50 protein-coding genes (1 of these 50 only partly in view) are annotated in these 57,355 nt (G+C 60.7%); 30 read left to right on the top strand and 20 right to left on the bottom strand.

Going from position 1 to position 57,355, the window contains the following annotated elements; genetic code table 11:
• Positions 1-82: 82 nt before the first annotated feature.
• Complete coding sequence (locus ATK23_RS07150) at positions 83-553, bottom strand: hypothetical protein (RefSeq protein WP_066144346.1); 471 nt, start codon at positions 551-553, stop codon at positions 83-85.
• A gap of 353 nt (positions 554-906) precedes the next feature.
• Complete coding sequence (locus ATK23_RS07140; RefSeq protein WP_066144352.1) at positions 907-1,098, bottom strand: helix-turn-helix domain-containing protein; 192 nt, start codon at positions 1,096-1,098, stop codon at positions 907-909.
• A gap of 117 nt (positions 1,099-1,215) precedes the next feature.
• Between ATK23_RS07140 and ATK23_RS07135 the strand changes: the two genes are divergently transcribed.
• Both ATK23_RS07135 and ATK23_RS07130 read left to right on the top strand, forming a co-directional pair.
• Positions 1,216-1,761, top strand: coding sequence for a helix-turn-helix domain-containing protein (locus ATK23_RS07135; protein WP_066144355.1), 546 nt, complete (start codon positions 1,216-1,218; stop codon positions 1,759-1,761).
• Entirely contained in the window at positions 1,761-2,876 is a 1,116-nt protein-coding gene (locus tag ATK23_RS07130) for a site-specific integrase (RefSeq protein WP_066144356.1), read from the top strand. Before ATK23_RS07135 ends, ATK23_RS07130 begins: the two co-directional genes overlap by 1 nt.
• 14 nt (positions 2,877-2,890) lie before the next feature.
• Here the strand turns inward: ATK23_RS07130 and glnA are convergent, their stop codons facing one another.
• Positions 2,891-4,315 (bottom strand): type I glutamate--ammonia ligase, encoded by a 1,425-nt coding sequence (gene glnA / locus ATK23_RS07125; RefSeq protein WP_066144359.1) that lies wholly within the window; start codon positions 4,313-4,315, stop codon positions 2,891-2,893.
• Positions 4,316-4,664: 349 nt separating this feature from the next.
• On the opposite strand from glnA, the gene ATK23_RS07120 reads away from it, so the two are divergent.
• Positions 4,665-5,027 (top strand): RDD family protein, encoded by a 363-nt coding sequence (locus ATK23_RS07120; protein ID WP_245858323.1) that lies wholly within the window; start codon positions 4,665-4,667, stop codon positions 5,025-5,027.
• A gap of 71 nt (positions 5,028-5,098) precedes the next feature.
• On the opposite strand, the gene ATK23_RS07115 is transcribed toward ATK23_RS07120, so the two are convergent.
• The 3 genes from ATK23_RS07115 to lipB form a co-directional block, all read right to left on the bottom strand.
• Entirely contained in the window at positions 5,099-5,848 is a 750-nt protein-coding gene (locus ATK23_RS07115; RefSeq protein WP_066144365.1) for a DUF4191 domain-containing protein, read from the bottom strand.
• A 168-nt stretch (positions 5,849-6,016) separates the two neighbouring features.
• Positions 6,017-7,015, bottom strand: coding sequence for a lipoyl synthase (gene lipA / locus ATK23_RS07110; protein ID WP_066144368.1), 999 nt, complete (start codon positions 7,013-7,015; stop codon positions 6,017-6,019).
• A 33-nt stretch (positions 7,016-7,048) separates the two neighbouring features.
• Positions 7,049-7,723: a lipoyl(octanoyl) transferase LipB gene (lipB, locus tag ATK23_RS07105; RefSeq protein WP_255209585.1), complete on the bottom strand. Its 675-nt coding sequence runs from the start codon at positions 7,721-7,723 to the stop codon at positions 7,049-7,051.
• A gap of 78 nt (positions 7,724-7,801) precedes the next feature.
• On the opposite strand from lipB, the gene ATK23_RS07100 reads away from it, so the two are divergent.
• Entirely contained in the window at positions 7,802-9,313 is a 1,512-nt protein-coding gene (locus ATK23_RS07100; RefSeq protein WP_083515719.1) for a serine/threonine-protein kinase, read from the top strand.
• Between the two features lie 78 nt (positions 9,314-9,391).
• Here the strand turns inward: ATK23_RS07100 and ATK23_RS07095 are convergent, their stop codons facing one another.
• From ATK23_RS07095 to ATK23_RS07080, 4 genes are all read right to left on the bottom strand, one after another.
• Complete coding sequence (locus ATK23_RS07095) at positions 9,392-9,742, bottom strand: hypothetical protein (protein ID WP_066144375.1); 351 nt, start codon at positions 9,740-9,742, stop codon at positions 9,392-9,394.
• A 111-nt stretch (positions 9,743-9,853) separates the two neighbouring features.
• Entirely contained in the window at positions 9,854-11,587 is a 1,734-nt protein-coding gene (gene sucB, locus ATK23_RS07090; protein ID WP_066144379.1) for a 2-oxoglutarate dehydrogenase, E2 component, dihydrolipoamide succinyltransferase, read from the bottom strand.
• A gap of 117 nt (positions 11,588-11,704) precedes the next feature.
• Entirely contained in the window at positions 11,705-13,084 is a 1,380-nt protein-coding gene (gene lpdA, locus ATK23_RS07085; protein WP_066144382.1) for a dihydrolipoyl dehydrogenase, read from the bottom strand.
• Positions 13,085-13,364: 280 nt separating this feature from the next.
• Positions 13,365-14,879 (bottom strand): leucyl aminopeptidase, encoded by a 1,515-nt coding sequence (locus tag ATK23_RS07080; protein WP_038991884.1) that lies wholly within the window; start codon positions 14,877-14,879, stop codon positions 13,365-13,367.
• Positions 14,880-15,132: 253 nt separating this feature from the next.
• On the opposite strand from ATK23_RS07080, the gene ATK23_RS07075 reads away from it, so the two are divergent.
• The 4 genes from ATK23_RS07075 (at position 15,133) to ATK23_RS07060 (ending at position 20,013) form a co-directional block, all read left to right on the top strand.
• Positions 15,133-16,095: a proteasome assembly chaperone family protein gene (locus tag ATK23_RS07075; RefSeq protein ID WP_066144514.1), complete on the top strand. Its 963-nt coding sequence runs from the start codon at positions 15,133-15,135 to the stop codon at positions 16,093-16,095.
• Positions 16,092-17,354 (top strand): MFS transporter, encoded by a 1,263-nt coding sequence (locus ATK23_RS07070; protein WP_066144385.1) that lies wholly within the window; start codon positions 16,092-16,094, stop codon positions 17,352-17,354. The genes ATK23_RS07075 and ATK23_RS07070 overlap by 4 nt, the downstream gene beginning before the upstream one ends.
• 89 nt (positions 17,355-17,443) lie before the next feature.
• Positions 17,444-18,547: a DUF4192 family protein gene (locus ATK23_RS07065; protein ID WP_066144388.1), complete on the top strand. Its 1,104-nt coding sequence runs from the start codon at positions 17,444-17,446 to the stop codon at positions 18,545-18,547.
• A 254-nt stretch (positions 18,548-18,801) separates the two neighbouring features.
• Positions 18,802-20,013: an RNA polymerase sigma factor gene (locus tag ATK23_RS07060; RefSeq protein ID WP_100339252.1), complete on the top strand. Its 1,212-nt coding sequence runs from the start codon at positions 18,802-18,804 to the stop codon at positions 20,011-20,013.
• A 124-nt stretch (positions 20,014-20,137) separates the two neighbouring features.
• On the opposite strand, the gene ATK23_RS07055 is transcribed toward ATK23_RS07060, so the two are convergent.
• Positions 20,138-20,362, bottom strand: a complete 225-nt coding sequence (locus ATK23_RS07055; protein ID WP_038991880.1) for a DUF7455 domain-containing protein — start codon at positions 20,360-20,362, stop codon at positions 20,138-20,140.
• Between the two features lie 221 nt (positions 20,363-20,583).
• Between ATK23_RS07055 and ATK23_RS07050 the strand changes: the two genes are divergently transcribed.
• Entirely contained in the window at positions 20,584-22,692 is a 2,109-nt protein-coding gene (locus tag ATK23_RS07050) for a DNA gyrase/topoisomerase IV subunit B (protein ID WP_066144392.1), read from the top strand.
• 72 nt (positions 22,693-22,764) lie between these two features.
• Here ATK23_RS07050 and ATK23_RS07045 read toward each other — a convergent pair whose 3' ends face one another.
• Positions 22,765-23,727, bottom strand: coding sequence for a M56 family metallopeptidase (locus ATK23_RS07045; RefSeq protein WP_066144395.1), 963 nt, complete (start codon positions 23,725-23,727; stop codon positions 22,765-22,767).
• 23 nt (positions 23,728-23,750) lie between these two features.
• Entirely contained in the window at positions 23,751-24,122 is a 372-nt protein-coding gene (locus ATK23_RS07040) for a BlaI/MecI/CopY family transcriptional regulator (protein ID WP_066144398.1), read from the bottom strand.
• Between the two features lie 399 nt (positions 24,123-24,521).
• Here ATK23_RS07040 and ATK23_RS07035 point away from each other — a divergent pair, with 399 nt between their 5' ends.
• From ATK23_RS07035 to cydC, 3 genes are read left to right on the top strand one after another with little or no spacing between them, the layout of a single operon-like run.
• Entirely contained in the window at positions 24,522-26,120 is a 1,599-nt protein-coding gene (locus ATK23_RS07035; protein ID WP_066144401.1) for a cytochrome ubiquinol oxidase subunit I, read from the top strand.
• Between the two features lie 24 nt (positions 26,121-26,144).
• Entirely contained in the window at positions 26,145-27,170 is a 1,026-nt protein-coding gene (gene cydB, locus ATK23_RS07030) for a cytochrome d ubiquinol oxidase subunit II (RefSeq protein WP_038991874.1), read from the top strand.
• A gap of 26 nt (positions 27,171-27,196) precedes the next feature.
• A complete protein-coding gene (gene cydC, locus ATK23_RS07025; RefSeq protein WP_066144404.1) occupies positions 27,197-30,526 on the top strand; it encodes a thiol reductant ABC exporter subunit CydC in 3,330 nt (1,109 codons plus the stop codon).
• 86 nt (positions 30,527-30,612) lie between these two features.
• On the opposite strand, the gene ATK23_RS07020 is transcribed toward cydC, so the two are convergent.
• Positions 30,613-33,246, bottom strand: a complete 2,634-nt coding sequence (locus ATK23_RS07020) for a DNA gyrase/topoisomerase IV subunit A (RefSeq protein ID WP_066144408.1) — start codon at positions 33,244-33,246, stop codon at positions 30,613-30,615.
• Between the two features lie 98 nt (positions 33,247-33,344).
• On the opposite strand from ATK23_RS07020, the gene ATK23_RS07015 reads away from it, so the two are divergent.
• From ATK23_RS07015 to ATK23_RS07005, 3 genes are read left to right on the top strand one after another with little or no spacing between them, the layout of a single operon-like run.
• Positions 33,345-36,005 carry a bifunctional acetate--CoA ligase family protein/GNAT family N-acetyltransferase gene (locus tag ATK23_RS07015; RefSeq protein ID WP_066144410.1) on the top strand — a complete coding sequence of 887 codons (2,661 nt, stop codon included), beginning with the start codon at positions 33,345-33,347 and terminating at the stop codon, positions 36,003-36,005.
• A gap of 51 nt (positions 36,006-36,056) precedes the next feature.
• Positions 36,057-36,644 (top strand): DUF5998 family protein, encoded by a 588-nt coding sequence (locus tag ATK23_RS07010; protein ID WP_066144414.1) that lies wholly within the window; start codon positions 36,057-36,059, stop codon positions 36,642-36,644.
• A gap of 2 nt (positions 36,645-36,646) precedes the next feature.
• Positions 36,647-37,831 (top strand): alkaline phosphatase family protein, encoded by a 1,185-nt coding sequence (locus ATK23_RS07005; protein WP_066144416.1) that lies wholly within the window; start codon positions 36,647-36,649, stop codon positions 37,829-37,831.
• 80 nt (positions 37,832-37,911) lie between these two features.
• On the opposite strand, the gene sepH is transcribed toward ATK23_RS07005, so the two are convergent.
• Entirely contained in the window at positions 37,912-38,976 is a 1,065-nt protein-coding gene (gene sepH, locus ATK23_RS07000; protein ID WP_066144419.1) for a septation protein SepH, read from the bottom strand.
• A gap of 259 nt (positions 38,977-39,235) precedes the next feature.
• On the opposite strand from sepH, the gene ATK23_RS06995 reads away from it, so the two are divergent.
• Entirely contained in the window at positions 39,236-39,535 is a 300-nt protein-coding gene (locus ATK23_RS06995) for a DUF4193 family protein (RefSeq protein WP_038991867.1), read from the top strand.
• An 87-nt stretch (positions 39,536-39,622) separates the two neighbouring features.
• Here the strand turns inward: ATK23_RS06995 and ATK23_RS06990 are convergent, their stop codons facing one another.
• The gene (locus tag ATK23_RS06990; RefSeq protein ID WP_038991865.1) at positions 39,623-40,156 is read right to left on the bottom strand and encodes a DUF3093 domain-containing protein; all 534 of its coding nucleotides are present in this window, start codon (positions 40,154-40,156) and stop codon (positions 39,623-39,625) included.
• 141 nt (positions 40,157-40,297) lie between these two features.
• On the opposite strand from ATK23_RS06990, the gene dut reads away from it, so the two are divergent.
• From dut to ATK23_RS06970, 4 genes are all read left to right on the top strand, one after another.
• The gene (dut, locus tag ATK23_RS06985; RefSeq protein WP_066144421.1) at positions 40,298-40,756 is read left to right on the top strand and encodes a dUTP diphosphatase; all 459 of its coding nucleotides are present in this window, start codon (positions 40,298-40,300) and stop codon (positions 40,754-40,756) included.
• A gap of 38 nt (positions 40,757-40,794) precedes the next feature.
• Positions 40,795-41,484, top strand: coding sequence for a DUF3710 domain-containing protein (locus ATK23_RS06980; RefSeq protein ID WP_066144424.1), 690 nt, complete (start codon positions 40,795-40,797; stop codon positions 41,482-41,484).
• Between the two features lie 3 nt (positions 41,485-41,487).
• Positions 41,488-41,862 carry a hypothetical protein gene (locus ATK23_RS06975; protein WP_066144427.1) on the top strand — a complete coding sequence of 125 codons (375 nt, stop codon included), beginning with the start codon at positions 41,488-41,490 and terminating at the stop codon, positions 41,860-41,862.
• A 62-nt stretch (positions 41,863-41,924) separates the two neighbouring features.
• Entirely contained in the window at positions 41,925-42,656 is a 732-nt protein-coding gene (locus tag ATK23_RS06970; RefSeq protein ID WP_066144430.1) for a DUF3159 domain-containing protein, read from the top strand.
• Here ATK23_RS06970 and ATK23_RS06965 read toward each other — a convergent pair.
• Positions 42,653-43,318 carry a potassium channel family protein gene (locus ATK23_RS06965; protein ID WP_066144433.1) on the bottom strand — a complete coding sequence of 222 codons (666 nt, stop codon included), beginning with the start codon at positions 43,316-43,318 and terminating at the stop codon, positions 42,653-42,655. The genes ATK23_RS06970 and ATK23_RS06965 overlap by 4 nt on opposite strands.
• Before the next feature lie 15 nt (positions 43,319-43,333).
• Positions 43,334-44,011 (bottom strand): potassium channel family protein, encoded by a 678-nt coding sequence (locus tag ATK23_RS06960; RefSeq protein ID WP_038991859.1) that lies wholly within the window; start codon positions 44,009-44,011, stop codon positions 43,334-43,336.
• Positions 44,012-44,156: 145 nt separating this feature from the next.
• Here ATK23_RS06960 and ATK23_RS06955 point away from each other — a divergent pair, with 145 nt between their 5' ends.
• From ATK23_RS06955 to acnA, 3 genes are all read left to right on the top strand, one after another.
• Positions 44,157-46,151 (top strand): APC family permease, encoded by a 1,995-nt coding sequence (locus ATK23_RS06955; protein WP_083515721.1) that lies wholly within the window; start codon positions 44,157-44,159, stop codon positions 46,149-46,151.
• 30 nt (positions 46,152-46,181) lie between these two features.
• Positions 46,182-47,504 carry a class I SAM-dependent RNA methyltransferase gene (locus ATK23_RS06950; protein WP_066144435.1) on the top strand — a complete coding sequence of 441 codons (1,323 nt, stop codon included), beginning with the start codon at positions 46,182-46,184 and terminating at the stop codon, positions 47,502-47,504.
• A gap of 191 nt (positions 47,505-47,695) precedes the next feature.
• On the top strand, positions 47,696-50,404 hold the full coding sequence (gene acnA / locus ATK23_RS06945) for an aconitate hydratase AcnA (RefSeq protein ID WP_066144437.1): 2,709 nt from the start codon (positions 47,696-47,698) through the stop codon (positions 50,402-50,404).
• 97 nt (positions 50,405-50,501) lie between these two features.
• On the opposite strand, the gene ATK23_RS06940 is transcribed toward acnA, so the two are convergent.
• Positions 50,502-51,116 (bottom strand): class I SAM-dependent methyltransferase, encoded by a 615-nt coding sequence (locus tag ATK23_RS06940; protein WP_066144439.1) that lies wholly within the window; start codon positions 51,114-51,116, stop codon positions 50,502-50,504.
• 154 nt (positions 51,117-51,270) lie between these two features.
• Here ATK23_RS06940 and ATK23_RS06935 point away from each other — a divergent pair, with 154 nt between their 5' ends.
• From ATK23_RS06935 to ATK23_RS06905, 7 genes are all read left to right on the top strand, one after another.
• On the top strand, positions 51,271-52,125 hold the full coding sequence (locus ATK23_RS06935) for a phosphotransferase (RefSeq protein ID WP_066144442.1): 855 nt from the start codon (positions 51,271-51,273) through the stop codon (positions 52,123-52,125).
• Positions 52,126-52,294: 169 nt separating this feature from the next.
• Positions 52,295-54,262, top strand: a complete 1,968-nt coding sequence (gene dxs / locus ATK23_RS06930) for a 1-deoxy-D-xylulose-5-phosphate synthase (RefSeq protein WP_066144520.1) — start codon at positions 52,295-52,297, stop codon at positions 54,260-54,262.
• Entirely contained in the window at positions 54,259-54,849 is a 591-nt protein-coding gene (locus ATK23_RS06925; RefSeq protein WP_066144445.1) for a DUF402 domain-containing protein, read from the top strand. Before dxs ends, ATK23_RS06925 begins: the two co-directional genes overlap by 4 nt.
• A gap of 55 nt (positions 54,850-54,904) precedes the next feature.
• Complete coding sequence (locus ATK23_RS06920; RefSeq protein WP_066144447.1) at positions 54,905-55,474, top strand: hypothetical protein; 570 nt, start codon at positions 54,905-54,907, stop codon at positions 55,472-55,474.
• A gap of 6 nt (positions 55,475-55,480) precedes the next feature.
• Complete coding sequence (locus ATK23_RS06915; RefSeq protein WP_066144449.1) at positions 55,481-55,972, top strand: GNAT family N-acetyltransferase; 492 nt, start codon at positions 55,481-55,483, stop codon at positions 55,970-55,972.
• A 21-nt stretch (positions 55,973-55,993) separates the two neighbouring features.
• Positions 55,994-56,329: a hypothetical protein gene (locus ATK23_RS06910; protein ID WP_157066441.1), complete on the top strand. Its 336-nt coding sequence runs from the start codon at positions 55,994-55,996 to the stop codon at positions 56,327-56,329.
• Positions 56,330-56,331: 2 nt separating this feature from the next.
• Positions 56,332-56,637: a hypothetical protein gene (locus tag ATK23_RS06905; protein ID WP_066144454.1), complete on the top strand. Its 306-nt coding sequence runs from the start codon at positions 56,332-56,334 to the stop codon at positions 56,635-56,637.
• Between the two features lie 129 nt (positions 56,638-56,766).
• On the opposite strand, the gene argG is transcribed toward ATK23_RS06905, so the two are convergent.
• Positions 56,767-57,355: the final stretch of an argininosuccinate synthase gene (argG, locus tag ATK23_RS06900; RefSeq protein ID WP_038991851.1), read on the bottom strand. Its footprint extends 839 nt past the window's final position; only the last 589 of its 1,428 coding nucleotides appear in the window; the start codon falls outside the window, past its right edge — the gene reads right to left on this strand; the stop codon is at positions 56,767-56,769.

Below are 57,355 nucleotides of genomic sequence, written 5' to 3'. Positions count from 1 at the left end.
TTGTGCGATGGCTTGGGGAACGGTAACCATGATGATGAAGACTGTGCTGTAGAAGACGCTGCGCACGATGCCCTGGGTGGCCTTATGCATGGTGACCGCCCTTGGTGAGTTCCTGGTAGGCGGCGAACGCTGCGCTAGCGGTGACGCCGTTGTCTACAGCAAAGTTGCAGAGCTTGTTTACGGTGGTGGTTGCGAGAAGCATCTCTGGCCGGCTCTTCATGAGATCTACTGCTATCTCTTGGTCAATCTTCTGTTCGATGCTGTCGATGAGTGCCGGCAGTTCTGCCAGCTGCTCACGGGTCCATAGTTCACCGTCAGTCTTTTGCAGGATGAAGAAGATGCCCTTTTCTGGTGTCCACTGCGAGGTGACGCCGCCGAAAGTTTCTCCCGAGACGTTTGGGCCGTGGTAGTTGATCTCGCGGTCGCAAGCGCATGAGCCGTAGGGCTGGCATTCTGCGGGGATTTCGCCGTATTCGTCGGCGCAATCGAGGTAGACAGCTTTGAGGAATCCTGCTGGTGGAGTTGCTGGGGTGATGCGGGTAGTCTTGTTCATGAGGATCAATCCCTTTCTGTGGGTTGGTTAGGCGGCTTCGGTGCGAGTCTCTTGGCGGGGATGCACCGGGGCCGTATTCTTTTTCGCTTCACGATTTTTCTCGCGTTCAGCCTCTTCCAGATTCCATACAGCTTCACGCGCTGTTGGATCCGAAGTGAGTCCGCGTATCCGAAGATTCTCGAACCCGACGTTCTTTTCGAGGTAAATCATTTTCTTGGCTACTGCCTTCGCTTGCCCTGCTGAGTAGTGAGGGTTCTTGGCTAGTAGCTCTCGTTGTAGTTCCCGTTGTGTGGGCATAACGAAGTTGGTCCTGTCTACGTCTCCGGTATAGAGAGCGGTTGTCTTGCGTGGCGTTACTTGGCTTCTTCGAACTGTTCGTTGAGCCAAGCGACGACATCCTGTTCTCGGTACATCACCCGACCGCCTAGCAGCGCCGAGCGGGGCCCCTTGTTGCCCAAATGCCGGTAGTACCGAAGTGTTGCTATTGGGATGCGGGTCATTTCCGATACCTCGGCCATTGTCTTGAGAACGGCGATTGCTTCCATCGCGATCCCCTTTCGTAGTGTGTTTGCCCTTACGTGATGTAACTGTAGGCGATCAAAATATGTAATGTCAACACAGTGCGTGTTGAGGTCTTACGAAACGTGTGGAAGTATAGAAGAATGCAGATTCCAACAGCAGCCCATATCGGCGCTTCGGTTCGCGAATATCGTGAGCTACGAAATTGGTCGATGACTGAGTTTTCCGCAAAATTGCGAGAAGCCGGCCTAACGAATTTCCACCCAACGACCGTAAGCCGCGTCGAACGCGGAGAACGTGCGCTTAAGATTGATGAGATTTATGTCGTAGCACAGGTGCTCAACGCTAACTTGGATGACTTAATCGTGATCCCCTACGAAGAATGGGAATATGCCAAGGGCGAAGTTGAAAGCAATCTGAGGCTAGTTACCAATTTTGCCCAACTGATCGCCTACTGGCGTTGGCGATTCGAAGACCTTGTAGAAGGGGAATATCCGGTGCAGCTAAAGAAGCTTGAAAAGTTCATCGCCGATGGACTGGTTCCTGAAGACCGAAGAGATGAAATGCACAATCTTCTTGAAGCTGCTCGCGTAGCAGCAGATATGAATCGTGTCGATTTCTGGTCAGAGCACTTAAAGAACCTTGAAAGTGACGAGGAACGTATCAAATTTGGCAGAGGCCTAGACTAATGACCAAACTTAGGCGCACTCCAGGCACGACTAACACGCGCCGTCGTAAGCCGTCTGCGCGGTTTCCTAAGGGTGGCTGGCTTGGCACTTACGTTGATCCTGAGGGCAAGGAGAAGGGTAAGACGTTCGCCCGTAAGATTGATGCGCAGAACTGGGCTGAGGGTGAAGCGGTCAAGATCCGTAGCGGCGCTTATATCAGCCCTACGGATGCGGCGACGACCATGCGCGTTTGGTCTGAGCACTGGCTGAAGGGATATGAGGTCAATCGTCCTGGTTCGGTGAAGCAGGCCAAGACGCATGTGAAGCGGATCAATGCTGTCTTTGGTGATGTTCCGCTAAAGGACATTCGCCCGACTGCGATCAAGAATTGGTTGGCTGCGCTCAAGAAAGAGGGCCTGGCTGATTCCACGATTCATGCCCTGTATCGCCGGTTGGCTCATTTGCTGTCAGACGCGGTAGAAGACGGCCTACTGCTGCGCACGCCCATAAGCCGTAAGATCGCGCCGCCTACGGGCAAACAACGCCCTTATGTGGCTACAGAGGAGCAGGTCTGGGCGCTCTATGACGCGATGCCTGAGGAGATGAAGAACGTCATCCTGCTGGGTGCCTTTGCTGGTCTACGCGTTGCAGAAATTTCCGCGTTGCGAGTGCAGGATGTGGATTCGCTGCGGGGATTCATCACGCCGGCTATCCAGTATCCAGGCGTTCCACTGAAAACTGAAGAGTCGAAGAATCCAATCCCGATCCCGCGTGATCTGGCTTTCGAGCTGAACAAGAATCCTGCGCGGTGGGGGAGTGAAACTTTCGTGACCCTGGAGAACGGCAGACCTGCTGCGCCGTACACGATTGAAGCCAGATTCAGGACTGCGCGTGCCACAGTAGAGGGCCTGCCTGAGAATTTCCGCATTCACGATCTGCGGCATTTCTTCGCGTCGTTCCTGATTGCATCTGGTGAGGATATCAAGAAGGTTCAATCCGCTATGCGTCACGCCAGTGCGAAGACGACCCTCGATGTTTACGGTCACCTTATGGAAGACGCAAAAGAGTCCACACGTTCCGCCGTAGCTGGTGCTTTGGCGAATCGTGCGGACTCTCTGCGGACTAAACGGGCTTGATCCCCGTCATCTAGCTAGCAGCCGTAGTAGAGCTCGAATTCGTATGGGTTCGGGCGCAGGCTCAGTGGCTTGATTTCGTTTTCACGCTTGTACTCGATCCAAGTCTGGATCAGGTCCTCGGTGAAGACGCCGCCTTCGAGCAGGAACTCGTGGTCGGCTTCCAGAGCCTTCAGCGCCTCTTCGAGGCTTTCAGGTGCGCGCTGGATTTCCTTGGCCTCTTCGGCAGGAAGCTCGTAGAGATCCTTGTCGATTGGCTCTGCTGGTTCGATGCGGTTCTTGATGCCGTCCAGGCCAGCCATCAGCTGCGCTGCGAAGGCCAGGTACGGGTTCGAGGAAGCATCCGGGGCGCGGAACTCGATGCGCTTGGCCTTCGGGTTCGAACCGGTGATCGGGATGCGGATGCCGGCGGAGCGGTTGCCCTGCGAGTACACCATGTTCACCGGAGCTTCGTAGCCCTTGACCAGACGACGGTAGGAGTTCACGGTTGGGTTGGTGAACGCGAGCACGGCGTCTGCGTGCTTCAGCAGGCCGCCGATGTACCAGCGAGCGGTATCCGACAGGCCGGCGTAGCCCTTCTCGTCGTAGAACAGCGGATCGCCGTTGGACCACAGCGACTGGTGCACGTGCATGCCCGAGCCGTTGTCGCCGAAGACAGGCTTCGGCATGAAGGTCGCGGACTTGCCCCAGGCATCGGCCACGTTCTTCACGATGTACTTGAAGAGCATCAGCTCATCGGCGGCGTGCACCATGGTGTTGAACTTGTAGTTGATCTCGGCCTGGCCAGCTGCGCCAACTTCGTGGTGGCTGCGCTCGACCTCGAGGCCTGCCTTGTCCAGCTCGACGCAGATGGCATCGCGCAGGTCGGCCTGCTTGTCGGTTGGCGCGACAGGGAAGTAGCCGCCCTTGAACGGGGTCTTGTAGCCCTGGTTGCCGCCTTCTTCCTTGCGGCCGCTGTTCCACGGTGCTTCGTCGGAATCGATCGAGTAGAACGCGCCCTGAGGCTTGGATTCGTAGCGCACGTCTTCGAAGATGAAGAATTCTGCTTCGGGGGCGAAGAATGCGGTGTCGGCGATGCCGGTGGATTCCAGGTATGCTTCAGCACGCTCGGCAACGCCACGTGGGTCGCGGTGGTAAGGCTCACCGGTGCGTGGGTTGATGATCGAGAAGTTGAAAGCCAGGGTCTTTTCCAGGCGGAACGGATCGATGAAACCGGTGGTGACATCTGGGATCAGCTGCATGTCGGAATCAGAGATGCCGGCGAAGCCGCGGATGGAAGAACCATCAAAGAGCTGGCCGTTGACGAAGAAGTCGGCATCCACGGACTTGGCTGGCACGTTGAAGTGCTGCTGTACACCTGGTAGGTCGGTGAAACGGATATCGACGAACTTGATGTCCTCTTCGGCAATATATGCCAAGACTTCTTCTGGACTGGTAAACATGTGCAGGTGACTCCCTGGTGAGATATGAGGTTTGGTAAACGGAACCCGTAGTCAGAATTATCTGCCTGGTCCTCTTGCTTACGTATCAAGCTTACCTATAATCCATTTCTGAATGGTGTCTCTATTGTTTCCAACCTGTTACAAGCGGAGAATCCGGGCGTGTCGTATCGATCTGATCTGCGCAGATTGCCAGCTGTAACAATCTGACTTGGATACTTGCTACCTCGTTATGGGGTTCTATCTGGCGCACAGAATCGCTGGATAGACTGTATAAGTGGAAAGAAAAGACTTCAGCTCGTGGCTTGAAGGGCCGCCGCAACACAATACGCAAGAATGGCCCGGACAGGATATGGGACGCCCAGACAAGGGTCCTGGCTCCATTGCCAGGTTCCCGCGAAGGGTCGGCGCCCTGCTCCTGGACTGGGGACTGTCCATGCTGCTCAGCTGGTGGTTGTTCAATAGCAATGACCTGGCAACGCTGGGCCTGTTTTGTGCCGGGCAAATTATCGGTGTCGGGTTCACGGGGCACACGATCGGGCATCGCACCTTTGGCATGCAGGTGCAGTCGCTGGATGGCACCGCGATCAAGCCATTGCAAGGCTTGATTCGTTCGCTGCTGCTTTGCTTGGCCATTCCGGCCTTCATCACCGACAAGGACCAGCGTGGCCTTCATGATCGGTTGCCGAAAACCATCTTGGTGAATATCTCCTAGCAACTAGCTCCGGACAGCACTAAAGAAGCCGCAACAGGAAAATCCTGTTGCGGCTTCTTTAGTGCTTGTCTTTAGCGTCCACGCATAGCGCGGCGGTTCGGACGTACGCGGTTTGGATCTACGCCCTTGGGGATGGGCAGACGGTTCGCAGTCAAGGTGCTCAGACGCTTGTCGATTGCGCTGACTTCCAGTTTCGTAATCGACTTCGGAAGCTTCTTCATTGACTTGCCAACTTCAGCCAACGGAGTCTGGCCTTCTTCGGAACCAGCGTTGATGATGTGCACAGGCACGTTCGGCAGAACGCGGGCAATGCGCTTGCGCTCGGATGAGGCAAGTTCGCGAACGCGGTTCTTCGGGCCCTCGGTGACCAGGACGATGCCTGGACGGCCGATGCCGAGGAACACCAGATCCTGATGGCGGTTGTAGGCCACCGGTTCCTGCTTCAGGATCCAGCCGCGACGCAGCACGCTCATGGCAGCACCAGCGGCACCTGGACGGCCCTCAAGCTGCGAGAACGCAGCCTTCTCGGCACGGCGCGACATGATGAACATTGCAGCAAGAAGCGCCAACGGGATTGCGATGATCAACATCGTGATCCAGTTATTGATCAAGAAGCCGATGATCAAGCAGACAGCAATGACGGCCAAGGCGGCCAATGCCATCCACCACACGACCATAGGGTCATTGCGGCGAGTCATCTGGAAGACCTGGCCAATTTGCTTCAGGCGGCCTGGTTCTTTGTTCTTCTTCTCAGCTTTTGGTTTACGCGAAAACAAGCCACGCTTAGGCGCGGCTGCGTCGTTGTCGGAGTTTTTGGCCATAGTGCCTTAATTCTACGCGATGAAGTTGATAGTTCTAAGCCGTGCTGGATCGAACATGGCATTTTCAGCTGAATTGTCCATCAACGGGCAATGGAATGGCCCCGAAACCCGCAATGGTTTCCATCTGCAGGTTCGGGGCCATGGTCCGAGCTGGTTCTCAACAACCAGCTACTTGATCAGGGAAGCAGCTTCCTGGCGGGTGTTGCCCGAGGACTCGATATGCGACAGGGCCTCAGGGATTTCCCTTCCCTTCTTGCGCATGGCACCAGCCCAGAGGCGGCCAGCGCGGTAGGACGAGCGAACAAGTGGTCCGGCCATGACACCCGAGAATCCGAGTTCTTCGGCTTCCTGCTGAAGTTCAAGGAACTCCTGCGGAGTGACCCAGCGGTCAACTGGCAAATGCAGGTCAGTGGGGCGCAGGTACTGGGTCAAGGTGAGCAGATCGCAGCCGGCCTCGTAGAGATCGCGCATGGCCTCTGAAATTTCTTCACGAGTTTCGCCCATACCCAGGATCAGGTTGGACTTGGTGATCAATCCACGCTTGTGGCCGTGGGTGATCACATCCATGGAGCGTTCGTAGCGGAATGCTGGGCGAATGCGCTTGAACAGGCGGGGCACGGTCTCGACGTTGTGGGCGTAGACCTCCGGCTCCGAATCGCAGATGGCATCCAGGTTCTCGGGCTTGCCGCTGAAGTCGGGAATCAGCAGCTCGACGCCGGTGTTCGGATTCATCTTGTGGATCTGCCGCACCGTCTCCGCGTACAGCCAGGTGCCCTCGTCTTCGAGGTCATCGCGGGCAACACCGGTGACGGTGGCGTAGCGCAAATCCATCTTCTTCACGCTCATGGCCACCTTGAATGGTTCCGAGCGGTCGATTGCCACCGGCTTGCCGGTGGCGATCTGGCAGAAGTCGCAACGGCGGGTGCACTCGGAACCGCCGATGAGGAACGAGGCCTCGCGGTCTTCCCAGCACTCGAAGATATTCGGGCAGCCTGCTTCTTCGCAGACGGTATGCAGTCCTTCGGACTGCACCAGGTTCTTCAGCCCTACATATTCGGGGCCGATGTTGAGTTTCGCCTTGATCCACTCGGGCTTGCGCTCCACGGGAACGGCGGCGTTGCGCTTTTCGACGCGCAGTAGTCGACGGCCTTCTGGCTCGATGCTCATTTACTGCTCTTTCTGAAGGAAGTGAGTGGTTGTCTAGACGACTTGAGGGGTAAGCAGACGCTCTATTTCCGCTTGAACTCGGTCAACGACGTCTTCGGGGGTGACGGTACGGCCCAGTTCTTCGGATATCGTGGTGACACCTGCATCAGAGATGCCGCAGGGGATGATCTGGTCGTAGGCGGAAAGCGCGTTCGAGCAGTTCAAGGCGAATCCGTGCATGGTGACTCCGTGGTTGATACGGATGCCGATGGCGGCAATCTTGCGGTCCTGGGCGCCGTCTTTGCCTGGGACCCAAACTCCGGAACGGCCCTTGATCTGGGTTGTTGGAATGCCGAGTTCGCTCACGACATTAATCAGGGCTTCTTCCAGAGTCTCCACGTAAAGACGGATTGCGCTGATTTTGCGGAGCTTGACGATGGGGTAGCCAATGAGCTGTCCCGGGCCATGCCAGGTCAATTTTCCACCGCGGTCGACATCCACGACGGGGGTGCCGTCCAGCGGGAGGTCTTCGGGTTCAGTTCGCTTGCCTGCGGTATAAACCGCTTCGTGCTCCAGGAACAGGACTCTAGGGGTTTGCGTGTCCGCGGCTACCGCATCATGCAGTTGGATCTGGTAATCCCAAGCTTCCATGTAGGGCACAAATTTTGAGCCTAGTCCGACTCGTTCGAATTCGATCGCCATGACGGCTAGCCTACGCTCTTGAACGATCGGTCGCTAATTCAGTGCCGTTGAGCTCGCCTGTGGATATCCAGCTTGCATTTTCTGTTTGTGGGATACAACGGAAACATGGATGAATCAACGAATGTTCTAGCGTGGCCGACGAGCCCGGGGCATGTGACCGTCAAGCCGCTAAGTGCCAAGTCACCATGTAAAGTTTGGCTGATCCGGAGGGAAAGCGACCAGATGTATCTGACGCTTAAACTTAGCCTGACTATGGAAAACATCACTTCTCTGCGCCAGGAAGAGGTGAGGCAGTCACGGAAATATGTCGTTGATTTTTACGGAACCCTGCCGACACAATTCGGCGAGGGGCTGATCATGGAATATTGTCCCGGCGGGAGTTTGGCGGATCTTGTTGCGAGCCGCAGCGCCTTTGCGCTGGGTGAATGCGTGACCGCGTTGGCTCCCATTGCGCAAACGCTATCGGTCATGCATTCGCAGGGCCAGCGCCATGGGGACTTGTCGCCAGCCAACATCCTGCTGACCGCCAAGGGCATGCCGAAGATCATCGACTTCCAGGAAACTGCTTCGTCAAGCCAAGCACTCACTGGTTCCGGCACGCCCGGATTCATTGCCCCTGAAATGCAGGCCGGGTTGTTGGAAGGCCAAACCGGAGAGCAGGACGTGTACTCGCTGGGCGCCTGCTTGTGGTTTCTCCTGTCGGGACGGGTTCCCGAAGATGAACTGATGCGTCCACCAGCTAGCGTGATGTTCCCCGGCGTCCCCTCGATCATTCATGAGCTCTTGATCGATTCCATGAATCCGGTGCCGCAAGCGAGGCCAACCGCCGACCAGTTCGCTCGAACCCTGTTCGCGAGTTGTCCAGCTGAGCCCATCCATTGGGAAGGCCATGTAGCTCCTGAAGCTACGCATCTGATGGAAACCATCCATCCAACCCAGGAATCGGGTGCTGCGCACAGGCGCTCAAAGCGTGCACGGGATGCCGCAGGAAGGCAGCGGAATAGCGGGAATGATGAATCCTGGCACAGCCATCGGTTGCGCAGAACACCCGGGGCCGTGAAGCTGGTGGGTGCTGCCGTCTTGGGCATCATGGTCGTGCTCGGGAGCATGGTGGGCGTCAATCATTTCCGGGCTGCTGTGGCGAACGAAACGACTGCGCCTGCCACGGCGCCACCAGCAGGACAAGACTGCCGAATCAAGGATGCTGCACAAGTGCCCGCCTGTGCGTTGAATCGAGAAACGGTGGTCTCGGCATTCCTGGCACTTTCAGGAGAACGAGACGAGGCGATGGGGCAGCTGGCGGGGGAGAGGCTCAAGGAGCTCTACACTCCTGGTGCAGAGCAATTGGAGCGCGACCTGGAAACGATCGATCAGCTACGGGACATGGGTTTGGGACTTGAAGGTCTGCGCACAAGACTGAAGGACGTGACGGTATCCGCCCGTGGACAGGGTGACACTGTCATTCTTGCCGCGACTTCGACCCAAGAGGAATACCGTTACGTGGATGCTGAAGGGGCCACGATGCACACCGTCCAGGCTGCCGAGCCGCAACGTATTGAAGTTGAAATGGTGCTGGATGAAAGCGGCTGGAAGATCGGCAAGGTATTACGACGTTAAATGCATAATGGCGGGAGACGAAACCAGGGCTTGCTCAAAGCTGCTGGTTTCATCTCCCGCCATATAGGCTGCAGCGGATTAGCTCCAGAGAACCGCAATCGCGATGTTGATGAAGGCCGTGCCACCCACTGCATGGGCGATACCGGTAGAAACTTCCTCGCCGTTCTTCATCTTCTTGCGGCCAATGAAAGCTGCGACCAGGATGATGATTGCAATCAGCGTCTTGATACCAATCTTCATGTGGTTTGGCGAACCGTCGCCGGCCTCGAGAATGCCGACCATGGCCAGACCCGTGACCAGCTGCACGATGGCGCCGTACCACTGCCAGACAGAGACCGTAGGGGTCTTGAAATTGGCCAGCCAGCCACCAAAGATGGCTGCTGCGCCCAAGATATGCACGAAAATCAGGAGAGAAAGAAGAATAGTCATGACACTAGCCTAATCTATTTTCGACTGATCGTAGAAAACGCAGAATCGCCCCTGCCGAATCAACGACAGGGGCGATAATCTACCTAGGCGACGAGGGCCGCAACTGGATCTTTACAGTCCCAGTTCGCCTTCGAAGGCGCCACCTTCAAGGCGAGCCTTGACGGTCTGCAGGAAGCGGCCTGCATCGGCGCCGTCAACCAGACGGTGATCGTAGGTCAAGCACAGGTACATCATGTGGCGGATGGCAATCGAATCGTTGCCCTCTGCATCGGTGACGACCATTGGACGCTTCACGATCGCGCCGGTGCCCAAGATGGCTACCTGTGGCTGGTTGATGATCGGAGTGTCGAACAGTGCGCCAACCGAACCGATGTTGGTGATCGAGAAGGTGCCACCGGACAGCTCGTCTGGACCGATCTTGTTGCTGCGGGTACGTGCAGCAACATCAGCGATACGCGAAGCCATGCCGGCGAGGTTCAGATCGCCAGCGTTCGACACGACGGGAACCAGCAGGCCCTTGTCGGTGTCGACTGCGAATGCCAAGTGCTCGGCATTGTGGTAAGTGATCTTCTGGGTCTCTTCGTTGTACTCGGCGTTCAGCTTAGGATGTGCCTTCAAGCCTTCGGCAACAGCCTTGGCGATGAATGGCAGGTAAGTGAGGTTCACGCCGTTAGTGGCCTTGAAATTGGCCTTGGCCGCAGCACGCAGCTTCACGATGCGGGTCATATCGATTTCGTGGACCTGGGTCAGCTGAGTCGATACGTCCAGGGACTCGCGCATGCGTCGAGCGATGACCTGGCGGATTCGTGGAGCCTTTTCCTCGGTGCCGCGCAGTGAGGAAACCTCCACTGCAGGGGCAGCCGGCTTTGCGGCGGCAGGAGCAGCGGCAGCAGCGGCAGTTGGAGCAGCAGCTTCCTGGGCGGCAACAGCGTCCAGCACATCCTGCTTGCGGATGCGGCCTCCAACACCGGTGCCCTTCACTGAAGCGATGTCGATGTTGTGCTGGTTAGCCAGGCGGCGTACCAGCGGGGTGACGTAGCCGGACTCGTTGTTTGCCTCGGCTGCTGGTGCAGCTGGAGCGGCAGGGGCAGCAGGTGCTTCTTCCTTAGCTGGAGCTGGGGCTGCCGGAGCGGCCGGAGCCTCTTCCTTGGCCGGTGCTGGGGCAGCTGGGGCCTCTTCCTTTGCAGGAGCAGCAGCTGGAGCCTCTTCCTTGGCTGGAGCAGCTGCTGGAGCGGAGCCAGCGGCACCGATTACGGCCAGAACAGCGCCAACTTCAGCGGTCTCATCTTCTGGAACGCGAATTTCCAGCAGGGTGCCAGCAACTGGGGACGGAACTTCGGTGTCTACCTTATCGGTGGAAACCTCAAGCAGCGGCTCGTCGACGGATACCTCATCGCCAACTTCCTTCAGCCAGCGGGTAACGGTACCTTCGGTCACCGACTCGCCCAGGGCTGGAAGGGTAACTTCGGTGCCTGAGGCAGCGCCACCGGCAGGTGCGGCTGCAGGAGCTTCTTCGGCTGCCGGTTCAGCTGGTGCTTCCTCTGCGGCTGGTGCGGCAGGTGCTTCTTCAGCGGCTGGTGCTGCCGGTGCAGCGTCGCCGGAGCCGGAGCCATCGCCGATGCGAACCAGTGGGGCGCCAACTTCGGCGTCCTCGTCCTCGGCCACAAAGATTTCCTCGATGACGCCAGCTACCGGCGAAGGAACTTCAGTGTCAACCTTGTCAGTGGAAACTTCCACCAACGGCTCGTCTACCTCTACGCGGTCGCCGACCTGCTTCAGCCAGCGGGTTACCGTACCTTCGGTAACGCTTTCACCCAGTGCGGGTAGGTTTACGGTTTCAGACATCGTCCCGTATCTCCTTGTTTTATAAAGCTTGACATGTGGTGGGAGGCGTTGCCTCCGAGCCTAGTGCATTCAGGCAGCGCGTTACATCAACGCGCTGCCTGAATGACCAAAACGTGATTAACCGTGCAGCGGTGCGCCGGCCAAAGCCATTGCGGCTTCGCCCAGGGACTCGTTCTGGGTTGGGTGAGCGTGGATCAGCTGCGATACGTCCTCTGGGTATGCTTCCCAGTTCACGATCAGCTGCGCTTCACCGATCTGCTCGCCAATGCGTCCGCCGATGCCGTGAACGCCAACGATTGGGCCGTTCTTGACGCGAACCATCTTGATGATGCCGCTGGTGCCCAAGATCGAGGACTTGCCGTTGCCAGCCAAGTTGTACTCGGTGGTTTCGATCTGGTCAGCGCCGAACTTCTCCTTGGCCTTCGGCTCGGAGTAGCCCACCGATGCGATCTCTGGCTCGCAGAAGGTCACCTTCGGGATGTTGATGTCCTCAACGATGGTTGGCTTCAGGCCGTGGATTTCCTCGGCGACGAAGCGGCCATGCTGGTAGCCGCGGTGTGCGAGCTGGACGCCTGGAACGATGTCGCCGATGGCGTAGATATTGCCAACGCCGGTGTGCAGGCGCTCGTCGGTGATTACGAAACCGCGATCAATGGTGATGCCCTGCTCTTCGAAGCCAAGGCCCTCGGTGACTGGACCGCGGCCCACAGCAACCAGGACGATCTCAGCTTCCAGAACCTTGCCGTCAGCCAGCGAGACCTTGGCGCCGTTGGCATCCTGCTCGACCTTCTCGAAGAAAACGCCGGTGTTGAACTTGATGCCGCGCTTCTTGAAAGCACGCTCCAGGTTCTTGATGATGGCTGGATCCTCGTTTGGAACCAGCGATGGCAGGCCCTCGACGATGGTGACGTCGACGCCGAAGGACTTCCAGACCGAGGCGAATTCGACACCGATGACGCCGCCGCCCAGAACGATGGCGCTCTTCGGCAGGTCTTCCATGTTCAGTGCTTCGGTGCTGGTCAGCACGCGGCCGCCGATTTCCAGGCCCATGGTCTTGGAAGTGGATCCGGTGGCCAGGATGATGTACTTGCCCTTGTAGACGGTGCCATCGACATCGATGGAATCCTGGGCAACCAGTCGGCCGTTACCGGTGATGACGTTGACCTTCTTCATCTTCAGCAAGCCCTGCAGGCCCTTGTGCTTGCCAGCGACAATGCCTTCCTTGTACTTGCGAACGCCGGCCAGATCGATCGACTCCAGCGAGGAGTTGATGCCGTACTTGGCACCCTCGCGAGCGTTCTCTGCCAGCTCTGCTGCATGCAGGTAAGCCTTGGTTGGGATGCAGCCGGTGTGCAGGCAGGTGCCGCCCAGCTTTTCCTTCTCGATCAATCCAACGGTGTAGCCCAGCTGGATGGCGCGCAATGCTGCCGAGTATCCAGCGGATCCGCCGCCGAGGATGAGGACATCAAATTCTTGCGTTGCTGCCGAATCGGCCACGTGAACGCTCCCTCGTATTCGCTTAGTGAGGCCGGCTTTGGCCGACCAGGGGATCGGGTGTGGACTTTCTGGAGCGTGACACATGCGGGCGCGCACCTTTGATCCACGGTGATGTTTCAAAACTTACCTTAGTACCGCCGAATGGCTAGAGTCACCTTCGGGGCACTAAAAGTCAGGTATGTCTCTAATTTTGAGCTCATCCCGGCATCGGCCAATTGTTTCTGGCGATACCGGGATGAGTTTCATGGCACTGCAGCTGCTTTGCCGCTGCGTTTAACGGCTAGTTCGCCGCGGCAACCTGTTCTGCGTATGCAACCAGCGTGCGTACCTGCGAGCCGGTGCCGTTCTTCGGGGTGTAGCCCCAGGCGCTTCCTTCGTTGAAGGCCGGACCAGCAAAGTCGATGTGGGCCCAAGGAATCTTCTTGCCGTCGACTTCGCCGACGAACTCTTCGAGGAAGACGGCAGCGGTCATCATTCCGCCCATGCGCTCACCGATGTTCGCCAGATCGGCGACCTGCGACTCGATGGATGGTCGCAGCTCTTCCGGCAGCGGCATGGCCCAAGCCAATTCGCCCACCTTGTCCGAGACGGCAACCAGGTCGCTGGTGACCTGCTTGTCGCCCATGACGCCTGCAGTACGCAGGCCCAGAGCCAGCATCTGCGCGCCGGTCAGCGTAGCGATGTCGATCATGACATCCGGCTTTTCCAGGCTGGCTGCGGCCAAGCCGTCAGCCATGACCAGGCGGCCTTCGGCGTCAGTGTTCAGCACCTCAACGGTCTTGCCGCCGAACATCGTCAGTACATCGCCCGGACGGGTCGAGGCGCCGCCTGGCATGTTCTCTGCCAGGCAGAGCCATGCGGTGACCTTCACGTTCAGCCCAAGTTCGGCGACGGCGGCGACGGTCTGGAAGACTGCGGCGGCACCGGACATGTCCGACTTCATGGCGTGCATGCCTGCAGCAGGCTTCAGCGAGGTGCCACCGGTATCGAAGGTGATGCCCTTGCCGATCAAAGCGATGTGCTTGGCTGCCTTCGACGGCGCGTACTCGACCTTGACCATGCGCGGCTGGCGAGCCGAGCCGCCGCCGACGCCGATCAGGCCGCCAAAGCCGTCCTTGGCCAGTCGCTTCTCATCGAAGATGGTGACCTTCAACGGCAGCGACTTGGAGTAGTCCTTGACCGCCGCGGCGAAAGACTCCGGGTACAGCACGTTGGCTGGGGCATTTATCAGGTCGCGGGTGCCGCGGACCGCGCGGCCCAGGATTGCCGCGCGCTTGAGCACGGCCGGAAGATCCTTGGAAGTGGCAACCGAGGTGACGATCTGGGCTTCGGCCAGTACTGGCTTCTCGCTCTTCTTCGACCGGTGGTTCTCGTAGCGGTAGCTGCCCAAGGCGATGCCTTCAGCCACGGCGGCAACGCGCTCAACGCTGTCGGCAGGCAAAGCGAAAATGGCGCTCTTGGCGTTGCTCAACTGGCGGGCAGCCGAGCCGGCGGCACGGCGCAGCTTCTCTTCGGTCAGATCGGCCAGCTCGTCAACGCCAAGGCCGATGAACTGCAGGACCTTGGCCTTCGTGCCGTCCACGCCAGGCAGCGCGGTGATTTCGTCGGCCTTCCCGGCAACGCCCAAAGCCGAGAGCGACTGCTCCAGCGAGGTAGTGGTGTCGGCGGCGAAGGGGGATGCCGCGATGGACACCTTGTCGCCGTTCTTGAGTACGCCCAGGATGAGGGCGTCAGCGCTCTTGCGCTTGATGTCAGTGCCAATGGCGCTCAGAGTGAGATCACTGGAGTTGATCACAAAATCATTCCTTCTATGCCTTTGTAGGGTCTAAGGTCGCGACAGCCCAAGTGGTATTCCGGAGCAAATCCTGCCGGTGGGCTGTGCGTCTCCTGCATCTAGGTTATCCGAGGTTCCGCGTCTTCGTGCGTTACTTCACAGCGAGCGAAAGCCAAGTAGCGATAGGATGGAGCATTGATCTGTTGCAGAAGTTCAGTCCTAGCCGATGGTTGCCGCTCTGCTGTGCCGGATGCCGACCCTGAATGAGGAGAAAATGTCCAAAGATTCGTTGATGACGCTGGTCGCAGACGATTTGGATGACTCGCGCCTTCAAGGTCTTGGGATGTTCATCTCGCTGAAGAGCCTCAGTGACGCCGGGCATAATCACGCGCAGGTCTCCAACGAGCTTTTCGGCCGTCTGGAATCCGAACTCTTCGCCACTTTCGATGCCGACGAGCTGATCGCCTACACCTCCCAGCGCCCGCGCGTCTCTTTCCTTGGCGACCACTTCGCCGGATACCAGGCCCCGCGCCTCGAGATCTACCTGATGACTGATGAGATGGACCGCAAGTTCTGGTTCCTCAACGGAGTTGAACCGGATCTGAAGTGGGAACGCGTGATCGCGGAACTGCAGTCATTCATCGAGGCCTTCAACGTATCGCTGGTTGTTGGGACCGCATCATTGCCGATGCCGGTGCCGCATACCCGGCCGGTCGGCGTGACCGCCCACGGCAACCGCAAGGATCTGATCGAGAACATCTCGACGTGGAGCCCTACGGTCGAATCTCCGGCAGGCTTGGGCTCGCTGCTCGAAATCCGCCTGAGCGAAGCCGGCCGAGATGTCGTGGGCTACTCGATGCATACCCCGCACTACCTTGCCGAATCCGAGTACCCGGCGGTCGCCGTTGCGACTCTGGAGTATGTGGGCGCGGCGCTGAGGCTGGCTCTGCCGACCGACAAGCTGCGTGAAGCAGCCCGATTGGTTGACCAGCAGCTCGCCGAGCAGCTTCAAGCCAATAGCGACGTCCGTCAGATGGTGGACGGATTCGAGGAACGTTTCGACGCGCATGCCAAGGAGCACGAGTCGCGTTCGCTGTTGCTGGACGAAGATGAGCAGATGGCGGATGCCGAGGAGCTGGGCGCCAGCGCCGAGAATTTCCTGGCCGCCATCGAGAACACTGAAGATTGGTTGAAAAACGGTCATATCGAACCGTTGCCAGGTGATCACGACCAGTGAGCCAGGCCCAACTGAATTCGCCGAAATCGTGGCTCGTCTTCGGCTTCGCAATTCTTGCCTACATTTCTGCAATTTCCCAACGCACCAGCTTCGGAGTCGCGGGCATCCAAGCCACCGAACGCTTCGATGCCAGCGCACAGATCCTGGCGACGTTCTCGGTCGTGCAGCTCGTTGTCTATGCCGGGGCGCAGGTCCCCGTAGGGCTGCTGCTGGATAAATTCGGGCCCCGCATCCTGATTACCAGCGGCGCCCTGCTGATGGCTGCCGGCCAAGCGTTCCTGGCGATTTCGGTCAACGTGCCCATGGGCTTGGCCGGGCGCGTCATGGTCGGCATGGGCGACGCGATGGTCTTCGTCTCCGTGCTCAAGCTCTTGCCCCTGTGGTTCTCCGGCTCGCGCATTCCGGTGCTCACCCAGCTCACCGGTACTTTTGGCCAGCTCGGGCAGCTGATCAGCCTCTTTCCATTCCATATGATCCTGCTTGGCGTCGGCTGGTCCGCGGCATTCTCGATCATGTCAGGGTTCGCTTTCGCCACCTTCATCACGACGATCGCCTTCGTGCGCAATGGCAAGAACTGGGATGGGCATGGCGAGGGGGAGCAGGAGACCGGCTCGCGGATCGCGCAGGCATGGAAGCAGCCAGGGACCCGCTTGGGTTTCTGGACCCACTTCTCTACGGCCTTCATGATCAACACCTTCATGATGACGTGGGGCTACCCGTTCCTTGTCGAGGGCCAAGGCATGGATGGTGCGTTGGCTTCGGGCCTGATGGCTGTATTCGTTGTTGTCGCCATCGTGCTGGGCCCGATCCTCGGCGCCTTGACCGCGCGCCATGCCAGCCAACGTTCCAATATTGCGTTGTCCATCGTGGGCTCCATCTTGGCGCTATGGGCGGCCGTTCTGCTCTGGCCGGGACAGGCGCCGCTATGGATTCTGGTGCTGCTGATGGTCGCCATTGCCGCCGGCGGCCCGGCCTCCGTGATCGGTTTCGACTTCGCGCGTACGTTCAACCCGCCGCGGGTTCTGGGAACTGCCACCGGCCTGGTGAATACCGGCGGATTCATCGGAGCATTCGTCACCATCTACGTCATCGGTTTCATCATGGACATGCTGCACAAGGCCAACGGCTCGGTCGGAGAACTCTACAACCTGCCGGCTTTCCGGGTGGCACTGTCCTTCCAATTCGTGATGGCATTGCTCGGGATGGCATTCATGGTCATCGAACGCCGCAAGGCGCGCCGATTCCTCGCCGAACAGTAACCGCCGGCCGGGAGGCCCGGACCAGAAGGTTCTCCACAGCTCGCACGCGTTGACGTCCCGTGCCAAGCGCCGCGATGCACCGTGGAGCCATGACGACTACACCAGAACGCCATCCCCTCTCGCTGTCCAGCTGCGAGGACATCCTGGCCTATGTGCCTCATGCCCTCGGCTTCTATCCGCAAAATTCTGCCGTGCTCATGCTGATCGACGAGGACCACCTGGAAGCGACCCTGCGTGTCGATTTGCCGGAAGAGGACACTTCGTCCGAGCGGGAGTCGTGGACCGCGCAGGTGCTTCGCCTCCTGGATCGCATGCCCCATATCCAAGGGGTGGTTCTGGTGGTCTACGCGCCGGAAGATTCGCTGGCGGAGGACCGTATTCCGTACTCGCACATGGTTGCGCAGCTCGAACAGGGGCTGGCTGGCAAAAAAGTCCTGTTGCGCCACAGTTGGTGCCGGCAGGGCCGATTCGTCTGGAACTACGCGACCGACGACTACGCAGAGCCGACCCCGGTGCGCCCGCTGGAAACCAACGAGACGCATCTGTCGCTGGTCTTTGCTGGATCAGCACCGTTGGATGTTCCATGGGACGGCAGTGGAATCCCTGAGTGGCCGCAGGCCGCCGACATCCTGAAGATTGTTTCCAGCCAGCAGCACAACGTGATCAACTGCCTTGAAGCATGGCTGCAGACGATGGACCTCGCCGAAACTGAAGCCCGAACTTGGATCCACGAAGAGCATGAGCACACCGCACTGCTGCTTGGTTCCCTGGAAGTGAAAATCGTCCGAGACCTGCTTCCGTATTTGGCTGGCCAAGGTCCGGACGCGGCATTGGATGTGCTGATTGGCGTGATGCGCGGAGATCGGGAAGCCGCTGCCTCGCCCTTGACCAACTATTTGCTGGGCCGTGGTTGGCATGCGCCAGACTGGCAGCGGATTGACCGGCTGTGGTCGGTAGCCAGAGACCTGCTCGGTGTGGCCGAAGGCAACAACCGGCAGGCCCTGCTGTGCATTCTTGCCTGGATCGAGTGGGCACGAGGCCGGGGGACTATGGCCTTGTGCCTGCTGGGCAGTGCTGTAGAAGAAAACCCGAACTACGAGTTGGCGCGGTTGCTGCAGAAACTGATGTCCCATGGAATCATGCCCGAGTGGGCGACCGATAAATTGCGGGCTTGGCGTGCCAATTTCAGCTGAGCAACGGAGGCCGGAGTGTCTCAAGTGGTGTCCTGATGCTAATTCATGGATAATGGGACAACAGACCCGGTTAGGTTCGAATTGCCTAGGTCTTGAAATCTGTGGATTTCGGGAACATTAGGCGGGCTTGATGCGTTGATACCAATGTGCCAGCCCTAGGTGTTTAGTCAGCGACTGAGCACTATCGGACTTGACAGGGTCATAGTGGTGTTACCGGCAGGTGCATCCGGAACGCATCGTTAGAAAGGTTATTCGTGTCATCTTCTGAGACGAACGCTAATCGCATAGCAACTGAGGCCGAGGTCGACGCGGCTGAGGCCGAATCAGCCACCCCTGCAGCGAAGAAGCGCGCTACCAAGGCCAAGCCTCGGACTAAAAAGGTCGCTGCCGAAACCGCAGCGCAAGACGAATCAACCGGAGCGTTGGCTGACGCCGATGACGATGCTGAGCCAGGCACCGATTCGAAGGATGCGAAGTCCGACGATGATTCAAAGGGCTTCACACTTTCAACCGGTGATGACGACGCTCCGCAGCAGCAGGTCATGGTGGCCGGCGCGACCGCTGACCCGGTCAAGGACTACCTGAAGCAGATTGGCAAGGTTGCCCTGCTGAACGCCGAGCAAGAAGTCGACTTGGCTCTGCGCATTGAAGCTGGCCTGTTCGCAGCTGACAAGCTGGAGAAGGACGATGGCTCCATGGATCAGCGTCTGCGTTGGGACTACGAGCAGATCATCCACGATGGCAAGATTGCCAAGAACCACCTGCTGGAAGCAAACCTTCGCCTGGTAGTTTCCCTGGCCAAGCGCTACACCGGCCGCGGCATGCTCTTCCTGGACCTGATCCAGGAAGGCAACTTGGGCCTGATCCGTGCGGTGGAGAAGTTCGACTACACCAAGGGTTTCAAGTTCTCGACCTATGCCACTTGGTGGATTCGCCAGGCAATCACCCGTGCCATGGCGGACCAGGCGCGTACCATTCGTATTCCTGTGCACATGGTTGAAGTCATCAACAAGCTGGCGCGTGTCCAGCGCCAGATGCTTCAGGATCTCGGTCGCGAACCGACCCCAGAAGAGTTGGCCAAGGAATTGGACATGACTCCTGAGAAGGTCGTCGAGGTCCAGAAGTACGGTCGTGAGCCGATTTCCCTGCATACCCCACTGGGCGAAGACGGCGACTCCGAATTCGGTGACCTGATCGAAGACTCGGAAGCCGTTGTGCCAGCCGATGCAGTGTCCTTCACCCTGTTGCAGGAACAGCTGCATTCGGTGCTCGACACGCTTTCGGAGCGCGAAGCAGGCGTCGTGGCAATGCGTTTCGGCCTGACCGATGGCCAGCCTAAGACGCTGGACGAAATCGGCAAGGTCTACGGGGTGACCCGCGAGCGCATTCGCCAGATCGAATCCAAGACGATGTCGAAGTTGCGTCACCCATCGCGTTCCCAGGTGCTGCGCGACTACCTGGACTAAGAAACTGAGGATGTGGCCAGCAGTTCATGCAATGAACTGCTGGCCATATTCTTTATTGCCATTAATGCAAGAAGAAGGCGACCCAAAGCGGGTCGCCTTCTTTGATCAGCAGTTGGCCACGAGATTAGTCGTTGGCGTCTACCTTGGGCTTTTCGTAGAGCCGCGAGGACTCGTCCTGCCAGAGGGAAGTCTGCGGACGCAGTTTTTGTTCTACATCGCGGCTATGGTGAGCGCAGAAAAGCAGCTCACCGCCGGTCGAAGCCAGCACGGCTCGCACGTAGGCCTGTGCGCCGCAACGGTCGCACCGGTCGAGGGCGTTAAGTTCACGACTAGCGGTCGTAGTAGTCATTGCCAGCCTCCTAAAGTTGATGGTTACTCTATACAACCAGCTTGGATCCTGACTTTATCCCGAATTGGCTGTTCTTTCGCTCACCGCGTAGCGCATGTGGATAAGCTCATACCTGCCCCGAGTGTTCGCCAGCACCGGAAAATAGCGGGTATTCGAACACATTAACGATTAGAATATGAACCAAGACGTACTTTCTCATGCAACTAGGAGACAACAGCTCAGTGGCTTCATCCGACAATTACAGTGCCCGGCACCTTTCCGTATTGGAAGGCCTGGAAGCAGTTCGTAAACGACCGGGCATGTACATCGGCTCCACCGACTCCCGTGGCTTGATGCATTGCCTCTGGGAGATCATCGATAACTCTGTTGACGAGGCGTTAGGCGGGTTTGGGCAGGCCATTGATGTCATCTTGCACTCTGACGGCTCGGTCGAAGTCCAAGACGATGGCCGTGGCATCCCCGTGGATGTTGAACCCAAGACTGGGCTGAGCGGTTTGGAAGTCGTCTTCACCAAATTGCACGCCGGTGGCAAGTTCGGCGGTGGCTCCTACAGCGCATCCGGCGGCCTGCACGGCGTGGGTGCCTCAGTAGTAAATGCTCTGTCGGCCCGCTTGGACGTGGAAGTTGACCGCGGCGGCAAAACCTACGGCTTGCAGTTCCGTCGTGGCGAACCAGGCAAATTTACCGATAAGGGACGCAAGAAAGCCGATGCGGCGTTCAAGGCCCATGAGACCGCAACGCCTCCGGGAATTATTGGCAAAGCCAAACGCGGCGTAACCGGAACGCGCATTCGCTACTGGGCCGACAGCCATATCTTCACCCCGGATGCGAAATTCTCCTATAAGGAATTGCAGGATCGCGCCCGCCAAACCTCCTTCCTGGTCCCGGGGCTGCGCATCACCCTGCGTGATGAACGCGGACTGCCGGACACTCCGGGCGCAGACGGACCTCATGAGGAAGTGTTCCAGCACGACGGCGGCATTAGCGAATTCGTCGACTACCTGAGCAGCGATTCACCGGTTACAGACATCTGGCGCTTCCACGGCAGCGGTTCCTTCCATGAAAAGGTTCCGGTCATCGACAGCAACGGCCGCAGCCATATTGAAGATGTGCAGCGTGTCTGCGAAGTGGACGTGGCGGTCCGCTGGGGGATCGGCTACGAAACCACCCTGCGCAGCTTCGTCAATATTATTGCGACACCCAAGGGCGGTACGCATACCGCAGGCTTCGAGCAGGCCCTGCTCAAGTCCTTCCGCAAGAATATCGAGGCCAACGCGCGCAAGCTCAAGTTCGGCCAGAAGGACAAGCTGGAAAAGGACGACGTTCTGGCCGGCCTGACTGCCGTGCTGACCGTCCGATTGGCCGAGCCCCAGTTCGAGGGCCAGACCAAGGAAATTTTGGGCACCCCACAAGTGCGCCAGATTGTTTCCAAGGTGCTGGAAAAGGCGCTCAATGATCGTCTGGGCTCCAGCAAACGCAACGAAAAGGCTGAAGCCTCCACGCTGATGGAGAAGGTCGTCAACGAGATGAAGTCTCGTGTGTCGGCACGCATGCATAAGGAAACCCAGCGTCGCAAGACGGCTTTGGAATCCTCGTCGCTGCCAACCAAACTGCTTGATTGCCGGAGCAAGGAAGTCGGCAAATCCGAACTGTTCATCGTCGAGGGCGACAGCGCATTGGGCACTGCCCGACTTGCACGCTCCAGCGAGTACCAGGCGTTGTTGCCGATTCGTGGCAAGATCCTCAATGTGCAAAAGGCGTCGATCTCGGACATGCTCTCCAATGCTGAGTGCGCAGCGATGATCCAGGTGATAGGTGCTGGTTCGGGCCGCAGCTTCGACATCGAGCAAGCGCGATACGGCAAGATTATCCTGATGACCGATGCTGACGTTGACGGTGCGCACATTCGCACCCTGCTGCTGACGCTGTTCTATCGCTATATGCGTCCGATGATTGAGCACGGTCGCGTCTATGCGGCGGTCCCGCCGTTGCACCGCATCGAGGTAATTAATCCGGGCGCCAAGCAGAACGAAGTCATCTACACCTACTCTGAGACGGAAATGACCAAGCTGCTGGCCAGCTTGGAGAAGGAAGGCCGACGCTACAAGGAGCCGATCCAGCGCTATAAGGGCCTGGGCGAGATGGATGCAGACCAGCTGGCTGAAACCACCATGGATCCACGCCATCGCATGCTGCGCCGTGTTGGCATCGAGCATGCGCAGGCAGCCGAAGAAGTCTTCGACCTGCTGATGGGTTCGGATGTGGCACCGCGCAAGAAGTTCATCATCGACGGCGCCGATGATCTCGAACGGGAACGCATCGACGTTTAGAACCGCAGATGCAACGACGTCCTTGAACTCCACTGGGGTTCAAGGACGTCCTTGCATGGGATCGAGCGGGTGCTACCAGTCCAGCAGCCGTGGCGCAATGAGCAGAACTGTCGGGCAGACCATCAACATAATGGTGCTCAGCAGCACCAGTGCCCGTTGCGGGCGGCTCAGCGGATCTTGCGGGGAGAGCAAGCGCTTGAGCCTGCGGGATGATACTTCGCCATCGGGCATGCCAACCAGACCGGCGCTAGAGGCATGAGGCGTTGACGAGCGGTCATCCATGGTCGCTGCGGTGGCCACAGTGACGATGGCTTTGAGCAGCGTCTGCCGATTGGCCTTTTCCAGTGCTTTGTCGTCGGCCAGCATTTCGATCAGTTGGCGCACTGCATCGAGTCCAAGCCGTGAGGTCGGCAGCCAGGGCAACGCTTCGTGCCAGGCCGTGAAGGCCAGGATTAGCAAATCATGGCGTTGATCCAAATGTGAGCGTTCATGGGCGATGACCGCCTGCTGCTCTTGAGCCGAAAGCTGGGTGAGCAATCCCCGTGACAGCACGGTCACCGACTGCGAGATGCCGGGCACGCAGTACGCCACGGGCATATCATGATCGATCACCAAGGTGTTCGCGCGCGTCTGCGAGGGGTTGCTCAACAGGCGAAGTAGCTGCCGGTGCTTGGCTCGTTGGCGGGAGGTGCGCCAAGCAGCGCGCATGAGGGTCAATACTAGGTGGAAACCGAAGAGCAGAGCTGTACTCAAGGCGAAGAGGTGCACGATGCCGGGGTAGGGCACACTCGTGTCTCCTGTCAGTAGGAGCCATCCGCCATGCAGCGCGGAGATCAGATCATCGCCCAGTGGGTCCAAGCCCCAGACAAGCATTGAGCCGATCATGGAAAGGCCACCGCCTAAAGCAATGGCTTGCCACAGGAGTACCGCTTGCACTGGTGAGCGCGCGGTCCAATTCGCCTTGGATAAAGCCAACGGCGTCGGCCACGCCAATGCGATAGCCAACGCCGCTAGGAAATATGAGGTGAGAAGCACTCAGTCCCCGAGGTTCATCTAAATTATGCGGACTTTACTGAGTCCAAGATAGCACGCAGGGAAGCTGCTTCGTCGGGGGAGATGCCTCCAATGAATCGTGCTAAGACTGCTTCACGGTCCTGGGCGGTGCCCAGTGCGTCGTTGAGCAGTCCAACGGTGTGATCCTCACGGGAGGATGAAGCTGCGTATCGGTGAGGGCGGGTAGTGCGCTCGCGCTCCACCAGACCCTTCTTCTCGAGACGTGCTAGCACGGTCAGCACCGTCGTTACTGCGAGTTCTTTCGCGTCGGTGCCAAGCGCCGCCAAATCATCACGAAGGTCATTCGCGGTGAGTGGTTCTGCGGAATCCCACAGAAGATCCATGACGGAGCGTTCCAGATCGCCAAGGCTGGCCACTAGGTCGTACCTCACTTGCATTAGTTCTAACGCGGTTGCTTGCACTCAGCGAGAGCATGCAGACTGCTTGGGCTCTTAATTGTAGCCATCTTTCCACAATATTTCTACGGAGCGTAAAAGAGATGGGTGAGTACAGGCTTTAGCAGTTTCGCTGCGCGTTATGGGATTGTCCCGGGTGAAACTTGTTGACTTGGGTTTTTTAAGATCCGTAGACACAACCCTGTCAATAGGCTTAGTATTTGCGCTCGCGCCCGCGGTGTTGAAATTTGCAGCCGGCAAAACCTGCTAATCCCGTCGATTTCTACAAGCTGTCGAAATCGTCTATTCTGGCCTTGGAGGTCTTTTCTACGAAAGGTAGAAAAGCGGTTTACATTCCATCCCGCGATAGTTGAGGAATCCATGGATGCTCTAGAGATTGCCCGCTGGCAATTCGGCATTACGACGGTCTACCACTTCTTGATGGTGCCCCTGACCATTGGGCTGGGCTTGACCGTGGCCACATTGCAAACCATGTGGCATCGCACCGGCAACGAACACTGGCTGCGAATGACAAAATTCTGGGGAAAGCTTTTCCTCATCAACTTCATCATGGGCGTTGCCACGGGCATCGTCCAAGAGTTCCAATTCGGCATGGCCTGGAGCGAATACAGCCGCTATGTTGGCGACGTTTTCGGTGCGCCGTTGGCCATGGAAGCCCTGCTGGCTTTCTTCGTGGAATCCACCTTCCTGGGGCTCTGGATCTTCGGCTGGAAGAAGCTACCCAAGCGTGTCCACCTGGCAACGATCTGGTGCGCTTCCTTGGCGACGATCCTTTCGGCCTACTTCATCCTCGTTGCGAACTCGTGGATGCAGCACCCGGTCGGAACGAAATTAGTTGACGGCCGTGCCGTGATGACCGACGCATGGGCGGTGTTCACCAACAACACTGCGCTCGTGACCTTCCCGCACACCATCTTCGGCGCCTTCGCCGTTGCCGGCGGCTTCCTGCTGGGCATCTCCTGGTTCCACCTCTACCGCCGCCGCAAGGAAGGCATCGACACCGTGGATGCCAACGGATATGTAGTCGTGGGTGAAGACCCAAACCGCGGCAAGAACCGCGACAAGACCGACTACCAGGTCTGGATTAAGTCACTGCGCATCGGTGCTTCGGTAGCCATGGTCGCCTTTCTCGGTGTTGCTCTGAGCGGGCACGAGCAAGCAAAGCTGATGTTCGAACAGCAGCCGATGAAAATGGCAGCGGCAGAGGCAGCTTGCCATGATGGTACCGGCTTCTCCGTGCTGTCGTTGGGCGATATCACCGCCCAAGGCACAACCAACTGCGACAACGTCGTAGCTGTCTTCGAAATTCCGGGCATTCTCTCGTACCTGGCCAACGGAGATTTCACCACCGAAATCAAGGGCGTGAATACCCTGATTCCGGAATACCAGGAAAAATACGGCAAGTACTATCCAAGCGATGCGTCCTTCGGCCAGTACGCGGGCCAGGAAATCAACTACCTGCCCGTGATGGAAGTGACCTACTGGGGCTTCCGCTTGATGATCACTCTGGGCGGACTCTCGGCACTGGCAGCCGGCGTCGCGCTGTGGATCACCCGCAAGGGCAGCGTCCCGGAAAGCAAATGGCTTTCGAGACTGGCGGTATTGGGCATCGCCGCACCCTTCGGCGCCAACGCCACCGGCTGGATTTTCACCGAAATGGGCAGGCAGCCGTTCACCGTTGCGCCTAACCCGCAGATGGGCGGGGTGGACCAGGTGTTCATGTATACCGCGGCCTCGGTCTCTCCTACCGTCAGTGCAGGAGAAATGCTGTTCTCGCTGATCTCGCTCACTGCAATCTATGGCGTGCTGCTGGTTGTGGAACTGGTCCTGCTCACTCGCTACATCCGAGGCGGCGTGGCATCGGCAATGCCGGAGCTCGAAGCGGCAGATCATTCGTCATCCGGTGGCCCTAAGGGGCCTGACAACGATGATGACGACGTACTGGCATTCGCCTACTAGCGGAACGGACGAAGGAGAATTTCAATGGATTGGCTTCCAACACTTTGGTTCGTTGTGATAGCGCTACTCTGGTGCGGCTATCTCTTCCTTGAAGGCTTCGACCTCGGGGTCGGCATGCTCATCGGGCTTGGACGTTCCACTGAGAAACGCAAGCGCCTCTTGCTGAATACCATTGGCCCGGTCTGGGACGGCAACGAAGTGTGGCTGCTGACCGCCGGTGGCGCGACCTTCGCCGCCTTCCCGCACTGGTACGCTTCACTGTTCTCGGCACTCTACATTCCGTTGACCATTGTCCTGGTGGCATTGATCTTCCGTGCTGTGGCCATCGAATACCGGGGCAAGGCGATCACCGCCGCAACCCGGAAAGCATGGGATCTGGCCCTGGGCCTCGGATCGTTGGTCGCTGCCTTCGGCGTCGGAGCCATGCTGGCGTTGACCACCTTGGGGTTGCCCTTGAATGAGAACGGGGACCGGATCGGCGGAGCCTTCGCCTGGCTGAATTGGCATGCCATTCTCGGTGGCGTAGCGGTGGTGGCGTTCTGCTGGATCCATGCATTGGCTTTCCTGCGGTTGAAAACCGACGGTGCGGTCCGCCACGAAGCAGGCAAGCTCGTAGGCCGCTGGCTGCCGGTAGCAATCCTGCCCCTGGTCGCGTGGGCACTGCTGGTGCTGCTGGATAACGACTCCGGCATCGCATGGGCAGTGATGGGCCTGGCGGTCATCGCCCTGGCTGCATCGATGATCAGCGGACGCGCTGGACGCGAAGGAGTTTCCTTCATCGCACTGGGAGTCACCCTGTTGGCCGGAGTCGCCGCGATCTTCACCGCCGCTTACCCGGTGGTGCTGCCGTCGACCATTGACCCGGCCTTCGATCTCACCGTGGCCAACGCGTCAAGCACGGCCTACACCTTGAAGCTCATGAGCATCGTCGCTGCCTTTGGCGTGCCGATGGTCCTGGCCTACCAGGCGTGGAGCTACTGGGTATTCCGCAAGCGCTTGCGCGAAGAGCATATTCCCGACACCCATCGTGTCGTCTCGATCATCAAGTAACTGCGTTTTCGACGGAAAGAGTAGCAATGCCAACCCCGCGATTCCTGCCGCGTGAACTGATCACGCCACGACAATTCCTGGTCTTGGCGCTGTTCTCAGCGCTCAAGGTCGCGGGGCTGGTCCTCGTCGCCTACGCCCTGGGCCAATGGATCGCCACCATGGCCGCGGGGGGCGCCAATGAACCGCAGTTGCTGGTCCTGGCATTAGCCGGGGCCGCGCTTCGAGCACTCAGCGCGTGGGGCTTGAATGCAGGAGCCCGGCGCATGGGCCTGGGTGCGAAGGAACGCTTGCGGTTGAACCTGGTCCGCAGGCAAGCGGCGCAGCCGGCTATCGCCCCCGCAGCGGAACAGCAGTCCATACCGGTCACCGCCACCCTGGCCAGCCATGGCCTTGAGAAGCTCGATGACTACTTCACCAAATTCATCCCTGCGTTCATTGGCGCTGTGGCCGTACCGCTGCTGCTTGGCATCTTCATCCTCCAGCTGGACTGGATCAGCGCGGTGGTGCTGGTCCTGACCATCCCGCTGGTCCCGGTGTTCATGGCGCTGATCGGCCTGCACACCCAGGACACCCTCAATGAATCCCAAGCCACCCTCGACCGGCTTGCCCATCAGCTCTACGAACTGGCCCAGGGCCTGCCGGCGCTGCTGGGACTTGGCCGGGCTCGCGCCCATGGCAACGCCATCGCGGCAGTGAGCAACAAGTACCGGGCGGCCACCATGGCCAACCTGAAGACCGTCTTCATGTCCAGCTTCTGGCTGGAACTGATCTCGACCCTCTCGGTGGCGGTCCTCGCGGTAATGATCGGCGTGAGGCTGGTCGGCGGAAATATGGATCTCGCCTCCGGGCTGATCATCCTGATCCTGGCACCAGAGCTGTTCTCCGCACTGCGCGAAGTGGGCTCCGCCTACCATGCGGCCGATGACGGGCTGGCCGCCTACCAGAAGTACACGGCCCTCACCGCACCCATCCCGGCCCATCAGCTGCGGGCTGGCACCGCAAATAATCCGCAGAACCTCCTGGAAGTCGCGGATCTGCAGTTCAGCTACGATGGCGAGCATCCAATCCACCACGCCGTGGATATCCAATTGCGTGCCGGCGAACGGCTCGTGCTGTCCACGGCAAGCGGCACGGGCAAGAGCACGCTGCTCAAGCTGATCGCCGAGGCGCACAGCAGCGACAACACGTTCGACCCGGCTCTCGCTAGCGGTCGGATCTTCGTTGCCGGCCAGCTGGCCATGATCAGCCAGCATCCTGCATTCAACGCAATGACAGGCAGCGAACAACTTGACCAGGATGCCCCGGCAGCACCTGCAGAATTGCGCGAAGAGCTCAGCACCCGGCTGTCGCTGCACACCATGCTCGACCGCCTAATTGGAGAATACTCGCCCGGAGAGCTGCGCCGACTGGAAGTCCTGCGTGCACTGCTGCGGATCCATAGCGACGATGACTGCACCGTGCTGCTGGCCGACGAGCCCACCGCGCACCTTGACGAGGCCAACGCCCGGGCAGTGCGCGAACTGCTGGGCGAATTGCCTGCCCGCTGCGCCATGCTGCTCGCCAGCCACGACCCAGCCTTTGGCCAGAGCCAGAATCCGGGACAAGCCGCCGAAGCTGCTGATGCCGCGGCGCACGGGCAGACCATGGGCCACCAGCAGCCGGATGCCGCGCAGACCCAGCCGGAGGCAACTGCCCCAAGGCCGGGGTACTCCCGGTTCAATCCGATGCGCGATTTGCTCATGGGCTACAAGGCCGCCCCGAAAGCGGTGCTTTGGGGGACCGCTAGCGTGCTGTGCGGCGTGGCGCTCGCGGCGCTGAGCGGCTGGCTGATCGTTGAATCCAGCTATCAGCCAGCCATTCTCCACCTGACCGTAGCTTTCGTCATGGTCCGCACCCTCGGCATCGGGCGAGCGGTCTTCCGCTACCTGGAACAACTGGCAATCCACGACGCGGTCCTGGCCTACGCTGCTGATCTGCGCGAGAAGATGTGGAACGCCATGGTGGCCAACCCGGCACGATGGGGCCTGCTCAGCCGTTCCTCGGTCATCCTGCGATTCCTGCTGGCTGAGGTGGATGAACTGCGCGACCTGTTGGCCCGCGTGCTGTTCCCACCACTGCAGGCCATCGCACTGTGGATGGCGGCTGCTGCGGCCCTGTGCATTATCCAGCCGGAGTTCGGCTATCTTGCCTTTGGTGCGTTCGGGGTGCTGGTCTTCCCGGTTCGTTGGCTTGTCCAGCGCATCGAAGGCGAGCACTTCGTGCTCCAGCTGCGCCACCGGATGCAGATGAACCAGAGCGTGCTGGGAATCTTGCGGCACAAGACCGCGCTGCGCAGCAACCAGGCGCTGGAACGAATCCTGGGCCGATTCCAAGAGGACGAAACCCGCAATACGCAACAAGCTCGCCGGCATGCGTTAGGACAAGGTAGCGCCACTGCCTTGGCCACGCTGACCAGCGTGCTGCTTGCCATCGCCATCACCGTGTTGTCGCACAGCAGCGCATCCCATACAGCGCTCGCCGTGCTCTTGAGCCTAGCGTTGGGGGAGAGCGCTGGAAATGCCTTGGTCGCGGTGCAGCAGGGACGGGCACTGAGAGAACTGTCATCGAAGCTGGCCGAACGCGGCATGCACAGCGGCCCGGCACCAGCAACGCAGGACAATCGCCCAGCGGGACCGAGTAAGATTGCCGGCTACGAAGCGCAAGCACTCAGCCTCGGTTACGACGATGGCCCATTGGTAGTGGAGAATCTGAGCGCCCGCATTCCCGCGGGTCAGTGGACGGCCATTACCGGCCCTTCGGGCTCAGGCAAATCCACATTGCTTACCGCATTGCTCGGTGCGTTGCCTGCGCACTCGGGATGGCTGAAGGGAATCGATGCCCAGGGCAACCTGCTGGATCTGCAGCGGGCAGAATTGTCGTCGGTGGCGTGGTGCCCGCAAGAAGCGCACCTGTTCGACTCGTCGATTCGCCGGAACTTGATGCTGGGAGTCGATGACGACCAGCAGCGCAGCGATGCCCAGCTGGAAGAGTCCTTGGCGCAGGTCGGGCTCGCGGACTGGCTGGCGGCCCAGCCCGAAGGCCTCGAAACACGCATCGGATCCGGCGGGCACCAGCTTTCTGGCGGACAGCGCTGCAAGCTTGCCGTAGCCCGTGCCTTGGCAGGCGGCCACCAGGTCATCCTGCTCGATGAACCCACGGCCCACCTCGGCGTCGATGAGGCCCGAGGGCTGCTTTCGACTTTGCGTCAGGCCCTTGCCGGGCGAACCGTCGTCATGATCACCCATGACCAGCAGCTCGCCGAGCAGTGCACCCACCGCATTGAAGTCGGCAGCCGGAAGCCGGCCGTCTGCGTATAGACCGGCGGCGCCGTGCCCGCAGTGGAATGCAAGGGGGATACGGCGCCGCGTTCAGTTCTGGCGCTGACGGCTCAGCGCATTTCGGTTCAGAGGATTACGCCGCCGTCATCGAAAGGCAGCGCATCTTCTCCCGGCGTGATGGCGGGAGCGGGCTTGGCCTTGGCCGGTTCGGGAATCAGCGCTTCCTGTGCTGCGGCTGGGATGGGTTCCTGGGCAGCGGGTGCCGCCGGAGCTTCGTCTCCTCCGCTGATGGCCCCGCCAATGATGTTCACTGATTGGGCCAACGGGGCTCCCGAACCATCGCGTTTGCCGTATTCGGTAGGCAATGCACGCACCACACCCGCCGTGGAACTGGCGCGTGCTGGGCCCTGGCCGGCATAAGCCAGCTGCAGGTGGTCCTCGCCCTTGACGAAACGGTGCGCCCGCACGCCCGCGGTGGCGCGGCCCTTGGCCGGGAACTCGGAGAACTCGGTGAGCTTCACCGACTGGCCCGACGTCCCAGGAAGGGTTTGCGAACCGGCAGCGATGGTGGCTACCACGGCGTCGCTGGCACCGGCAGGGACCACTCCGAAGAAAATCACCTGGTCGTCGGCAGCGAGCTTGATGCCCGCCATGCCTTGGCTGGTGCGGCCCTGGGCGCGCACGGCCGAAGCGCTGAAACGCAGCAACTGCGCGTTCTTGGTCATGAACACCAGCTCGTCGGCGTCTTCGGCCGGTGCCGCGGCAATCACCACGTCCTTGTCCTTGAGCGTAATCGCCTCGAACTCGTCACGGTTCAGCGGGTAGTCAGGGCTCACGCGCTTGACCACGCCGTTCTGCGTGCCAATGGCAAGGACCCGGTTCAGCGGAACCAGCGCCACCGCGCTTTCGCCCTTGCCCAGCTTGAGGAATTCGGAGATCGGCACGCCATGGGCCAGCTGCGGGAAGCCGTGGGACTCGGGGAGCACCGGAACATCGATCAGCGAGATGCGGATAATGCGGCCGGCAGATGTCAGGGCGCCGATTTCTCCGCGGGCGCTGGAGGCGACCTGCGAGGTGAGCACATCATGCTTGATGCGCGCCGCGGAGTAATCCACGGCCTGCCGATCGGGGGTCCGGGCGATCTGCCCGGTGGCAGAGAGCAGAACCCAGCATGGGGTATCGGATACTTCCATCGCCAGCTTGGCCTTCTTGCCGGTTCCGACTTCTTCGGGCAGCGCGGTGCCCTTCAGCGGTGCCAGCTGGGCAGACTTTAGCAGCTTGGTCCGGCGCGGGGTGCCGAAGGTCTCGGCCATTTCACCGAGTTCGTTGGAAACCACGGTGCGCAGCAGCTCGTCGGACTCCAGGATGGCGCGCAATTCCTCGATTTCGTTGCGCAGCTGCTCGGCCTCGGTTTCAAGCTCCAGCTTGGAGAACTTGGTCAGCTGGCGCAGCCTCAGTTCCAGGATGTGGCTGGCCTGCGGTTCGCTCAGGTCGAAGACCGTCATCAGGCGTTCGCGTGCTTCAGCGGTCTGCTCGGAAGAACGGATGATGGCAATGACATCGTCAATATCAACGATGGCAATGAGCAGACCCTCAACCAGGTGCAGGCGGTCCTCGCACTTGGCCAGGCGGTGCACGGTGCGGCGGCGTACTACATCTATCCGATGGTCCACATACACGGTCAGCAGCTCACGCAGCCCCATGGTGCGCGGCTGGCCATCGACCAGGGCAACGTTGTTGATGCCGAAGGAATCTTCCATCGGGGTGTACTTGTACAGGCTGGCAAGCACGGCGTTCGGGTTGAAACCGTTCTTCAGCTCGATGACCAGCTTCAGGCCGTGATGCCGGTCGGTCAGGTCCACGACATCGGAAATGCCGGAGATCTTCTTGCTGTTGACACCATCCTTGATTTTCTCGATGACCTTTTCAGGACCCACGCCATATGGCAGTTCGGTGACCACGAGGCCCGACTTGCGTGCTGAAATCTTCTCCATGATCACCGTGGCCCGGGTGCGGAACAATCCGCGACCGGTGCGGTAGGCATCCTTGATGCCATCCAAGCCGATGATGCTGCCACCTGACGGCAGATCCGGGCCCGGAATGAACTTCATGAGCTCGTCCACGGTCGCGTCAGGTTCCCTGAGCAGGTGCTGCGCAGCGGCGACTACCTCGCCTAAATTGTGCGGAGCCATATTGGTAGCCATGCCCACGGCAATGCCTGTGGTGCCATTGACCAGCAGGTTAGGGAATGCGGAGGGCAGCACTTCTGGCTGCATGAACTGGTTGTCGTAATTCGGCACGAAGTTCACGACGTCTTCATCCAGATTCGCGGTCATGGCGACGGCCGACGCTGCCAGGCGGGCCTCGGTGTAGCGCGGGGCCGCTGGTCCGTCATCGAGCGAGCCGAAGTTGCCGTGGCCGTCGATCAGCGGAAGGCGCAGCGAGAAATCCTGGGCCAAACGGACCATGGCGTCATAGATCGCGGTGTCACCATGCGGGTGCAGCTTGCCCATGACCTCGCCGACCACGCGGGCCGACTTGACGTGGCCCTTCTCGGGGCGCAAGCCCATCTGGGCCATCTGGAAGAGGATGCGCCGCTGAACCGGCTTCAGGCCGTCGCGGGCATCGGGAAGCGCGCGGGAGTAGATGACAGAGTAGGCGTACTCCAAGAAGGATGATTCCATTTCATTGGTGACGTCTATATCGACGATATTTTCAACGAAATCCGCTGGAATCTCTTCAGACTTCTTACGAGCCATTACTCTGTTCGTCCTTCATCTACTGTCTTAGGGCCGGAACTGCCGAATCTTCGTGTTGCATCTGGGCGCAACGCTGAACTGCCGACTATCCTAAGCCTATGGTGGATCGTAAACTTTCGGCGGCATATCCGGCGCACTGGGAAGCAGATGTTGTGCTTCGCGACGGGACAACAGCGCACTTGCGGCCAATTACTCCGCAGGATTCCCAAGCGCTCCAAGACATGCACAAGCAGCAGTCCGAGACGTCAGTCTACCTACGCTATTTTACGTACAAGTCGTCGCTGACCCCCAAAGAGCTGGAGCGATTCACGAATGTGGACCATGTGAATCGCGTCGCCTTTACAGTGGTTCGTGGCGCAAGGATCATCGGTGTCGGCCGCTACGATCGCTTGGATGATCCGCGGGAAGCCGAAGTAGCTTTCAACGTCTCGGACGAGTACCAGGGAACTGGGATCGGCTCGATCCTGTTGGAGCACCTGGCCGCGGCGGCCCGTGAAAACAACATTGAGAAATTCTCAGCCGAGGTGCTTCCGGAGAACCGCAAGATGCTCACTGTCTTCTCCGATGCGGGCTACGCCGTCGCCCGCCATTTCGAAGATGGCGTGGTGATGCTCGAATTTTCCATCAGCCCCACCGAGAAGTCCCGCGAAGTGACCGAGGCGAGAGAGCACCGCGCCGAAGCGAGCAGCGTGGCAGCGCTGCTGGCGCCCAAGTCGGTGGCAGTGATCGGTGCCAGCCGCACCTGGGGCAAGCTCGGGCACGACGTGCTGGAGCAAATTATCGAATCCGGGTACACCGGTGCGGTCTATGCGGTGAACGATGCGGCCCTGGAAGTCGGGGGCATGGTGGCCTACGGAAAGGTCACCGAAATTCCAGGACCGGTGGATGTCGCCGTACTGTGCATTCCGCGTGAGGGGGTCAAGGACGCCATTGCCGACTGCGCCGCCCACGGGGTGAAGGCCCTGGTCATCATGACCACAGGATACGAAACCCTTGAAGGGCTGGGCGCACAGCGCGAACTTGTGGCGCTGGCTCGTGCCAACGGCATGCGCGTAGTCGGGCCGGGATCGGCCGGGTTGATGAATACCGACCCGCAGGTGAAGCTGTATGCCACTGGGAGCCAGCATGTCCCGGCCGCAGGAAACGTAGGATTCTTCACCCAATCGGCGGCCATGGGCACGATCATCCAGGGCGTCGCCCTGCAGCAGGGGGTAGGCCCAAGCAGCGCCATTTCCGCCGGCCTGCGCGCTGATGTTTCCGGCAACGACGCCATGCAGTTCTTCGAGGACGACCCGCGGACCCATGTGGTGGCGCTGTACCTGGAATCCTTTGGCAACCCGCGCAAATTCGCGCGCATCGCTCGACGCCTGGCCCGCAGCAAGCCGGTAATCGTGGCCAAGTCCGACGTGATGGGCCGTCGCCTTCCACCCGGCCATTCTGTGCGCGTAGGGCAGGCAGCACCGGGGGCAATGAACGCAATTCTTCGCCAGTCCGGCGTGATCCGCGTCCGCTCCGCCGAAGAGCTCCTGGATGTCACCTCCCTGCTTTCAGTCTTCGCTCCGCCCAAGGGCCCGAACATCGCGATCCTGTCCAATTCCTTGACCATCGCCGAGGTGGTGTGCGATGTCGCTGAAGACCGGAACCTGAACACCGTGGTGGAAGGCGAAGAGCTGGACTACAGCATCGGCCAGTCAAAGGCCATACCCGTGCTGCGCGCCCGGATCCAGGAACTGGTGGATGACCCGGAAGTCCACGCAATCCTGTTGGCGCACCTGCCCTACTCGGAGCTGGATACCCGTGCGGTGCTCAAGGTCGCCAAGGAGTTCATGGGCCAGCCGAAACCGGTGGTGGCCCTGGTTCCGGGGCTGGCGGATACGAAGATTACCGGAGGCCTTAAGCAGGGAATTCCGGTGTATACGTCGCCCACCACGGTCATCGGCGCCTTGGCCAAGGCCTATGGATACCAGCAGTGGGTGGACGTTCCCTACGAGCCGATGAGAGACCCGGAAGGAATCGATGTCGAAGGCGCGGCAGAGTACCTTGACGAGTTGGTGAAGACCATTTCGGGGACCAACCTGCTGGAATTGAACGACGAGCAGGTGCAGAAGCTGCTGGACTTCTACGGGATCAAGTTCCTGTCCCACCGGGTGGTGCACAGCGCAGAGGAAGCTGTCGCAGCGGCCGACGAGCTCGGCTGGCCGGTCGCGTTGAAAGCCAACGACCCCGATCTGCGGCAACGCCTGGACCTGGGCGGCGTGCGCTTGAGCATCCCGGACAAGCAGAGCCTGGAAGCGAACTTCGCCCACATGAAGTCGCTGATGGCCGCATACGGCGTGGACTCCCTGGATGTGCAGAGCATGGCGCCAGCCGGGCAGGCTTGCGTTGTCAAGGCCATGGAGGACCCGTTGCTGGGTCCGGTTATCTCCTTCGGGCTTAGCGGCGATCCGGTCAACCTGCTCGATGACTGGGCCCACGGCGTGGCGCCGTTCTCCACCCATGACCTGGAACAGCTCATCCGCCGTCCGCGCAGCAGCGTGCGTCTATTCGGCTACCAGGGATTGCCGGCAGTGGATCTGGAGGCCTTGAAAGACTTCATCACCCGTGTCTCGCTCTTCAAGGACAACCATCCTGAAGTGACAGTTGCCAAATTCGCGCCGATCACTGTTGCCGCAGATTCGCTGAGTGTGCTGGCAGTGAGCATCCAGATCAGCAACGCAGAGCAGCGCACGGATAGCGTCCGCCGTGCGCTGCGCAGCTGAGTGCAAACGCCGAAACGTGAATTGCCGGTGGCGACTGAGTAGAATTGGGGCATGAGTTCTCCAACGTATTCGACCACTCCTGGCGCTGAGCTTCAGCATGACTTGGTCCGTGCGGGTTTTTATCCGCAGATGGTCCAGGATGTCCTGGCTGAGGCCATGATGGGCCAACCGGTGCTTGACCACTATGTGCATCTGGAAACTCACTTCGACCATACCGAGGTCCACCGCCACATCACCGTCATGGTGATGAGCGAAAAGGTGCTTTTCATCTTGCACGTAGATGACCAGCAGCTTGATGACCATGGCAAAGATGTCATGGCGCAGGTATCAGTCGAGATGATTTCGTTGGCGCGCATCGCTTCGGTTGCCACGAGCTTCGTCTATCACCAGCCGCAGCATTACTCGACCGCTGACCCAGTCAAGGAACTGACCTTCGGGCTGTCCTGGGACGGAACCAAGCGGATCGACCTGGCCCCTGCTTCCTGCGGAGATCCGCAGTGCGATGCCGACCACGGGCTGAATGGCACCTCGCAGCCTGAGGACTTGGTCATCCGCGTCAGTGCCGAAGCCGATGGCCAGCAGGCCGTGAACAAGGCCCGCGAGTTCGCTGTGCGCCTGCGCCTGGCCACGATCGCCTGAGCATGATCGAGGAACAAAAGCTCAGCAGCCTGCCTGAACCGCCGCAGAAAATCCCGGAAGCACCCAAATACGGCCAGGCTACGCTGTCGGAGATTCTTCCCTCAGCGGCAGCGGCAATGGGGGTTGACGGCTATCAGAATGCCTTGGGCTTCGCCCCAACCAAGCGAGTAGCCCTGATCATGGTTGATGGACTGGGCTGGAACCAGCTTAAAAGCCATCTCGGGCATGCGCCCTTCCTGCGCGGCCTGTTCGAGAAGGGGCAGAAGCTGGGCACTGGCTTCCCTTCGACCACCGCGACATCCCTGAGCAGCCTGGCCACGGGCCTGGCTCCTGGCGAGCATGGAATGGTCGGCTATGACGTCATCGACCCGGCCAAGCGTCGTGTGGTCAACCAGTTGGGCGGGTGGCCTGGGGACTTGGACCCCGAAACCTGGCAGACTCGCCCGACCGTTTTCCAGAAGATCGCCGAGCACGGCATCCACGTGGCGACCGTGTCGATCCCCATGTTTGCCAAGTCGGCCCTGACCCGTGCGTCCTTGCGCGGGCCCAAATTCGTGCCGGCCAACCAGCCGGCGGCGCGCGCACGTGCCACCCGCACGATCTTCGACTCGAACCGCAACGCGCTGGTCTACACGTACTTCAATGAATTGGACAAGGCAGGCCACAAATACGGCGTCGACTCCAGCCAGTGGCGGGACATCCTCGAAGAACTGGACTACGTCATCAAGACCCTGGTGTCCAAGCTGCCGGAAGAAACCACGGTGCTGATCACCGGCGACCATGGAATGGTGGATATTCCAGCGTCGCAGCGCATCGACTACAGCCAGCAGCCTGAGCTGGTCGAGGGCGTCGAGCTGACCAGCGGTGAACCTCGTGGCGTCCAACTGACCTTCGACCCGCAGGCCGATGACGCCTGCCGGCTACGGGTCCGCGAGGCCTGGCAGCGGGCCTATGGCACCAAAGCCTGGGTGATGACGCGCGAGGAAGCCATAGAACGCGGCTACTTCGGCGCCATCACCGAAGAACATGCGGCACGGCTGGGCGATCTGATGATCTTGGCGGCCGAAGCCATCGCATTCTATGACGGCCGACGCGTCGCACCGATGGCCTTCGACATGGTGGGGCAGCACGGGTCGCTCACCGCGGGGGAGCGGTTCGTCCCGCTGCTGGTGCACCGCACCAAATAGCCGGCAACGCAAAGGGTGCGGGAACAGCATTGGTCCAATGCTGTTCCCGCACCCTTGTGGTTTCCAGTGTCACCTGGGCACTAGGAGTCGGTGTCCTTCTTGCGCTTGCCGAACATGATGTCATCCCAGCTGGGAACGGACGAACGCTTGGCCTTGCGCGGAGCTGACTCCTCGGCAGGCTGTTCAGCTGGCTTGTCCTCGGCACGGCCCGCATCGTCGTCCTCATTGGTGACGACCACCAGCTGCGAGGTGCGCGCGGAAATCCCTTGCGGAAGATGCGGCAGCGCGTCCTCGTCATCGGTATCGTACTTGCTCATGCTGCGTTCGATGATCTCGTTGTAGCGAGCCTCGCGTTCCGGGTCCTGGTCCTTAGTGCGCTGCCCGCGGCGAGCGTTGAGCAAGGTGACCAGTTCTTCGGTCTCATCGGGTTCCGGAGTGCTGGCTGCGGTGGCCGGTTCCACCTCTGGCTGGTTCAGTGCAGAGACCGGGCGAAAGTATTCAGGAGCTACCTGCTCGCTCAGGGTCTGGGCCCAGCGGTTCAGGTTCTTCAACGTCTTGCGCGCGGGAGTGAAAGCCCACCGCGCAATGTTCTCGGCAGCGGCAGTCGAATCCGAATCCAGTGACTCGACATTCTCGGTCGGCAGCGGGGAATCGAACTCCACGGTGACGATCCACTGGCCCTCTGGGTCTTTCCAGGCATTCCAGCGCGCCGACTCGGCATCGATGTGCAGCTGGTGCAGGCGGTGGACCACCATGGAACCGAGATCGGCCGGCTCTTCGCCGAACACCTCGCGGTATTCTGCGTCGGTCTGCGGTCCGGAAACCTCGACGCGGCGTGCCAGCTCGGCGATGTGCTCGCGTTCAGCCAGTACCGGGCCTTCGTACTTGACGATATCCTCGACGGGGACATCCCATTCAAGCGACAGGTCGTAGGCGGAGGCGCCAGCGCGCACTCGTGCCTGGATTTCGCGTGGCGAATGGACCGAGGACTCCTCGCGGTTCCTCGGAGCCCTCGAACGGGCGATTTCAGCCATTGCACTGCGCAGTGCATCGTCAACAGGCAGCTCGAAGCTCATCCCGTCGTCACTGCTGACCTGCAGGCTGGAACCATTTTCATGAATTCCTACCAGTCTCAGCTGACGCATTCCTACCCTCCACACGCTCTATTTCCTGTGTAAAACTTTGCCACCTTGAGGCGCGAATTCCTACCACCACGCAGGGTGTGGCGCAAGATTAGTCCTCAACTTCACGCAGTAATTCCTCGAACCTTGCGCTCATGGCATAGCGTGGCAGGAACGGGAATGGAATACCCGGAAGAACGTTATACTTCTATGCCGGTACACGTTTCCACCTCGTGGAGCAGCCGGCTAGGACGAAGACCTGCAGGAAAGAGCAAAAACGATTATGGCAAGTGAATCTGCTGCACCCGTGGCAATGTCAGAAGCGGAACGAGCCAAGGAAATCGCTCAGCTCAAAGCAGGCAAGACCGCAGCCATGGCCAACCTGGTTGACGAAGCGGAAACCCCCTTGGCTGAAGAGTACGTTCTGCCCGGCGGCGAGGCGCCGCAGGAGGAAGCGAGCGTCGAAATCCTGCCGGAACAGGCCGATGAATTCACGTGCGCGTCCTGCTTCATGGTGCGCCACCGCACGCAGCTGGTCCGTGAGGACAACGGGCAAAAATTCTGCAGCGAGTGCGAAGGATGAAAACCCTCGCAGCAGTTCCGAAAAGCGCATGGCGCCCAACCAGAAGGTTGGGCGCCATGCGCTTTTCGGGCTCCAAGGCAGTCAACGCTATTCGCCGGCAGCGTCTTCGGACTGTTCCAGCTTGGCTGCTTCTGCCTTGCCTTCGTCGGTAAATTCGTACATCACGCCCGAGAGGGCAGCCGCCAGCTCTTCGGGACGCCGGGTAGACGTCAGCCAGTACGGCGTGGTGTCACGCTCGTCGGTGACCTCCATCCGCACGACTCCGTCGATCCAGCCGCGCAGCAGCATGTAGGCCAGGCCGTGCAGCTTCTGCCCACGCTGCTTGAATGCCTCATCGCCGCGGTAGCCGACAACCTCCCCGATGTACTTGCGTTCAATGCTGGCCCGTCCAACGGTCACCAATTCATCGGTGACCTCGATGGTCGGCGTGCGCAGCAGGAACACCGCGATCAGCGAAAGCAACACGACGGCACCGGCAATCCATCCAAGGATGCTGCTGATCGGAGCTAGCGCAATACCTGCGGTGATGGAAATGATGATTGGCCAAATCCAGGTGCTGGCCGATGGCCAAAGCTTTTCGCTGTACTGGACGTTCGAACCCGCGGGGCTGGAATTACTCATGGTTCCAAGTCTAGGCAATAATTCTCCGATTCAAGATCTCGAAGCCGGTTGGCAGGCCATTGGACGGCGTGCGCGATAGAGTTAGGCACGAGAAACTATCGAGTGACCATTTCACAAGACTCCGGGGGAAGACCTACATCGATGAGTGAGCCATCAATTTCCATTGCCATCAAGATGCTTGACACCGATTTGCCGGTCCCCAGCTACGCGCATCCTTCGGACGCCGGTGCTGACTTGCATGCTCGCGAATCCCTTGTGCTGGAGCCAGGTGCCCGCGCGCTCGTTCCTACCGGCATCGCGCTAGCCATCCCGCATGGCTATGTCGGTCTGGTGCACCCACGCAGCGGCTTGGCAACCAAGCACGGCATTACCGTGGTAAATGCACCGGGTACTGTTGACGCTGGGTACCGGGGTGAGATCATGGTCACCTTGTTGAACACCGACAAGTCCGAGTCCTTCGAAATCAGCCGGGGCGACCGAATTGCCCAGCTGGTTATCCAGAAAGTCGAGCAGGCGGCGTTCATCGCAGTGGATTCGCTGGAGGACAGCGCCCGCGGCGCAGGCGGATTCGGTTCGACCGGCGGATTCAACTTCAAGTAAGTACCCTTGAGAGCAAGACGAGATTTTCTAAGGACACCATGATTTTCAAGCGCAAGAAGGCGAAAGAGCAGCCAGTCGCCGAACCAGCTGAGGATGCAGCCCAGAACGAGCAGGAGCCGAAGACCGGCCCGTTCGACTATGACGACATCGAGAATACGCAGGAGTACCTGGACTTCGGCTCAATCCTGATCAAGCCGGTAGCCGGCTTGAAGGTCCGCATGGACGTTGAAGAGTCCAACAAGCGTGTTATCGCGGTGTCGCTGGAGATCGCCGAGTCGCGGATCCAGTTGATGGCTTTCTCGTCTTCGAAGTCCGAGTCGCTGTGGCCAGGCATCAGCGACAAGATCAAGAGCGACATCAGCGCCCAGAACGGTGAAATCTTCACCCGTGATGGCGAGTACGGCCAGGAGCTGCTCGCCAAGGTGCCGCAGCAGCTGCCAGACGGCCGCGCCGGGCATGTTGCGCTGCGCTTTGTCGGCATCGATGGCCGCCGCTGGTTCCTGCGTGCAGTCATTGGCGGCGCGGCCATCGGCAACGAGGAGGCCGCCAACATTGTCGACGGGATTCTGCGTGACGTCGTGGTCAATCGCGGCGACAAGCCGCTGCCTCCGGCTGAACTTCTGCCATTGAGCGTCCCGTCCAATGCCCAGGTCCGTCCGCCGGCCCCCGAGCAGAACCCTGAGCTGAAGCGTCCAGAACGCGGACCAGAGATCACCCAGATCGGCTAGAGAATGTCGCTGAAGGACAAACCCGTCACTCCGCAGCTCGGCCCCTCGGGCCAGAAGCCTACCTACCAGCGGCTGGACAGCCTGGAACAGCTGCCATCCAAGGGGCGGGTCGAGCACACTGGGTACGTCCAATCGGTGAGCTACTCCGCGCCGAATGTCGCCCCGCGGCTGACCGCTGTAGTGGTGGATCGGCTCGGTACGGTGTCGGCCCGTCGCGGAACTGTGCCGCATGTTCGCTTGGCGTTCATGGGGCAGAAAACCGTTCCGGGCATCAAGCCGGGCGTGAAGGTGGAGTACTCGGGAATGGTTGCTCCTGTGGATCAGATCCCGACGATCTTCAATCCGCGCTACGTCATCGTGCCAGAAGCCCGTCGGTGACCGGCGACGGCCACTCAAGGATTCGAGAACGCCAGCCAGCTGGCGTCAAATTGGAAGTAGGCATGGTGAACAACGACGCATCCCGTCCGGACGATGATTCCGCACCGGAAACTAAGCATCCGAGTTTCGCCGAGATGATCGGCTCGAACTCCAACATCACGCAAAACGCTGACGGCGGAATTGACTTGCTCTCCACCGTTGGCGGCGTGCGCGGCATCCTGGAAACCGTGCTTCCCGGTTTCGTGTTCATCATGGTCTTCGCGCTTACCAGCAATCTGGGCTGGGGGCTGATCGCCTCGATCAGCCTCGGCGTCGTGTTCATGATCATCCGCCTGGCCAAGCGCTCGACGCTGATCCAGGCAGGCTCTGGGCTGATCGGCATCCTGATCTGCGCCTTCGCCGCACGGACTTCGGGCAACGCCAAGGACTACTACATTCCGGGGTTCTACGTGTCTGCCGCCTATCTGGCGGGACTGCTGATTTCGGTGATGGCCCGCTGGCCGCTGATCGGCCTGCTCTTCGGATTCATCCGCAATGAAGGCACTGAATGGCGCAAGAAGCCCGAACGCCTGCGCCGCTACCAGGTGGCTACCTGGATCATCATTGCTGTTTTCGCGCTGCGCCTGGCGGTGCAGATCCCGATGTACATCGCAGATGATCTCGTGGCCCTGGGCTTGGCCCGTGCCCTGATGGGAGTGCCGCTGTATGCGGCGGGGCTGTGGTTCGCGTGGCTGGTCTCGAAGCCGGCGGCCGTAGCCGGCGACGAGACCAGCACGCCCAAGCCAGCGGCCTAGCGGGTGGCGTCGCGCAACGTGCGGCGCAGCAAGGGTTCTGCATGCGGGGTGGTGATGAAGAAGATTTCATCGCCACCCTCAATTACATCATCGGCACTGGGCGGGAACGGCGTCTTGTCGCGGACCACTGCCATCATGGTGGTGTCTTCGGGCCACGAGATGCGCCCGATGCTTCGGCCAATCAACGCCGAATCGTGCGGGACGGTGAACTCGACCATGTAGACCTCGCCGGTCTTCAACGTCAGCAGCCGCACCAGGTCCCCGACCTCCACGGCTTCCTCGACCAGCGCGGTCATCAGCCGCGGCGTGCTGACCGCAACATCGACGCCCCAGGCATCGTCGAACATCCATTCATTCTTCGGATTGTTCACGCGGCCCACAGTGCGGCGGATGCCAAATTCGCTCTTGGCCAGCAACGAGACCACAAGGTTGACCTTGTCGTCGCCGGTCGCCGAAACGACCACGTCGTACTCTTCAAGCTGCGCCTGCTGCAAGACAGCTAATTCGCAAGCGTCGCCAATCAGCCACTTCACCGCTTCAAGATCTGCGCGTTCGGCCATTTCCGGTTGCAGATCGATCAGCAGGACTTCGTGGTGGTTGATGACTAGTTCACGGGCAATGGAGGAACCGACCGAGCCGGCCCCGGCAATCATGACCTTCATGGGATGCCTCTCAGGTTATTCGTTGGTCTGCGCCGCTGGCGGGCTGGCAAGGATCTTTTCCACGTCTTTGGACTCGTCCAGCCGCATCATCACATGCACCAGGTCGCCGCCCTGCAGCCGGGTGCGGTTCTCCGGGATGGTGCCTTCGCCGAAGCGGGTCAAATAGGCCACGCGCACCCCGGCGGCGGCTTCCAGCTCCTTGACCAGGTGGCCATACCAGTCGCGGTGCAAGGCCACTTCGGACAGCACCAGGCGTCCCGAGGGCTCCCGGAAGTCCCCGCGCATCGAATAGTCCGGCAGGATCCGGCGAAGCACCTGATCGGTGCTCCAGCGGACCGCTGCCACGGTGGGGATGCCCAGTCGCTGATAGATCTCCGCTCGTCCTGGGTCATAGATGCGGGCCACGACGTGGGGCACGTTATAGGTTTCGCGCGATACGCGAGTGGCGAGAATGTTGGAATTATCACCGCTGGAAACAGCTGCGAACGCGTAGGCCTCGCCAATTTTGGCAGCGTCCAGCGTGTCCTTGTCGAATCCCATGCCGGTCACCGTGGTGCCGGAGAAATCCTTGCTCAGCCGGCGGAAGGCATGCGGGTCCTGGTCAATGACTGCCACGGAATGCCCCGCCGAATCCAGCGTGTGGGCCAGCGCGACACCGACGCGTCCGCACCCCATGATCACGAAATGTGCCACCGAGAACTCCTTGGTTTTGCTGCTTGCCGCGTGCCGCTTGGCGCCCACGGGCTGTGTGCTACGAATGCAACAATAGCGCTGATCGCGCCCAGTTTATCGATGGTGAAGCACGCCCGCGCCGTGCACCCTGCGATAACGTTGTGTCGTGCCTGCATTATTTGACGGTTTGAAGCGGATCCTGGTGGGCCGGCCTTTCAGCACTGAACAGCTGAAAAAGAAGCCGTTGCCACCCAAGGTCGCGTTGCCGATTTTCTCCTCCAGCGCCCTGTCGTCCTTGGCGTACGCACCGGACGAGATCCTGCTGACCCTGGCCATTGCGGGCATCGCCGCGACCGCGCTCTCGCCAATGGTTGGACTGGCGGTCCTCGCGGTGCTGGTGGTGCTGGTGCTGTCCTACCGCCAATCGGTAATGGAGTACCCTTCCGGTGGCGGCGACTATGAAATCGTGAAGAAGAACCTCGGTGCACGTCCGGGCACTGCGGTGGCCGCGGCGCTGCTGGTCGACTTCGTGCTCACCGTTGCTGTTTCCAGCTCGTCGGCGGCCCTGTATCTTGCCGCCATTTTCCCGGCAGTGGCCGAATACAAGGCGTGGGTGGCCGCCGCCCTGGTCGCCTTCCTCGTGGTCGGCAATTTGCGCGGCAAAGGGCAAGGCCGCTGGACGCTGGCCATCCCGGTCTACCTTTTCGTCATCGGCATGCTGCTGCTCGTGGCCATTGGCGGCGTGATGGCGCTGACCGGTTCCCTCGGGCTCGCCCCGAGTGCGGACTTCACGATTGTGCCGGAGGCCGAGTTCGCCAATGGCCTGCATGGCGTTGTCGGTGCGCTGCTGATCCTGCGTGCCTTCAGCACAGGGTCAGCCGCGTTGACCGGCATCGAAGTCCCGATCTCCAACGTGCAGACGCTGGCCAAGCCGCGGGCGAAGAACGCGGCGCGGATCCTGCTGGTGCTGGGCCTGCTCTCCGGCGTGCTGACGCTGGGCACGCTGATGCTTGCCCGGGCCACCGGCATCAAGGTCGTCGCCGATCCGCAGGCCTCGTTCCTGCTTCACGGCGAGCCGATCCCCGAAGGCTTCGTGCAGATCCCGGTGTTGGGCCAGCTGGCCCAGGCGGTGTTCGGCGACTTCACCTTCGGCCTGGTGATCGTCTCGGTGCTGACCATTGCCGTGCTGCTGCTGGCCGGCAACCAGGCCTTCAATTCCTTCCCGCTGCTGGCCAGCCATCTGGCGACCGACGGCTTCCTCCCGCGCCAGCTGCGCACCCGTGGCGATCGCCTGGGCTTCTCCAACGGCATCCTGTCTCTGGGCATTGCCGCGATCGCGCTGGTGCTGCTGTTCCAAGGCGATGTCACCTTGCTGGTCCAGCTGTACGTGGTGGGCGTATTCGTTTCCTTCACCCTGAGCCAGCTGGCCATGCTCAAGCACTGGCAACGTGTTCTGGTGCCCATTGCAGACCGCAAGATCCGCGCGGCCAAGCAGCGCAAGCGGCTGCTGAACCTGCTAGGCCTGGTGCTCTCGGCGCTGGTGCTCGTGGTCGTCTTGGCCACCCGCCTGGTCCATGGTGCGTGGCTGGCCGTGCTGGGCATTGCCGTCCTGATGGTGATCATGGACTCGCTGCAGCGGCACTATCAGAAGGTCGACGACGAGCTGGCGGTCGACGAGGACTCCGCCGTCACCGCCTTGCCTTCGCGCGTGCATGCGCTCGTGCTGGTATCCACCGTGCGCAAGCCGGTGCTGCGTGCCCTGGCCTTCGCCCGCGCTTCGCGTCCCTCGAAGCTTGAAGCGATCATCGTGGACGTGGAACGCGGCAAGACCGAAAAGACCCTGCAGGATTGGGAACGGCTGCAGATCCCGGTGCCGATCACTGCGCTGGCCTCGCCGTATCGCGATATTCCCGGGGCGCTGATTGAGCATATCCGTTCCATCAAGCGTGAATCGCCGCGGGAACTGATCGTTGTGTACATTCCCGAATATGTCGTGGGCCATTGGTGGGAACAGCTGGTGCACAACCAAACCGCGCTGCGCGTGAAGAACCGCTTGCACCATGAACCGGGAGTAGTGATTGCCTCGGTCCCGTGGCGCCTGCTCAGCGCTTCGCATGCCCTTGGCGGGGGCCCGACCGAAGAATCCTCGGCGCACCGCTAGATTGACTGCTTCTGAAGAAAGACTGGATCAATGACTGATACACCAATGCTCACCGTCCGCTTGGGCAAGATTGCCCATGGCGGGCACACCGTCGGCCGCCACGAGGGCCGGGTGATCTTCGTGCGCCATGGCATTCCCGGCGAGCTGGTCAAGGTGCGCCTGACGGACAGCGCGCCCGAGGCCAAGTTCTGGCGTGCCGACGTGTCCGAAGTGCTCGAAGCCAGCGAGCACCGGGTGCCGCACTTCTGGGATGCAGCTGACGCCTTGAAGCACCGCGACCCGGTGGGCGGCGCAGAGTTCGGCCACATCACCCTGGAGCACCAGCGCGAGCTCAAGTCGCAGGTGGCTGCCGAGCAGATGACCCGGCTGGGCGGCCTGAACGCGGAAGACTGCAACTTGCCTGCGGTGCAAGCCGTCAAGGGCTCGGTCGATGGCTTGGGCTGGCGCACCCGGATGTCGTATTCTGTAGACGCCCAGGGCAGACTGGCAATGAGCGCATTCCGCAGCAACCAGTTGACCTGGATCGCGCAGATGCCCCTGGCCCATCCGGCCATTGAAGCCACCGGGCTGTACTCCGTGGACTACACCGGCATTGAACGTGTCGAAGCCGCGGTATCCAGCCAGGATGACCGAACCGTGCTGATCTTGCTGGCCGAGGCCAAGCCCGGCGCCGCGGCAAAGGTCGCCAAGCAATTCGCCGAAGGCGTCAATGTCGCCTCGTTCAGCCAGCAGGGCGGCTCGGCGGCCGACGGCAAGGGCCGGCTGCAGGTTCTGGCCGGTTCGGCGTACCTGACCGAAAAGGTGCTGGGGGAGAAGTTCCGGATTACCGGGGAAGGCTTCTGGCAGGTGCACCGCGAGGCAGCCAGCCTGCTGACCCGGCGCGTGATCGAGCTGGCCGAGCCGGCCGCCGGCGAGCAAATCGCCGACCTCTATGCAGGTGCCGGGTTGTTCTCCGTTCCGCTGGCCAAGGCAGTTGGCAGCGAGGGCCGCGTCTTCTCGATTGAGGGCGCTCCGGGCACCCATGCGGATGCGAAGAAGAACCTGCGCTCCTACCCGCAGGCCACGGTGATCCGCGGCCGTGTTGAGCGAGTGTTACGGCAGGTCGCCCGGGATGCTTCGATGGACGCAGTGGTGCTTGACCCGCCCCGTACCGGTATCGACAAGCAGGTGGCCGCGGAGCTGGGCGCCAGCGCTGTCTCGCGGATTTGTTACGTGTCCTGCGACCCTGCGTCTTTCGCCCGGGATACCGCGCGCTTGATGGGCCGAGGCTACGAATTAGAGCACATGGAGATTCACGATTTGTACCCGCACACCCACCATATGGAGTCCATCGGGCTTTTTGTGCGCCGTTAAACACCTGAAAGTGTCCGTTTAGACACGAATTTGGACCAAAATTTATTCCGAGGAGTCTTTTTGCGGGCTTTGGCGATAGACTGTTTTTAGCTCTGCCGCGCTAGGAGCCTGACTATCTCAGTTAGGAAATCCTAACTGGAATTGAAGTGTGCGTGTGCAACAGAATGAGTGTCTGGCGAGAGGAGTCCCACGTGAGCAATGTGGACAGCTTCGGTGCCAAGGGCGTACTTGACGTCAATGGAACCGAATACGAAATTTACCGACTAAATACGGTTGAAGGCTCGGACAGCCTTCCTTACAGCCTTAAGGTTCTTCTTGAGAACCTGCTTCGCACCGAAGACGGCGCGAACGTAACCAACGAGCACATCAATGCACTGGGTCAGTGGGATGCTTCGGCTCAGCCGAACACCGAAATCCAGTTCACCCCAGCTCGTGTCATCATGCAGGACTTCACCGGTGTGCCTTGTGTTGTCGACCTTGCCACCATGCGCGAGGCCGTCAAGGACCTGGGCGGCGACCCGACCCGCGTGAACCCGCTGGCACCGGCCGAAATGGTCATCGACCACTCCGTGCAGATCGACACCTTCGGCTTCGAAGGCGCCGTCGAGCGCAACATGGAGATCGAATACCAGCGCAACGGCGAACGCTACCAGTTCCTGCGCTGGGGCCAGACCGCGTTTGACGACTTCAAGGTCGTTCCTCCAGGCACCGGCATCGTGCACCAGGTCAACATCGAGTACCTGGCCCGCACCGTCATGACCCGCGAGGTCAACGGCGTGCTGCGCGCCTACCCGGACACCTGCGTGGGCACCGACTCGCACACCACCATGGTCAACGGCCTTGGCGTGCTGGGCTGGGGCGTCGGCGGCATCGAGGCCGAAGCAGCAATGCTCGGCCAGCCTGTTTCCATGCTGATCCCACGCGTTGTCGGCTTCAAGCTGTCTGGCTCGATTCCAGCTGGCGCCACCGCAACCGACGTGGTGCTGACCATCACCGAAATGCTGCGCAAGCACGGTGTCGTCGGCAAGTTCGTCGAGTTCTACGGCGACGGTGTGGCCGAGGTGCCACTGGCAAACCGCGCCACCATCGGCAACATGTCCCCGGAATTCGGTTCGACCGCTGCCATGTTCCCAATCGACGATGTCACCCTCGACTACCTGCGCCTGACCGGCCGCAGCGAGGAGAACGTTGCACTGGTCGAGGCCTACGCCAAGGAACAGGGCATGTGGCACGATCCAAGCCGCGAGATCCGCTTCTCGGAATACCTCGAGCTGGATCTGTCGACCGTGGTTCCATCGATCGCCGGCCCGAAGCGCCCGCAGGACCGCATCGAGCTGTCGTCCTCGAAGGAGCAGTTCCGCAAGGACCTGCACAACTACGTATCGAACGCCGACGACACCCAGGGTGCTGGCCGCCCATCGGTAGCCGTCGAGATCACCAAGGAAGATGGCACCCAGTTCACCCTGGACCACGGCCTGGTTTCGATCGCCTCGATCACCTCGTGCACCAACACCTCGAACCCTTCGGTCATGCTGGCCGCAGCCGTCCTGGCTCGCAACGCCGCTGACAAGGGCCTGACCTCCAAGCCATGGGTCAAGACCTCGGTCGCCCCAGGCTCGAAGGTTGTCACCGAGTACTACGAGAAGTCCGGCCTGCTGCCATACCTGGAGAAGCTCGGCTTCTACGTGGTCGGCTACGGCTGCGCCACCTGCATCGGCAACTCCGGCCCGCTGGACACCGAGATCTCCGAGGCCATCCAGGCCAACGACCTCGCAGCAACCGCAGTGCTCTCGGGCAACCGCAACTTCGAAGGCCGCATCAACCCGGACGTGAAGATGAACTACCTGGCTTCCCCGCCACTGGTCATCGCCTACGCCCTGGCTGGCACCATGGACTTCGACTTCGAGACCGACGCACTGGGCCAGGACGCCGAGGGCAACGATGTCTTCCTGAAGGACATCTGGCCATCGCCAGTCGAGGTCCAGGAGATCATCGACTCGTCGATCGACAAGGAAATGTTCGCCAAGGGCTACGACGGAGTCTTCGAGGGCGACGCACGCTGGAAGGCACTGGACACCCCAGAGGGTTCGACCTTCGCATGGGACGAGAAGTCGACCTACGCACGCAAGGCACCGTACTTCGAGGGCATGACCGCTGAGCCTCAGCCGGTCCAGGACATCAGCGGCGCCCGCGTGCTGCTGAAGCTGGGCGACTCGGTCACCACCGACCACATCTCGCCTGCAGGTTCGTTCAAGTCGGACACCCCGGCTGGCCGCTACCTGATCGAGAACGGCGTGGATCGCAAGGACTTCAACTCCTACGGCTCGCGCCGTGGCAACCACGAAGTCATGATCCGCGGCACCTTCGCCAACATCCGCATCAAGAACCAGCTGCTGGACGGCGTCGAGGGCGGCTTCACCCGCGACTTCACCCAGGAAGGTGCTCCGCAGGCGTACGTCTACGACGCTGCAGAGAACTACAAGGCTGCCGGCACCCCGCTGGTCGTTCTGGGCGGCAAGGAATACGGTTCGGGCTCCTCGCGTGACTGGGCTGCCAAGGGCACCGCACTGCTGGGCGTCAAGGCAGTCATCACCGAGTCCTTCGAGCGCATCCACCGCTCGAACCTGATCGGCATGGGCGTTCTGCCACTGCAGTTCCCAGAGGGCGAATCCGCTGATTCGCTGGGTCTGACCGGCACGGAGACCTTCGCAGTCTCCGGCGTGACCGAGCTGAACAACGGCACCACCCCGAAGACCCTGAAGGTTACCGCAACCGCTGAAGACGGCAAGGTCACCGAGTTCGACGCAGTTCTGCGCATCGACACCCCAGGTGAAGCCGACTACTACCGCAACGGTGGCATCCTGCAGTACGTGCTGCGCCAGATCGCCGCTGCCAACTAGCAGATCCACCTCGACTACGGTCGAAGCGAATCTCTAAGTAGCTCCGCATCGCGGGAAAACCTGAGACCCAAGGCAATTGCCTTGGGTCTCAGGTCGCTTAAGAAAGCTTTTGCGCGCTCAGATGGCCATGGGTGCGGGCAGCAGGCCGGGAGCGGGTGCCCACTTCGAGCACGCCAAAGCCCGACTGTTCCAGGAGCTCGCCCAGCTGCGCCGGCGGCCAGTACCATGCCGGGGCAACCTGATGGCCAAAGGCTTCCGGCTGGTCCCCGGCAAAGAAGCCGAGCAGCAGCTTTCCCGCGGGTTGGAGCACGCGGGCCAACTCATCCAAGATGGGTGGAAGATCTGACGGGGGAACATGGATCACCGAATACCAGGAGAGCACCCCGGAAAACTGCTCGCCGTCGAATGGCAGGTGCGCCAGATCGGCGCGCAGGAAATCGGGTTGCTGGAAGGTGCGCCGTGCGAAGTCCAAGAACTCCGGCACCAAGTCGACGCCGGTGGACGGCCGATTGCCATCGGCAATGAACTGCGTCCAATGCCCGGGACCGCAGCCAGCGTCCAGGACTGGTCCGTGCAGCTTTGCGGCCCACGCCGCAATCAGTTCCCGGTCCTCAGCCTCCGCCTGCTCCGGTGAACCGAACATATCGATATACGCCTCGGCCACCTGCGAGTAACGAGCGGCGGTTTGGCCTGAGCGTTGCGATGCTTCCATGCGACAAGCCTAGCGAGCCGCAGGGGCCTGGAGAACAAACCTTGCTAGGCTCAGGAAAAATACCAGTCATGGAGGGCAGCATGGTAGAACTCTCGGTAAAATGCCCGTTGCAGCCTCAGGCTGGGCCTCGCAACGCCCGGCAGGGAGCGTACCGATGACTAGGCTAAACCTTGATGCCTTGGTGCCAGCAGCCCAGGCACAGCAAATACGGCAGTGGCTGGGTGACGTCGAGGTTGTAGCCGACATGTCGTGGAATCTTGGCGACACCAAAGTGCTGCACCTGCAGGCGGGGATGAAGCACGTCGTGGCCAAGACCGGGGGAGAAGAGAACCACCACATAGTGCGTGAGCTGCTGGCGCACCGCCGCTACACGGGGCCGCTGATAGAAGCCGGGAAAGCGGCCAAGCTGCTGCACGCCAGCGATTCCTTGCGCTTGATGATTCTGGACTTCCAGCCAGGCGAGCTCAGTGCGGGCAGCGAATATGAATTCGACCCGGAGTTCCATCGTCAGGCCGGCGCGGCGCTGAAGCTGCTGCATTCGCAAGCGCAATGCCTGGATCCCGGCTATGAAGCTCGGCTGACGCAGAAGTTTCTCGTGCTCCTGGAACGCGAACATCGGATCGAGCCAGCGGCTTGCCGGCAGATCGAGCAGATGCTCAGAAGCTATGAACCGCAACCAGCCGTCTTGGTGCCGACCCACGGGGATTGGCAACCGCGCAATTGGCTGGCCGATCAAGGCGAACTGCGAGTTATCGACTTCGGCCGCTTCGAATTCCGCCCAGCTGCCAGCGACCTGGCCCGGCTGGCAGTCCAGCAGTGGAGGGTGCGTCCAGATTTGGAAGCCGCTTTTCTCCAGGGATATGGCCACGATCCACGGGAAGGCGAAGCCTGGCGGATCATGCAATTGCGCGAGGGACTTGGAACGGCAGTCTGGGCTCACCAAGTTGGCGACAGGGACTTTGAAGCCCAGGGGCTCCAAATGCTGGCTGAAACCCTGACGCAGGCATGAACCAGCCGCAGCGCATGTCCTGAACCGCCAGGGTAGTGAACGTCATTGCCGGGAAATTAGCACCAGCAGGAACGTTGGCGGATAATGAAAGAAGCCTTGGACGCGGTAAACTGGGTATTTCGCATGGGCTTTCCAGCCTATTGTCGGCGAATTTGTGAAGGGGATGAACGTGTCTTTACTGAAGACCATCAAGAAACCAAGCGACCTGCGGGCGCTTACCCTTGAACAGCTCGGCGACTTGGCAGAGGAAATCCGCAGTTTCCTCATCGACAATGTCGCACGGACCGGCGGGCATCTGGGCCCGAACCTCGGCGTGATCGAATTGACCCTGGGCATCCACCGCGTATTCGATTCCCCCACTGATTCCATCGTCTTCGACACGGGGCACCAGTCGTACGTGCACAAGCTGGTGACCGGACGCCAGAACTTCGAGACCCTGCGCCAGCAAGGCGGCCTGTCCGGCTACCCCGACCGCGGTGAATCGGAACACGACGTTGTCGAGTCCTCCCATGCCTCCTCTTCGTTGTCATGGATTGACGGCATTTCCCGCGCGAACAAGTTGATGAATCACAATGACCGCTACGCCGTGGCGCTGGTCGGCGATGGCGCCCTGACCGGCGGCATGGCCTGGGAAGCGGTCAACAACATCGCTGCCGACAAGGACCGCAAAGCGGTCATCGTGGTCAACGACAACGGCCGCTCCTACGCCCCGACCATCGGCGGCCTGGCCAACCAGCTTTCCGGCCTGCGCCAGCAGCTGGACAAGTTCCGCACCCACCCCGCGTACGAGAACGCCATGGACAAGCTCAAAGTCAAGCTTAAGGGCTCGGGTCCCATCGGCGACTTCACCTACAAGTCTCTGCATGCCACCAAGAAGGGCATCAAGGACTGGTGGGCTCCGCAGGGATTGTTCGAAGACCTTGGCCTGAAGTACATCGGCCCGATCGATGGGCACAACCAGCGTGCCGTAGAAGAGGCGCTGCAGCAGGCGAAGCAGTACGCCGGCCCGGTGCTGGTCCACGCCCTGACCGAGAAGGGCCATGGGTACGCCCCGGCCCGCGCCGATGAGGCTGACCAGTTCCACGCGGTTGGCGTAATCGATCCGGTCACCGGACTGCCAGTGTCCAAGCCCAGTGCGCAAAGCTGGACGAGCGTCTTCGGCGAGGAAATCGCCGCCGTGGCCAATGAGCGCGAGGACATCGTGGCGATCACCGGTGCCATGCTGCAGCCGGTGGGCCTGAAGCAGATGTCCCAGGAGCACCCCGACCGCGTGATCGACGTTGGCATCGCCGAACAGCACGCCATGACCACCGCGGCAGGCCTTGCCTTCGGTGGCCTGCATCCTGTCGTCTGCGTCTACGCGACCTTCTTGAACCGCGCCTTCGACCAGCTGCTGATGGACGTGGCCCTGCATAAGGCCGGCGTCACCATTGTGCTGGATCGTGCAGGAGTCACCGGCCCGGACGGTGCCAGCCACCATGGCATGTGGGATATGGCGCTGACCCAGATCGTGCCCAACCTGCACCTGGCCGCACCGCGCGATGCGGACCGCCTGCGCGAAGAACTGCGCGAAGCCCTGGATATCGACGATGCGCCGAGCGTCGTGCGGTTCTCCAAGGGCTCGGTGGGAGAGCCGGTGGAAGCCGTGGATCGCCTGCCTGATGGCGTGGACGTGCTGGCCCGGCTGGGGGACCGGTCGGCGCCGGATGTCCTGATCGTTTCGGTCGGTGCCATGAGCGAGCTGTCGCTGGATGTTGCCCAGCGCCTGAACAGCCAGGGTGTGTCGGTCACCGTCGTCGACCCGCGCTGGGTTCTGCCGATGCCGAAGTCGGTGATTTCCCTGGCTGCCCGCCACCGCATCGTGGTGTGCATTGAGGACGGCGTGCGTGCCGGAGGCGTCGGTTCGCGCCTGCGCACCGAGATGCGTGCCGCAGGGGTGGACACCGCGTTGAACGAAGTGGGCCTGCCTACGGAATTCTTGGCTCACGGCACCCGTGGAGAGGTGCTTGAACGCGTCGGATTGACCGCCAAGCAGGTAGCCCGCGATACGCTCGCACAGGTGCTCGGTACCAAGGTGCCTTTCGCCCGCCCGCTGCCTGGCCAGGACCTTCCCACCGGACAGATCCCGAAGCTGTGAGCACCTTGAGAGGTTGCCCGGCAGATCTGCCCCGCAGCCCTGAGAACATCGGCTTCGGCGCGCTCGTTGTCGCGCGCGCGTGGAAGTTCGACGGGAGTCCGCACTGGGTTGTCCCGGGCTTCTACCTTGGACAGGACGAATTCGGCCACTGGCTGCATCAGCCAGCCGGTTCCCTGGTCGCCCGTCCAGGAACCGCCCACCTGGCTGCCACCAACGCGTTGTGCCTGATCCCGCATCGTGGAGACTGGGTCGCCACGATGTATTCGGATGCCTCAGAAGATTTCGATGTCTACATTGACCTGTCCAGCAATGTCGGTTGGTTGCAGATGAAACGTGACGCGTGGGAAATCAACTCCATTGACCTGGATCTGGATGTCATCCGTTCCCGGAGCAAAGGCACGTTCCTTGATGACGAGGACGAGTTCGCAGAGCACTCGGTGTCGATGGGATATCCGCAAAAGCTCCAGGATTCAGTTCGCGATACCAGCGAGAAGCTCTTGGAATCCGTGGCGGAGAATTCGCCTCCGTTCAACCATGCACATCGGGAATCATGGTTAGCTAAAGTCGCGGACCTCGCGACAGCCTGAAGCTGTCCAAGAATTTCATACTTGAATGATTCACTGACCTGAAAAGGGAAAACCTATGGCGATTGTTCGCACCTACCGTTTGGATGAGAAGAACGTACTGCATTTCCGCGAAGCGTGGTTCCAGCAGTTCGAGGACGAAGAACTGGGCCAGTTCGTGATCAACCACGGCTCCGTTGGCCATATGTCGCAAACCAGCGATGTGCAGGACGTCGACAACGATCGCGCGGACGAGTTGTTCGCCGGCTTCATGGAAGCCTGTGCAGAAGCTGGCTACAAGGAAATTGAAGCGGAAGACCAGTCGTGGGTGATCGTCCAGTATGCGCTGAAGTCGGCCAACGGCACCGAGCGTGACCACTACCTTGAAAAGAAAGCCAAGGAAGCATTGACCGGCCACCTGGCATGGCGCGGACTGGGCACCGTGGAGTCCAGCGATTTCGGCAACCGCAAGCTGAACATCAGGGTACTCTCTCCAGCGCCAAAACTGGCAGTTGCGGCGATCAAGACGTGCATCCGCGAAGCGAAGCTGGACTTCACCAAGATGAGCATCGGCGTCGCACCCTACGCTGAAGTGAACAAGCTGAAGATGGCCCACCCAATGCCGTCAAAGCCCATGTCCATCGACTAGCCGCAGATGGGACTGGGCATTCCCGCGCCGCAACCGATGCGGGCAGTGGACTACCCGGCCATCCGCAGGCTGTCCCAAAGCTTGGGGCGCCATGCAGAACCTGAACTGTGGGGGAACGGAGAGCGCCAGCTGGTCATCAAGAACCTGGATGGCCAACTGCTTGGCTGGTCCCGTGCCCATTGGTGGGAACCAGCTGATGCAACAGCTCCAGCTGGTTATTACCTGGCTGGGATCGAGGTCGACCGCGGATGCCGGCATCGGGGAGTGGGTCGGAGCCTGACGGAAGCACGGCTGGACTGGATTGCCCAGCGCGCTTCGAGCGCATGGTGCGTGGTCAATGCGCAGAACGCCGCGTCATTGGCGCTCCACCGCTCCCTGGGCTTCGAGGAAGTGGCCCAGGCTGCGCAGCTGGGTACCGTGGTTTTCAGCGGCGGCAGCGGCGTGCTGCTGTCCAAGGATTTGGTGTCTTCGCGCAGTGCAGCGAAGGCGCAGGTTTGAACGAGCAGGATACAAGGAGAAATGATTCCACAAGAAGACCGGGACGAAACCCCTGGCGCTCAGCGTAAGGCGCCGCGGATGGGCGCAACCCGCACACCGCTGCACCTGGTGTTCCAGGCCTGCGTTGGCGTCATTATCGGCATCGGCATCACCTCGCTGTTCTCCGGGGCCGGCCCCGCGCAGCTGGCTCTGGCTGGCGTCATCGTGGTGATCGCAGCCTGGATCGTCGAGCAGGGTTTCCGCCTGCCAGCACCGAACACCACTTCCGGCGCCCGGATCCGGCTGGTGCTGCGCCTGGTCTCGCTGGTCGGCTTCACCATCGCGGTCAGCCCGCTGCTGCCGCTGATCGAAGCCTAGCTGTGGCCGTCGAGCGGGCCAAGCCCCGCCGCACCCTGAAAGCGATGCTGTGGCCGGCCGCCCAGGTGCTGATCGGCTTTTCCGCGGGGCTCGCGCTGGCCAAGACGATGTCGCTTCCCGAGGAGCAGATCGCGTTGATCGGCACCGTGATCACGCTGGTCACCTGGCTGGCGGAGGAAGCGGTCACGCTCCCGGCGGAGGACACCCGGCTCGGGGCGGCCTTGCACGGCACCCTCAGGTTCCTCGCGCTGGTCGGATTCATCATGGCCCTGCAGTCCCTGGCGACGCTCAACGGGCTGACCTCCTAAACCCCGCCGCGCTGCAACCCTGCGCGCAGGCCGCGCAGCGGTCCAGGCAACAAAAAAGCTCGGGCGGATGGTTCCATTCAAGGAAGCATCCGCCCGAGCTCTTAGCGTTCAACGCCGGGGCGTCAGAGCCTAGTCGGTGCCTGCGTCGAAGGCAGCAGACTCGATAGCGCGGTCGGTAGCCAGATCGTCGCTGTCGACCTGGGTAGCGTTCACGATCGCGTCGGCTCCGCCGGCTTCCAGCGAGCCGACCAGCTTGGCGGTGGTGCCGCCGACCAGTCCCATGTTGGCGTACTGTTCCAGGCGGCCTCGGGAGTCGGCGATGTCCAGGTTGCGCATGGTCAGCTGTCCGATGCGGTCAACCGGGCCGAAGGCTGCATCGCCTACGCGCTCCATGGACAGCTTGTCCGGGTGGTAGCTCAGGTTCTCGCCCTCGGTGTTGAGGATGGTGTAGTCGTCGCCGCGGCGCAAGCGGATGGTCACGGTACCGGTGATGGCCGAGCCGACCCAGCGCTGCAGCGATTCGCGCAGCATCAGGGCCTGCGGGTCCAGCCAGCGGCCTTCGTACATCAGGCGGCCCAGGCGGCGGCCTTCGTTGTGGTAGCTGGCCACGGTGTCTTCGTTGTGGATCGCGTTGACCAGGCGTTCGTAGGCGATGTACAGCAGCGCCATTGCAGGTGCTTCGTAGATGCCGCGGGACTTGGCCTCGATGATGCGGTTC

The sequence above is a fragment of the Glutamicibacter nicotianae genome (assembly GCF_002797775.1).
In the GTDB taxonomy this organism is placed as follows: domain Bacteria; phylum Actinomycetota; class Actinomycetes; order Actinomycetales; family Micrococcaceae; genus Glutamicibacter; species Glutamicibacter nicotianae.
The sequence above is the reverse complement of the archived record's forward strand: the minus strand, read 5'-3'. Positions and strand labels throughout refer to the sequence as shown.

What these genes read in the sequence shown, in the direction of transcription:
- sepH (WP_066144419.1), bottom strand. Translation starts at nt 38,976, where the DNA reads ATGCGTCAGCTGAGACTGGTAGGAATTCATGAAAATGGTTCCAGCCTG.
- ATK23_RS07100 (WP_083515719.1), top strand. Translation starts at nt 7,802, where the DNA reads ATGGATGAATCAACGAATGTTCTAGCGTGGCCGACGAGCCCGGGGCAT.
- ATK23_RS06920 (WP_066144447.1), top strand. Translation starts at nt 54,905, where the DNA reads ATGGCGATTGTTCGCACCTACCGTTTGGATGAGAAGAACGTACTGCAT.
- ATK23_RS06980 (WP_066144424.1), top strand. Translation starts at nt 40,795, where the DNA reads ATGATTTTCAAGCGCAAGAAGGCGAAAGAGCAGCCAGTCGCCGAACCA.
- ATK23_RS07120 (WP_245858323.1), top strand. Translation starts at nt 4,665, where the DNA reads ATGGGACGCCCAGACAAGGGTCCTGGCTCCATTGCCAGGTTCCCGCGA.
- cydC (WP_066144404.1), top strand. Translation starts at nt 27,197, where the DNA reads ATGCCAACCCCGCGATTCCTGCCGCGTGAACTGATCACGCCACGACAA.
- lipA (WP_066144368.1), bottom strand. Translation starts at nt 7,015, where the DNA reads ATGAGCATCGAGCCAGAAGGCCGTCGACTACTGCGCGTCGAAAAGCGC.
- ATK23_RS07035 (WP_066144401.1), top strand. Translation starts at nt 24,522, where the DNA reads ATGGATGCTCTAGAGATTGCCCGCTGGCAATTCGGCATTACGACGGTC.
- ATK23_RS07115 (WP_066144365.1), bottom strand. Translation starts at nt 5,848, where the DNA reads ATGGCCAAAAACTCCGACAACGACGCAGCCGCGCCTAAGCGTGGCTTG.
- cydB (WP_038991874.1), top strand. Translation starts at nt 26,145, where the DNA reads ATGGATTGGCTTCCAACACTTTGGTTCGTTGTGATAGCGCTACTCTGG.
- ATK23_RS07135 (WP_066144355.1), top strand. Translation starts at nt 1,216, where the DNA reads ATGCAGATTCCAACAGCAGCCCATATCGGCGCTTCGGTTCGCGAATAT.
- glnA (WP_066144359.1), bottom strand. Translation starts at nt 4,315, where the DNA reads ATGTTTACCAGTCCAGAAGAAGTCTTGGCATATATTGCCGAAGAGGAC.
- ATK23_RS07015 (WP_066144410.1), top strand. Translation starts at nt 33,345, where the DNA reads ATGGTGGATCGTAAACTTTCGGCGGCATATCCGGCGCACTGGGAAGCA.
- ATK23_RS07055 (WP_038991880.1), bottom strand. Translation starts at nt 20,362, where the DNA reads ATGACTACTACGACCGCTAGTCGTGAACTTAACGCCCTCGACCGGTGC.
- ATK23_RS07075 (WP_066144514.1), top strand. Translation starts at nt 15,133, where the DNA reads ATGTCCAAAGATTCGTTGATGACGCTGGTCGCAGACGATTTGGATGAC.
- ATK23_RS06970 (WP_066144430.1), top strand. Translation starts at nt 41,925, where the DNA reads ATGGTGAACAACGACGCATCCCGTCCGGACGATGATTCCGCACCGGAA.
- ATK23_RS07010 (WP_066144414.1), top strand. Translation starts at nt 36,057, where the DNA reads ATGAGTTCTCCAACGTATTCGACCACTCCTGGCGCTGAGCTTCAGCAT.
- ATK23_RS07140 (WP_066144352.1), bottom strand. Translation starts at nt 1,098, where the DNA reads ATGGAAGCAATCGCCGTTCTCAAGACAATGGCCGAGGTATCGGAAATG.
- ATK23_RS06940 (WP_066144439.1), bottom strand. Translation starts at nt 51,116, where the DNA reads ATGGAAGCATCGCAACGCTCAGGCCAAACCGCCGCTCGTTACTCGCAG.
- sucB (WP_066144379.1), bottom strand. Translation starts at nt 11,587, where the DNA reads ATGTCTGAAACCGTAAACCTACCCGCACTGGGTGAAAGCGTTACCGAA.
- ATK23_RS06950 (WP_066144435.1), top strand. Translation starts at nt 46,182, where the DNA reads ATGACTGATACACCAATGCTCACCGTCCGCTTGGGCAAGATTGCCCAT.
- dut (WP_066144421.1), top strand. Translation starts at nt 40,298, where the DNA reads ATGAGTGAGCCATCAATTTCCATTGCCATCAAGATGCTTGACACCGAT.
- ATK23_RS06975 (WP_066144427.1), top strand. Translation starts at nt 41,488, where the DNA reads ATGTCGCTGAAGGACAAACCCGTCACTCCGCAGCTCGGCCCCTCGGGC.
- ATK23_RS07065 (WP_066144388.1), top strand. Translation starts at nt 17,444, where the DNA reads ATGACGACTACACCAGAACGCCATCCCCTCTCGCTGTCCAGCTGCGAG.
- ATK23_RS06995 (WP_038991867.1), top strand. Translation starts at nt 39,236, where the DNA reads ATGGCAAGTGAATCTGCTGCACCCGTGGCAATGTCAGAAGCGGAACGA.
- ATK23_RS07095 (WP_066144375.1), bottom strand. Translation starts at nt 9,742, where the DNA reads ATGACTATTCTTCTTTCTCTCCTGATTTTCGTGCATATCTTGGGCGCA.
- ATK23_RS06935 (WP_066144442.1), top strand. Translation starts at nt 51,271, where the DNA reads ATGACTAGGCTAAACCTTGATGCCTTGGTGCCAGCAGCCCAGGCACAG.
- ATK23_RS06915 (WP_066144449.1), top strand. Translation starts at nt 55,481, where the DNA reads ATGGGACTGGGCATTCCCGCGCCGCAACCGATGCGGGCAGTGGACTAC.
- ATK23_RS07150 (WP_066144346.1), bottom strand. Translation starts at nt 553, where the DNA reads ATGAACAAGACTACCCGCATCACCCCAGCAACTCCACCAGCAGGATTC.
- ATK23_RS06965 (WP_066144433.1), bottom strand. Translation starts at nt 43,318, where the DNA reads ATGAAGGTCATGATTGCCGGGGCCGGCTCGGTCGGTTCCTCCATTGCC.
- ATK23_RS06910 (WP_157066441.1), top strand. Translation starts at nt 55,994, where the DNA reads ATGATTCCACAAGAAGACCGGGACGAAACCCCTGGCGCTCAGCGTAAG.
- ATK23_RS06990 (WP_038991865.1), bottom strand. Translation starts at nt 40,156, where the DNA reads ATGAGTAATTCCAGCCCCGCGGGTTCGAACGTCCAGTACAGCGAAAAG.
- ATK23_RS07020 (WP_066144408.1), bottom strand. Translation starts at nt 33,246, where the DNA reads ATGGCTCGTAAGAAGTCTGAAGAGATTCCAGCGGATTTCGTTGAAAAT.
- ATK23_RS07130 (WP_066144356.1), top strand. Translation starts at nt 1,761, where the DNA reads ATGACCAAACTTAGGCGCACTCCAGGCACGACTAACACGCGCCGTCGT.
- ATK23_RS07005 (WP_066144416.1), top strand. Translation starts at nt 36,647, where the DNA reads ATGATCGAGGAACAAAAGCTCAGCAGCCTGCCTGAACCGCCGCAGAAA.